This is a genomic window from Streptomyces sp. NPDC007084, assembly GCF_040703595.1.
Classification (GTDB): Bacteria; Actinomycetota; Actinomycetes; order Streptomycetales; family Streptomycetaceae; genus Streptomyces.
This window is the reverse complement of record NZ_JBEYFY010000013.1, coordinates 1-57,671: the sequence shown is the minus strand read 5'-3', so window position 1 is coordinate 57,671 and position 57,671 is coordinate 1. Positions and strand designations below refer to the sequence as shown.

Below are 57,671 nucleotides of genomic sequence, written 5' to 3'. Positions count from 1 at the left end.
TTCGCCATCAACACCTGGAACCGGGTCGCGCTGTCGACGGCGAAGGTGGCGGGAACGGACGAACGCCGCTGATGGGGGGCGGGGTTGGGCCGGTGCCGGTGCCGGTGGCGGTGGCGGTGTCTGGGCCTCTGCCTGGGTCAGTGCCTATGCGGGCACTGGTGTCGGGGCCCGGCGTTCGCCCGGCTGACGGCTGACGGCTGACGGCTGACGGCTAGCGGGTCACTGGTCACTGGTCACGGGGCACGGGTCACGCGGTCATCGGCCGGTCGTACGGTCCGATCGGGGCCGGCAGACGGAGGCGGTCGGAGCCGCTGAGCGCCCGGTCCACGGCCGCGGCGACCGCCCTGCCCTCGGCGATCGCCCACACGACGAGCGACTGTCCGCGTGCCGCGTCACCGGCGGCGTACACGCCGGGGACGTTCGTGGCGAAGTCGGGGCCCCTGGCGATCGTGCCGCGCGGCTCAAGTTCCAGGCCCAGTTGGTCGATCAGGCCGTCGTGCCGGTCCGGGCCGGAGAAGCCGAGGGCGAGCAGGACCAGGTCGGCGGGCAGGGCCCGGTCGGAGCCGGGGACCGGACGGCGCCCCGCGTCGACCTCGACCAGGTGCAGCGACCGCACCCGGCCGTGCTCGTCGCCCGTGAAACGGAGCGTGGAGGCGGCGAAGAGCCGCGCGTCCGCGTGGGCGGAGGGCGCCATCCCCAGCGCACCCGCCTCCTCGTGGGCGGCGGAGAGCCGGTAGATCTTCGGATACGTCGGCCACGGCTCGGCGTCCTCGTCGCGCGCGGTCCCCGGCTGCGCGTAGATGTCGAGCTGGGTGACGGACGCGGCCCCCTCGCGCACCGCCGTCCCCAGACAGTCGGCCCCCGTGTCACCGCCACCGACGATCACCACGTGCCGGCCCGCCGCCGACAGCGGGGAGACCTCCAGGTCGCCCTCACAGACCCGGTCGGCCAGCGGCAGATACTCCATCGCCTGGTGGATACCGCTCAACTCCCGCCCCGGCACGTCCAGATCACGCCAGGCGGTCGCGCCCGTCGCGAGGATCACGGCGTCGAACCGGGCCTTGAGGTCCCGCGCCCCGATGTCGGTGCCGATGACCGTCGACGTACGGAACTTGGTGCCCTCCGCGCGCATCTGCGCCAGCCTGCGGTTCAGTTGCCGCTTCTCCATCTTGAACGCGGGGATCCCGTACCGCAGCAGGCCGCCGATCCGGTCCGAACGCTCGTACACGGCGACCGTGTGTCCCGCCCGCGTGAGCTGCTGCGCGGCGGCGAGACCGGTGGGCCCCGACCCGACGATCGCGACGGTCCGACCCGAGAGCCGGTCCGGGGGCCGAGGCGGGGTGAACCCGTCCTCCCAGGCGCGGTCGGCGATCGCCACCTCGACGTTCTTGATGGTCACCGCCGGCTGGTTGATCGCCAGCACACAGCCGGACTCGCACGGCGCCGGACACAACCGCCCCGTGAACTCGGGGAAGTTGTTCGTGGCGTGCAGACGCTCGCTCGCCGCCCGCCAGTCGTCACGCGAGACGAGGTCGTTCCACTCGGGGATCAGATTGCCCAGCGGGCACGCGTCATGGCAGAAGGGGATACCGCAGTCCATGCACCGGTCGGCTTGCTGGTTGATGATCGGCAGCAGGGCGCCGGGAACGTACACCTCGTCCCAGTCCCGCACGCGCTCCTCGACCGGCCGGCGCGGATACTCCTCGCGCGGTGTGGTCATGAACCCCTTGGGATCGGCCATGGCCGTCTGCCTCACGTACGCGGACCGGTGCGCGACCGCACGAGCGTAGGCGTCATCGGCCACGGAACCCGGGCGGCACTCCTTCCCCGCCACGATACGTCGCCACCGTACCGCCCGCCGCCCCGCCGGCCGCTGCTGAGGTGAGGACGGGCGCGGAGATGGGCTCCGGGCAGGGCGGGCGTGGACGCTCAGGTGAAGGCGGGCGTGGAGGCAGGCGTGGAGCGGGCTCAGGCGAAGACGCCGTGGGCGCGGAAGCGAGCGTGCGGGCGACCGTGGAGGCGGGCTCAGGTGAGGGCGAGGGTGTAGAGCACTGCCGCGGCGGCCGAGGCGATCATGCGGACGTGGTTCCACATCGTCCACTCCCGCACGTACGCGGGCCACTGCGCGGCGGCCTCCGGTGTCCCGGGCTCCAGTCTCAGCAGCACTTCGTTGCGCGGGACGTTCGCCACCACCGTCACACCGAACGAGCCGACCAGATAGAGCGCGCTGCCGAGCAGCAACTCCACCGTCGCCCCGTCCGGCCACACGACGAACGTCACCACCGCGACCACCGCGCACAGCACCGCCGACCCGAGGAACACGAGCATGAACGGCGGGCGCACCGCAGCGACGTTGATCGCCTGCATCGCGGCGATCCCCTGCGCCGGCGGCAACTGGGCGAGCGCCCGCATCACGAACGTCGAGAACGCGCAGAAGGCGCCGGCCACCAGCCCGCAGCCGAGCACGCCCAGCAGCGTCAGCACGAAATACGGTCCGTCGATCATGTCCACTCCCCGTCAACCGAGACCGCCGACCGGCCCCGGTCCCTCTCGCCGCTACCCCACGGCCGCCTAGCCGCTGCGACGGCCAAACCAGTGATCCTGCACAGCGTGCGCCGACACCACAAGTGAAATCCGCCCCGGCACCGGCGGCCATGGCCGAAGGCCGCGTCCCCATACGTGAGCGTCCACCGACCGAGGAGCCCGGTGCCGGGGGTCTTTCACCGCCCGCCGCCGCGCGCCCCCACATCGCGGTCACCGCCGCCTCGGACAGCGCGCGGCCGGCCGAGCCGCGCCCTCTCTGCCAGCACCAGCAGCGCGAGCGGCCCGCTCCGGCGCTCGGCGCAGTGCCGCCTCCTGAGCGGCTGGAGCACCAGAGGCGCGCTGTCCGTCCGGGGCGGGGGAGCGGCGAACTGTGCCATGTGGGGTTCCTTCCCCTCCCCGGCCGGCCGGCCACCCGCGGGCTCACCCCCGCACGGCGGCTCCGGCGGGCGACCGATGCATCATGGGCCCTGTGCGACTCGAAGCGATCACCTGGGAACGGCTCGGCGACCTCCTCGCCGACCGGCTGCTCGACCTGAAACCGGAGGACGGCAGCCCCTGGCCCCGCGTCGCCTTCGACGGAGCGCCCGCCGCCCGCCCCGGCGACCTCGCACAACGCGTCTCCGAGGCGCTGCGCGTACGCGGCCGTCCCTCTCTCGTCGTCGGCACGGAGGGCTTCCTGCGCCCCGGTTCGCTCCGCTTCGAGTACGGGCACCAGGACGTCGACGCCTACTACGACGGCTGGTTCGACACCGGTGCCCTCTGGCGCGAGGTCTTCGGCCCCCTCGAAGCCGGCGGCGACGGCCGGATCCTGCCCGACCTCTGGGACCCGGTCACCGACCGCGCCACCCGCAGCGCCTACACCCAACTCCCGCCCGGTGCCATCCTGTTGCTGCACGGCCCCCTCCTTCTGCGCCACTGGTTCCCCTTCGACCTCAGCGTCCACGTCCTGCTCTCGCCGGGCGCCCTGCGCCGCCGCACGCCCGAGACGGAGCACTGGACCCTGCCCGCCTTCGCCCGGTACGAGGACGAGGTGGACCCCGCCGCCACGGCCGACGTCCTCGTACGCGCCGACGACCCCCGCCACCCGGCATGGAACGGCTGACCCCAGGCACCACCCCCGCCCCGCTCGCCGCACCCACCCGAGTCCGCCGCGCTCACCCACCTTCGCGGCTCGCGCCCGCGCCACGCGCGCCCCGCGACGTACGGACCTCCAGGTGCGTACGCCCCGAAGCGCGGCGAGAATGAAGGGCGCCGGGACTAGCGGTGTGTCCGGCGCCGCGCCGGCCGTCCGGCACCGGGAGGTACTCCATGACCACCGCCGGAGACATCATGCACCGTGGTGCCCAGTGGATCCCCGCTCACGAGACGCTGGACCGCGCCGCCCAGCTCATGCGCGAGCTGAACGTGGGAGCGCTGCCCATCAGCGACGAGAACGAACGCCTCTGCGGCATCCTCACGGACCGCGACATCGTCGTCGGCTGTGTGGCCATGGGCCACGATCCCGCCCGGGTCACCGCGGGCGACATGGCCCACGGAACACCCCGCTGGATCGAGTCCGACGCCGACGTCGGTGAAGTGCTCCAGGAGATGAAGACCAATCAGATCCGGCGACTGCCCGTCATCGAGGACAAACGGCTCGTCGGCATGGACCTCGCCCAGCATCTCGGCGACGAACAGCTCGCCGGGTGGGTGGAGAGCGTCTACGCGAGGAGCGCGACGGCCTGACACCCGCCCCCGCGCACACCCGAGCCGGTGCCCGGGCGGCCCGTCGTCAGAGCCAGCCGTTACGCCGGAAGCCCCGGTAGAGCACGAGACAGGCGACGGATATGACGCCGATGACGAGCGGGTAGCCGAACCTCCAGCGCAGCTCGGGCATGTGGGCGAAGTTCATGCCGTACACCCCGCAGACCATCGTCGGCACGGCGATGACCGCCGCCCACGCCGTGATCTTCCGCATGTCCTCGTTCTGCGCGACCGTCACCTGCGCGAGATGTGCCTGCAGAATCGAGTTGAGCAGTTCGTCGAAGGCCGCTATCTGCTCGGTGGCCCGCAGCAGATGGTCCGAGACGTCCCGGAAGTACGCCTGTATCTCCGGGTCGACCACCCGGATCGGCCGGGTCGCCAGCTCCTGCACCGGCCGGGCGAGCGGCACGGCGGCCCGCTTCAGTTCGAGCAGTTCGCGCTTGAGCTGGTAGATACGGCCGGCGTCGGTGCGCGCGCCGTTCTCGGCGAACACGTCGGCCTCGACCTGGTCGATGTCCGACTGGAGCGCGTCCGTCACGCTCACGTAGTCGTCGACGACATGGTCCGCGATCGCGTGCAGGACCGCGGCCGGCCCCTTGGACAACTGCTGCGGGTCCGACTCCAGTTCCTCACGGAGCGGGCCGAGCGAACCGTGCCGTCCGTGCCGCACCGTGATGACGAAGTCCGCCCCGACGAACACCATGATCTCGCCGGTGCCCACCACCTCGCTGGTCGCCGTCAGCTCGGTGTGCTCCACGTAGCAGACCGTTTTGAACACCGCGAAGAGCGTGTCGCCATATCGCTCCAGCTTCGGGCGCTGGTGGGCCTCCACCGCGTCCTCGACGGCCAGCGGGTGCAGGTCGAAAAGCTCGGCGATGCCCGCGAACTCCTGCTGCGTCGGCTCGTGCAGTCCGAGCCAGACGAATCCCTCGTCACGCTTGCGGATCCGCTCCACGGTGTCGACCAGGTCCCGCCCCTCCGGGATCCGGACGCCGTCGCTGTAGGCCACGCAGTTGACCACCGCGGAGCCCAGCGGCGACCGGGCGTGGTGACTGAGGTCGACGCGGGGCCTGCGCCGCGTCAGCCGTGCCACCTTGCGGAGGCCGCCGACCGCGCCGAATGCCGTCACCCTCCGCAAATTCCCTGCCATGGACATCTGGATCTCCTCGCGTGGATCTCCTCGGGCCGCGCTCTGCGCCTGGCGAGCCAGTCTGCCAGCCCCGCTCCGGGACCGGAAAAGCCTGTGGGAACGGAGGATTCCGTTCCGCCGTGCGGGGTGGTCGTCCCCTCCCTCGCGCGGCACGGCAGGCCCGACCAGGCGGTCGACTGGGATGATCCCCGCATGACGCGAACCGACGGATATCTCCTCGACAACCAGCAGGACGAGGCGGGCCAGCGCTTCCAGGCCTTCGCCACCCTCTTCGACCCCGCCACGTTCCGGCACATGGAGCGGTTCGGCATCGGGTCCGGCTGGCGCTGCTGGGAAGTGGGGGCGGGCGGCACGTCGGTGGTGTCCTGGCTCGCCAAGAAGGTCGGCCCCACCGGCAAGGTCGTCGCGACCGACATCGACACCTCGTGGGCGGCCTCGGCGGCCCGCCCGCCGGTCCAGGTCCGCGTCCACGACGTCGGCGCCGAGGAGCCGCCCGGGGAGGGCTTCGACCTCGTGCACGCCCGGCTGGTCCTGGTCCATGTGCCGGACCGGGAAAGGGCGCTGCGGTCGATGATCAAGGCCCTGCGGCCCGGCGGCCGGCTCCTCGTCGAGGACGCCGACCCGGCGCTGCAACCCCTGCTCTGCCCTGACGAGTACGGCCCCGAACAGCAGCTCGCCAACCGGCTGCGCCAGGGCTTCCGCAAGCTCCTCGCCGACCGTGGCGCCGACCTCTCCTACGGCCGCAAGCTGCCGCGCCTGCTCCGGGACGCGGGACTGAGGGGTGTCGAGGCCGACGCCTACTTCCCCGTCGCCTCTCCCGCCTGCACCGCCCTGGAAACGGCGACGGTCCGTCAGATCCGCGAGCAGCTCGTCACGGCGGGCCTCGCGACCGACGAGGAGATCGACCAGCACCTCGCGAACGTGACGGCAGGTTCCATGGACCTGGCGACGGCACCGATGATCTCCGCCTGGGGGCGCAAGGGCTGAGGGGTTGTCAGCGGGACCGGGCCGCCGCCGGGCCGTGCTGGGCCGTGCCGGCCTGCACTGGGCCCGGCCGGGTGGCGCCGGGCCGGGTGGCTCCGGGCGCCGGCAGCTCGCGATGAGCCGGGCAGGCAGGGGCCGCGTGCGGTGAGCCGCGCCCCTCGCCCCCTGCGGCGCCGCGTGTCGCCCCCTCTGCCCCTTGCGGCGCCGCGTGTCGTCCCCTCTGCCCCCTCCGGGGCCTTCTGCGCCCCCCTGTCCCCCCTCCGGGGCCTTCTGCATCCCCTCCGCGTCCCCCCGTATGTCCTCTGCCGGTGCGCCCTCCGCCTGCGCTCAACGGCTCGTCGGCGGTCTCCCTCCGATCAGCTCCACCGCCCTCGCTCCCGCCCCGCACCCCGCTGCCGCGGCTTCTTCGGGGGCGGTCCCCGCGAGCAGCGCGGCGAGGAACGCGCCGGTGAACGCGTCGCCCGCGCCCGTCGTGTCGCGGGGCGTCGCCGGACCTGCCGGAACACGGGCCCGGACGGACCCTGACCAGGCCAGCAGGGCACCGGTACCGCCCTGTTTGACGACGACCAGCGGGACATGGCGGCTCAACTTGGCCGCCGCGTCCGCCGGATCGGGCAGCCCCGTCAGCAGACAGGCCTCGTCACGGCTGGGCAGCAGCACGTCCACCCCCGCCGACAGGTAGAGGAAGCGGTCCACGCCCACGGCGGCGAGGAAACCAGCCGAGGCGGGGTCGACACTCACCGGTACGCCCCGCGCGCGTGCCGACTCCAGCGCCACCGACACCAGCGCCCTGCTCGGTTCGGAGAAGAACAGATATCCCGACAGATGCAGCCGCCCGACCCCGTCCAGCAGCCCCGGCGACCAGTCCTGCGGGCAGAGCCGGAGCGACGCCCCGCTGTCCGTGAGGAACGTACGCTCCGCCGACGCGCCGGAGTCCACCAGACTGATCACCGTCCCGGTCGGCGCCTCCGGATCGGTCACCAGCAGCGGCCGTACCCCGCTCGCCAGCAGTTCCCGTTCGTGCCACTCCGCCGCGTCCGCACCCACCCGGCCGAGCAGCCGTACGTCCCCGCAGCCCTCGAACGCCGCCCAGCAGGCCACGTTGGCGCCCGCGCCGCCCGGAACGGTGCGGATCGCGGCGACCGTGTCCGTACCCGCCGCGAGCGGCCCGCGATGCCGGGCGACGACATCGGTGACCACGTCCCCGACGACGAGCAGCGCACCGGAGCCCGGACGTGGACTCGCGACGGGGCCCGCGTGTTCCGTCCCGGCCGGGACGCTCTCCGGGGTGTTTCGCCCCGCGTCGCTCACGCCCTCGCCCAGGCCGCCGCGATCCGGCCCGCGAGGCGCACGTTGCCCCGGACCGCCGCCAGGTTGGCGCTGAGCGAGGCGCCGTCGGTGTGCCGGACCAGATAGCCGAGCAGGAACGGCGTGACCGCCTGCCCGGTGATCCCTTCCGACGCGCAGGCCCGCAACGCCTCGTCGAGCACGCGCGCGTGCAGGGAGGGATCGAGCTGCTCCTCGCGCGGCACGGGGTTCGCCACGATCAGCGACGACGCGGGGGAGTCCAACGCGTCCTGCGCGCGCATCACCTCCGCCACCTGCTCCGGGGACTCCAGGGTCCACTCGACGGGGTGTCCCGAGTCGGACAGATAGAAGCCGGGGAACCGGTCCGTGCCGTACCCGGCCACCGCCACGCCCAGCGTCTCCAGGCGTTGCAGCGTCGCCGGCACGTCCAGGATCGACTTGACGCCGGCGCACACCACCGTGATCCGGGTACGCGCCAGCAGCCCCAGATCGGCGGACTCGTCCTGCGTCACCGTCCATTCCCGGTGCACCCCGCCGAGCCCTCCCGTCGCGAACACCCGCACTCCCCCGCGCGCCGCCAGCAGGGCCGTCGCGGACACCGTCGTCGCCCCGCTCGCCCCCGAGGCCACCGCGAGCGGCAGATCACGGTGCCCCAGCTTGCGGATGCCGTCCTCGTTCGTGACCCGCTCCAGCTGCTCCTTGTCCAGGCCGACACGCGGCCGGCCGTCGAGCACGGCGATCGTCGCGGGCACGGCACCCTCCCGCCGTACGACCTCCTCCAGTTCGAGGGCGACCCGAAGGTTGCGCGGACGGGGCAGCCCGTGCGCGATGATCGTCGACTCCAGGGCCACCACCGGCCGGCGCGCGTCGAGCGCCTCCCGCACCTCTTCGGACACCACGATCACGCGTCTGCCTCCTGTCGGTCGACGTTCCCCGTCCCTGGATCTCTGGCGGCTGACACCTTCCGGCAAACCACCGGGAACCCACGGCGTACGACACGCGTTGCCGACACCGCGCCGGACAGCGGCACCTCGTCGAGGTGACCCCCTTCTCCGGGGCGGGCGGGCATGCCCTTAGGGTGTGCGCTCATGACCACGAACTCCCAGGCCACCCCGTCCTTCGCCGTGCACATTCCCGACGCCGAACTCGAACCCGAGCCGCTGGACCCGGCGCAGATCGTCTCCGGCGAGCCCGTCGTGACGGGCAAGGTGCTGTGGGAGTCCGCCGACGGCAAGCAACTGCGCGGCATCTGGCAGATCACCCCCGGCGTGGTGACCGACACCGAGGCGAACGAGCTGTTCGTCGTCGTCAGCGGTCGCGCCACCATCGAGGTCGAGGGCGGTGACGTCATCGAGGTGGGACCCGGCGACGCGGCGGTCCTGCGCGAGGGCGACCGCACGACGTGGACCGTCCACGAGACGCTCCGCAAGGCGTACCACATCAGCCTCTGAACCCCGAGCCTCTGAACCCCGAGCCTCTGAACCCCGAGCCTCTGAACCCCGGAGGCTTCGGAGCCCCAGGGTTCCGGAGCCCTCGGAGACCCTGAAGGCCCCGGAGACCCGGGGCCACCGGTCTCCCGGCGACGGGCCCGCGCTCACGGGCGTGGCCCGTCACACCCGAGGCCGGCGCGTGACCCCCGGCGTGGCACTGACCCCGGAAGCCGGTGACCGCCGGTCCCTGGCCCACGCAGAACCGACCTCGGAACCGACTTCGGAACCGACCTCGGAACCGCCCCCGCCCCATGTCCCGCCGGCCTCAGAACAGCGGCTCGGGCAGCACACCCTCCAGAGCCAGCAGCTTCCGCTTGGTCTCCAGGCCGCCGCCGAACCCGCCGATCCCCCCGTAGCTCTCGACGACCCGGTGGCAGGGCACCACGACCGGCAGCGGATTGGACCCCATCGCCACCCCGACGGCCTGCGCCGCGCCCGGCTGGCCGACCCGCCCGGCCAGATCGCCGTAACCCACGACGGCACCGAACGGCACGCCCGCGTGCAGCTCGCGGAGTACCTGGCGGTTGAACCCCGATATCAGCGACCAGTCCAGCGGCAGGTCGAAGTCACGGCGGGCGCCGGTGAAGTACGCCTCGACCTGGCGTATCGCCTCGGCCAGCAGTGGGGAGTCCGGTGCCTCGACCGGGGTGCTGCCCAGCCGGGAGGCGAGCCGGTCGAGCGCCTTGTCGCGCACCGGGTCCGAGGCGTGGAAGACGACGTTCACGAGGCCGTCGCGGGTCGCCGCGAGGAGCAGCGGACCGATGTCCGTGCCGACGACCGCCCACACGACCTGCTGCCCGTCGGGTCCATGGCTGTTCATGCGCACCACGGTACGGCCCGCCACTGACAACGCCCGTGGCGTGGACGGGCATCCCGCTCCACGCCACGGGCGGCCCGCCTCGGGCCCGCCGTTCGGGTCAGACGTCCGGATCACACGTCCGGATCAGACGTCCGAATCAGCCCTTGCCGAGCGGCCGGGGCGGCAGTGCCAGGGTCGCGCTGACCACGTCCGGCACGTTCGTGATGATGCCGTCCACCCCGAAGCCCGCCACGCGGCGTGCGGCCGCCGCGTCGTCCACCGTCCAGGCGAAGACCTTCATCCGCCCGTGCGGCCCGCGCAGCGCGTGGACCGCGGAGACGTAATCGGCCGAGAGGGTGGTGTGGTCCGGGTTGATCTGGTCCGCGAACCGGGCGTACCGGGGCAGTTGCGCGACGGCCGGCGTCCCCAGGAGAGCCGTCGTGATGCCCGGCCGCAGGTCGTGCACGATCCGTACGCTGTCGGCGCTGAAGCTCTGCACGATCAGCCGGTCCCTGAGATGCACCGGATCGAGCCACCCCTCGTTGCTCAGCAGCTTGAGGGTCTGCCGTTCGATGCCCGGGTACAGCTCGGGGTTCTTGATCTCCAGGACGAGCTTCTGGTGGTTCTCGGAGACACGCTCCATGTACTCCTTCAGGGTCGGCACGCGCACGCCCGCGTACCGGGGGCCGAACCAGCTCCCGGCGTCCAGACGGGCGATCTCCGCCGCGGTGAAGTCCTTGACCTTCCAGGGGCGCCGGCCGGGATAGACCTCCTCGACATTCGTCGTACGGGCCAGCGAGTCGTCGTGCAGGACGACCAGTTGACCGTCCTTGGTGCGCTGGACGTCGTTCTCCACCCAGTCGAAGCCTAGGTCGGCCGCGTGGTCGATGGCGGCCAGCGTGTTCTCGGGCGCGTAGGCGGAAGCACCGCGATGGGCGACGACCAGGGGGTCCGGGTTCCGGTCGCCGGCCTTGGCGTGCGGGCTGGGCAGTATCAGAACGGCTCCCCCAAGAAGCGCGGCGGTCGTGGCGGCGGCAACGCGCGCAAGCATGCGTACTCCTTGTGTCGAGAGATGACAGACAGCAACAGAGTGACAGCAGAGAGTCAGCTAACGCGGTTGGCGGGCTGGGTGTGAAGGGAATGGAGTTGCCCAAGTCCGGTCACCCGCGCCGCACACGTGGGGGGAGGTGGTGTTTCTTTGCCGGAAAATCGTTCGACCATTCCGGTCGGGGTCATACTCTCTGCCTCAGCCCGGTCCGCTTCAGCGGTCCCGAGGGTGGGGGCGTTTCGGAGAGTTCACAGGGCACCAGCGGAAGGGCAGCCGCGCATGCAGGGCACCGTCGACGGCTTCAGTTACGGACTCGTCACACCGCTGGTGGCGTACTTCATGGCCTGCCTCGGCGGGGCGCTGGGGCTGCGCTGCACCACCCGCTCGATACTCGTCGCCGGACCGTGGCGGGCCGGCTGGCTCGCGCTCGGCTCGGTCGCGATCGCGTCCGGCATATGGACGATGCACTTCATAGCGATGATGGGGTTCGCCGTGGCCGGGACGCCCGTCCACTACGACCGGCCGATCACCTTCGCGAGCCTCGGCGTCGCGATCGTGATGGTCGGGGTGGGCATCTTCATCGTCGGCTACCGAGGCGCCACCGGGACCGCCCTGTTCACCGGGGGCACCATCACCGGACTCGGCATCGCGTCCATGCACTACCTGGGCATGGCCGGGATGCGGCTCAACGGCAGCCTCGGCTACAACACGTTCACCGTGGCCGCCTCGGTCGTCATCGCCGTGGTGGCCGCCACCGCGGCCCTCTGGGCGGCCGGACAGGTGCGGGGCTTCCTCTGGAGCGTGGGAGCGAGCCTCGTCATGGGACTCGCCGTCAGCGGCATGCACTACACGGGCATGGCCGCCCTCAGCGTCCATCTGCACGGCTCGGCGGGCGCCACCCCGGCCGGGGACTCGGCGGCCGCCCTGCTCGCGCCCATGATGATCGGCCCGCTGGCCTTCCTGTGCCTGGCCGGCGTCGTCGTGCTCTTCGACCCGCTCATCGTCATGGGCAGGCCCGACCGGAGTCCCGCGCAGCCCCGGCGGCCCGGCATCCCGGCCCACCCGGTCACCGCCCGCCCCGCCCGCCGGACGCCCGTCCGCTCCGGACCGGACCGCGCCCACCGCCCCGCCCGGACCCCGCAGAGCCGCTGATCAGCCCCCGTTGTCAGTGCGGGGTCGTACGGTTGATTCCATGCGGCCCGTATCCAAGATCGAACGTTCGGTGGCGCCCTTCGAGGTCGTCAGCCCCTTCCAGCCCGGCGGTGACCAGCCCACGGCCATCGCCGACCTGGACAAGCGTATCCGCGCAGGTGAGAAGGACGTCGTGCTGCTTGGCGCGACCGGCACCGGCAAGTCCGCCACCACCGCGTGGATGATCGAGAAGCTCCAGCGCCCCACGCTCGTCATGGCCCCGAACAAGACCCTGGCCGCGCAATTGGCCAACGAGTTCCGCGAGCTGCTGCCGAACAACGCCGTCGAGTACTTCGTCTCGTACTACGACTACTACCAGCCCGAGGCCTACGTCCCGCAGTCGGACACTTACATCGAGAAGGACTCCTCGATCAACGAGGAGGTGGAGCGGCTGCGCCACTCGGCGACCAACTCGCTGCTGACCCGCCGTGACGTCGTCGTGGTCGCCTCCGTCTCCTGCATCTACGGCCTCGGCACCCCGCAGGAGTACGTGGACCGGATGGTCAGCCTCAAGGTGGGCGACGAGATCGACCGCGACGACCTGCTGCGCCGCTTCGTCGACATCCAGTACACGCGCAACGACATGGCCTTCGCCCGCGGCACCTTCCGCGTCCGCGGCGACACCATCGAGATCTTCCCGGTCTACGAGGAGCTGGCCGTTCGCATCGAGATGTTCGGCGACGAGATCGAGGCCCTTTCGACGCTGCACCCCCTCACCGGCGAGGTCATCAGCGACGACGACCACGTGTACGTCTTCCCCGCCTCGCACTACGTGGCGGGCCCCGAGCGCATGGAGCGCGCGGTCAACGACATCGAGAAGGAGCTGGGAGAGCGCCTCGCCGAGCTGGAGAAGCAGGGCAAGCTCCTGGAGGCCCAGCGCCTGCGCATGCGGACCACCTATGACATCGAGATGCTCCGCCAGATCGGCTCCTGCTCCGGTGTGGAGAACTACTCGATGCACTTCGACGGCCGCGAGCCCGGCTCCCCGCCGAACACGCTCATCGACTACTTCCCGGACGACTTCCTGCTCGTCATCGACGAGTCGCACGTCACGGTCCCGCAGATCGGCGCGATGTACGAGGGCGACGCCTCCCGCAAGCGCACCCTGGTCGACCACGGTTTCCGGCTGCCCTCCGCCCTGGACAACCGCCCGCTGAAGTGGGAGGAGTTCCAGAAGCGCATCGGCCAGACCGTCTATCTCTCGGCGACCCCCGGGCAGTACGAGCTGTCCCGCTCCGACGGCTTCGTGGAGCAGATCATCCGCCCCACCGGCCTCATCGACCCCGAGGTCGTCGTGAAGTCCACCGAGGGCCAGATCGACGACCTGGTGCACGAGATCCGCAAGCGCACCGAGAAGGACGAGCGGGTCCTGGTCACCACGCTCACCAAGAAGATGGCCGAGGACCTCACCGACTACTTCCTGGAGCTGGGCATCCAGGTCCGCTATCTGCACAGCGACGTCGACACGCTGCGCCGCGTCGAGCTGCTGCGGGAGCTGCGCGCCGGCGAGTTCGACGTCCTGGTCGGCATCAACCTCCTGCGTGAGGGCCTCGACCTGCCCGAGGTCTCCCTGGTGGCGATCCTCGACGCCGACAAGGAGGGCTTCCTGCGCTCCGGCACCTCCCTCATCCAGACCATCGGCCGCGCGGCGCGCAACGTCTCCGGCCAGGTCCATATGTACGCGGACAAGATCACCCCGGCGATGGAGAAGGCCATCGACGAGACCAACCGCCGCCGCGAGAAGCAGATCGCCTACAACACGGAGCGGGGCATCGATCCGCAGCCGCTCCGCAAGAAGATCAACGACATCGTGGCCCAGATCGCCCGCGAGGACGTCGATACCGAGCAGCTTCTCGGCTCCGGGTACCGAAAGTCGAAGGACGGCAAGGCGGCCAAGACCCCCGTGCCCGCGCTCGGCGGCAAGGCCGCGAAGTCCGGCAAGAACACCAAGGCCGCGAAGAACGCGGAGGCGGTGCCGACCGACCGCCCCGCGGCCGAACTGGCCGGACAGATCGAGGAGCTGACGGAACGCATGCGCGCCGCCGCCGCCGACCTGCATTTCGAGATCGCGGCCCGTCTGCGCGACGAGGTCTCCGAGATGAAGAAGGAACTGCGGCAGATGAAGGAGGCGGGACTGGCCTGAGAGCCGGTCGGTCGGCGCCGGACCTCGGCGGACGCGCTCTGTGTTGCAAGACCGACACAAAGTACGTCCCGGGCTTCGGCGCCGTCACCGCCGCTGCGTAGGGTTCTGGTCATCCGCGGAGTCCGCGGCAACAGGGGACAGTCGAGAGGGGAACAGCGCGTGACGGTCAACATGACCAAGGGTCAGGCCATCAGTCTGCAGAAGAACGACGGGGGCACGCTGACCGCGGTCCGCATGGGTCTCGGCTGGCAGGCGGCCCCCCGGCGCGGCCTGTTCGGCTCGCGCACCCGGGAGATCGACCTCGACGCCTCCGCCGTGCTGTTCGCGGACAAGCAGCCCGTCGACGTGGTCTTCTTCCGCCACCTCGTGAGCGACGACGGCTCGGTGCGGCACACCGGCGACAACCTGGTCGGCGGCGCCGGCCAGGGCGGCGACGACGAGGCCATCCTCGTCGACCTGCAGCGCGTCCCGGTCCACATCGACCAGATCGTCTTCACCGTGAACTCCTTCACGGGCCAGACGTTCCAGGAAGTGCAGAACGCGTTCTGCCGCATCGTGGACGAGACCAACGGCCAGGAACTCGCCCGCTACACCCTGGCCGGCGGCGGCCAGTACACGGCGCAGGTCATGGCCAAGGTGCACCGCGCGGGCGCCGGCTGGCAGATGACGGCCCTCGGCACCCCGGCCAACGGCCGGACGTTCCAGGACCTGATGCCGGCGATACTGCCGCACCTGTAGGAAGGCCGGGGCGCGACGCACACAGCGACATGGGGGGCAGGCGATGACGGCCGAGCTGGTCCGGGGGCAGAACCATCCGCTCTCCCAGGTCCGACTTGAGGTCCGGGTCTCGGCGGGGAGACCGGTCGTGGCGGGGGCCACGCTCAGCGACGAGCAGGGCAGGGTCCGCGGCGTCGAGTGGGTGGCGCACCCGGGCACGCCCACGCTGCCCGGCCTCGAGGTCTCCCAGCAGGCGGCGGCCGATCACCGGCTCGCCTTCGACCTGGACGCCCTGCCGCCCGCCGTGCACCGGGTCAGCGTGCTGCTCGCGCTGCCCACCGGGATCGGCGGCCCCGTCCGGTTCGGGGCCGTCGCCGCCCCCTTCGTCGCGGTCACCGGCCTCGACGGCACCGAGATCGCCAGCTTCACCCTCACGGGCCTCGACGCCGAAACAGCCGTCATCGCCCTGGAGCTGTATCGCAGACAGGGCGCCTGGAAGGTCCGCGCCGTCGGCCAGGGCTACGCGGGCGGCCTCGCCGAACTCCTCACCGACCAGGGCCTTCCCGAGGCCCGCCGGCTCGCCGGCGCCATCGACGAGGCGGTGTCCCAGGGCCTCGCCCGGTCGGTGTCGGCACCTCCGCCGCGTACCCCGGACGCAGCAGACCGGTCCCGGCAGACGGCCGCCTCCACACCGGCCTCCGACCAGCAGCGCACGGGACCAGGCCCCGAGAGCGCCTCCGGCAGCACGCCACCGGCCCCGCCCCCCTACGACCTCCCCGGACCCGCCGCGCCCCCGGCCGGGCAGCCGGGCGGCTCCGCGCAGCCCGACCCCTCCGCCGTCACGCAGCCGTCCGCCCCGGCGGCCGGCGGGCCGATCGACTACAGCCACCCCCGCCGGCAGACCACCGCTCCGCCACCGCCCCCGCCGACCGCGCCGCCCGCCGAGCCGGGACAGCCCGCCCGGCCCGTCGCCGGGGACGCGACCGGCTGGTCCATGGACGAGCGCCTGTACAACCAGGTGTGGGGCATGTTCGAGGATCTGGCCCGGACCGTCGCCGCCTACCGCAGCGCCATCGACTTCGCCGACTCCCGCATGGAGAGGGAACTCGACCAGGCGCTGTCCGACCCGCGCAGCCGCATCGGCGGGGCGGGCGACGCCGCGCGCGAGGCGGCCCGCGCCAAGCACGCGGCACTCGCCGACCAGGCCCGCGCCGCCCTGGACCGGGACCTCGCCCAGCTCACCGCGGAGGCCGAGGTCGTGGAACCCGCCCTGCCCATCGCGTACGCGAGCTGGGACAACCCCGTGTGGCACGGCTACCGCCCGCCCATGGAGATCCCGATGGCCGTCCGCGTCGGTGATCTGTCGCTGCCCGAGAGCGGCACTCTGAGCATTCCGATGCTTCTGCGGCTGCCGCTGGAGCGCGGCCTGTGGATCGACAGCGGTCGCTCCGCGTCCGACGGCACACTCGCCGACGCCGACCAGGTGCGCCGCCTCGCCATGGACACGGCCGTGGCGCACGCCGCCCGGCTGCTCGCCGTGTATCCCGCCGGCGAGTTCACCGTCCATGTCATCGACGCGGCCGGCGCCGGAGCCCCCGCGCTCGCCCCGCTCGTACGGTCCGGGGTCCTCGCCGGTCCGCCGGCGGTCGGCGCCGCGGGCGTCACCGACGTGCTGGCCCGGCTCACCCAGCGTGTCGACCTGGTCCAGATGGCGTTGCGCGGCGGCGCCGCCGACTCCCTGCCGCCGGGCCTCGACACGGCCGAGCAGCTCCTGATCGTGAACGACTTCCCGCACGGCTTCGACGACCGCGCCGTCACCCGCCTCCGCTACCTCGCGGACGAGGGCCCGGCGGTCGGCGTCCATCTGATGATGGTGGCCGACCGGGAGGACGCGTCCGTGTACGGGCCGCTGCTGGACCCGCTGTGGCGGTCGCTGCTGCGGATCACACCGGTGCCGGACGACCATCTCGCGGACCCATGGGTGGGGCACGCGTGGACCTTCGAACCCGCGCTGCTGCCCGCCGGCAGCGAGGTGATGGAGCGTGTCCTCGCCCAGGTGGCGGCGGCCCGCCGGCCCGGGAACCGCTGACCCGGAACCGTTGACCGGGAAACGCTGACCGACCCCCGCCTCATCCCCGGTCAAGGAGCTTTACCAAGCGTCGGTAAAGTGCCTTGACCTGCGGACTTGGTATTTCTTTTACTCAGCCCTTTACCTTTCCTTGGTGATTCGGGTACTGTCTTCCCATGCGGAGGGGAGTACTCCCTGCTGCGGCGTACCCGTCAATACGGATCAGGCCAGATCCCGGGACGTCGGCCCACAGGCTCCGGACGCGCTCAGCCTCCGGCGGCCTCGGGTGGAAGAGACCTCCGGTGGCGACGACGCTGAAAATCTGCCGTTACGTACTGCCGGAGGCGCAGTGGATGTTTCCCTGACCCTGTGGGTCCTGACCATCGCGGGACTTGCCGCACTCATCTCGGTCGACTTCTTCATCGGCCGGAAACCGCACGACGTGTCCATCAAGGAAGCCGGAATCTGGACGGTCGTCTGGATCGCCCTCGCCGGGCTCTTCGGCCTCGGCCTGCTCCTCTTCGCGGGAGGCCGGCCCGCCGGAGAGTTCTTCGCCGGCTTCATCACCGAGAAATCGCTGAGCGTCGACAACCTCTTCGTCTTCGTCCTCATCATGGCGAAGTTCGCCGTGCCCTCGAAGTACCAGCAGCGGGTGCTCCTCGTCGGCGTGCTCATAGCCCTGGTGCTACGCGCGGTCTTCATCGCCGCGGGCGCCGCGATCATCGCCAACTTCGCGTGGGTGTTCTACATCTTCGGCGCGTTCCTCATCTACACCGCCTGGAAGCTGATCCAGGAGGCGCGGGCGGAAGACGAGGACGAGGAGTTCGAGGAGAACCGGCTGCTCAAGGCGGCGGAGCGGCGCTTCGGCGTCGCCGACCGCTACCACGGCACCAAGCTGTGGATCCGGCAGAACGGCAAGCGGGTCATGACGCCGATGCTGGTCGTCATGCTGGCGATCGGCACCACCGACGTCCTCTTCGCGCTCGACTCGATCCCCGCGATCTTCGGCCTGACCCAGGACCCGTACATCGTCTTCACGGCCAACGCGTTCGCGCTGATGGGTCTGCGGCAGCTCTACTTCCTCATCGGCGGCCTGCTGAAGAAGCTGGTCCACCTGAGCTACGGCCTGTCGGTCATCCTCGGGTTCATCGGCGTCAAGCTGGTCCTGCACGCGCTGCACGAGTCCGGCCTGCACGTCCCCGAGATCTCCATACCGGTCTCGCTCGGCGTGATCTGCGCGGTCCTCGTGGTCACCACGATCACCAGCCTGATCGCCACCAGGAGGCAGGCGCGCGAGGAGGCCGAGAAGGCGGAGAGGGAGAGCATCGACGTCTGACCCCGCCGGCCGACGGCAGGACCACCAGAGCCGACCGCAGGAACCACCAGAACGGAATCAGCACACCGTGAACTGCCTCTCACCGTCCACGCCGTCGGCCGCCCGGATACCGGGCGCCTCCCTGCCGGAGGTGCTCGACCCGGGCGACGGGGGCCGTCGGTACGGGTCTGAGAGGCGGCTCGCCGGGGTGCGGAGCACGCTTCCGACTGGGACGATCGCGGCATGATCGTTCGGCTCCGGTCACTCGTCACACAGTGGTCCACCATGGTGCCCCTCGCCGCGGTGGTGCTGCTGGTCCTCACCTGGAAGCGTGACCTGCCCGTCGTGGTCGTCGCGCTGGTGACGCTGGTCCTCGCCGGCGCCGTGCTCGCCGCGGTCCATCACGCCGAGGTGGTCGCCCACCGGGTGGGTGAACCCTTCGGGTCACTCGTCCTCGCCGTCGCGGTCACGATCATCGAGGTCGCCCTCATCGTGACCCTGATGGCGGACGGCGGCGACAAGAGCTCGACACTGGCCCGCGACACGGTGTTCGCCGCCGTGATGATCACCTGCAACGGCATCGTCGGTGTGTGTCTGCTCGTCGCCTCACTCCGGCACGGACTGGCCGTGTTCAACGCCGAGGGCACCGGCGCCGCCCTCGCGACCGTCGCCACCCTCGCGACGCTCAGCCTGGTCTTCCCGACGTTCACCACCAGCAAGCACGGGCCCGAGTTCTCCACGGCACAGCTCACCTTCGCCGCGGTCGCCTCACTGGTTTTGTACGGCCTGTTCGTGGCGACCCAGACCGTCCGCCACCGGGACTACTTCCTGCCGATCACCCGGCAGGGCGAGGTCATCGACGCCGACCACCACGCCGACGCCCCCTCCGCCCGTACGGCCGGGATCAGCCTGGGGCTGCTCGGCCTGGCCCTCGTCGGAGTGGTCGGGCTCGCCAAGGGAGTGTCGCCCACCATCGAGTCCGGCGTCGAGGCGGCCGGCATGCCGCACTCCGTGGTCGGTGTGATCATCGCCCTGCTCGTGCTGCTCCCCGAGACGATCGCCGCTCTGCGGGCCGCCCGCCGCGACCGGGTGCAGACCAGCCTGAACCTCGCCCTCGGCTCGGCCATGGCGAGCATCGGCCTGACCATCCCCGCCGTCGCCCTCGCGTCGATCTGGCTCTCCGGACCGCTCGTCCTCGGCCTCAACTCCACCGAGATGGTCCTGCTGACGCTGACGGTGGTGGTCAGCTCCCTGACCGTCGTCCCCGGCCGGGCCACCCCCCTTCAGGGCGGAGTCCACCTGGTGATCTTCACCGCCTATCTGGAACTCGCCATCAATCCATGACCCGTCAGCCCACGTACGGCGGCGCGGCGCGCGCCTGACGCCGGAGCATGTCGGCATGCGGGCATGCGGGCGTGTGGGCGTGCGGGGCGGGTCAGTAGGTGACGGTGATGCGCCGGGCCGGGCCGTCGACGCGGACCGTCCCGCCGTAGGGGATGATGACCTGCGGATCGGTGTGGCCGAGGTCCACGTCGAACACGACCATCGTGTCCGGGGCGTAGCGGTCGACCGCGCGCAGGACCGCCTCCCGCTGGTCGCGCGCGTAGCGGGCCCGGCCGGCGGGGTCCAGCGGCCGGCCGAACGACCAGGCCTTCGGACGGCCCATGAGGAGCGCCGGGAATCGTCCGAGCAGGCCCCGCTCGCCCATGCTGCGCAGGACCCAGTACACCTCCTCGGCGCGGGGCATGTCCTCCGAGGTCTCCAGGAACAGCACGTGACCGTCGTACACGGAGAGGTCGCGCGCGATCTCGCGGTCCGCCATCAGCAGCCAGGACAGGATCTCCAGGTTGCCGCCCCAGGAGCGGCCCTCGACCACCCGGTCCGGGCGCACCCACGTCCAGCCGGTGCCCGGCCCGGTCCGCGGCTCGCGGGCGAAGCTCTCCGGGTCGTCCCAGGGGACGTCGATCTCGCGGAACCGTCCGGCGGGCCGCAGCTCGTAGGGGCCGGACGTGAACAGGGCGGCCCGCGCGGACTCGGCGGTCAGCGGGTCCATGGCACCCGGGCGGCCGAACTCGCACATCACCGTGGCCCCGTGGTAGCCGACGATGCCGGTGTTCCACAGGTAGGCGAGGAAGTTCGTGTTGTCGCTGTAGCCGAAGAACGGCTTCGGGTTCGCCCGGATCAACTCCCGGTCCAGCAGCGGCAGCACGGTGATCTGGTCCTCGCCGCCGATCGACGCGACGACCGCGCGGACCGACGGGTCGGCGAACGCCGCGTGCAGGTCGTCGGCCCGCTCCCGCGCCGAGGAGCCCATGGCCCGTGTGGTCGGATACTCGACCGGTTCGAGACCGAACGACTCGCGCAGCCGCTCCAGGCCAAGTTCGTACGGCACCGGAAAGAGCCCCGGCAGGCCGCTGGACGGGGAGAGTACGGCTATCCGGTCGCCGGGGGTGGGCTTGGGCGGGTATACGGGTGTGATCATGGCGCGAGGATACGAACGTCATCCGTCCGGGGCATCGTGATAAACCGGGGGCGAGCAGCGGTCCGCGACGGGCCGGACGAGCCGAAGGACCGGAGGAAACGTGCCCCGCACCCTCGCCAGCGCCCCGATCATGATTCTCAACGGGCCCAACCTGAACCTCCTCGGGCAGCGCCAGCCGGAGATCTACGGCCGTGACACCCTCGCGGACGTGGAGGCGCTGTGCGCCAAGGCGGCCGCGGCGCACGGGGGCACGGTGGACTTCCGGCAGTCCAACCACGAGGGCGAGCTGGTCGACTGGATCCACGAGGCCCGTCTGGGCCACGCCGGGATCGTGATCAACCCCGCCGCCTACTCGCACACCTCCGTCGCCCTCCTGGACGCGCTGAACACCTGCGACGGGCTGCCCGTCATCGAGGTGCACATCTCCAACATCCACCAGCGTGAGGAGTTCCGGCACCACTCGTACGTCTCGCTGCGGGCCGACGGGGTCATCGCCGGCTGCGGGGTGCAGGGGTACGCGTTCGCCGTGGAGCGCGTGGCGGCGCTGGCCGGCGCGGGGCAGGCGGCCACCTGAGGGCAGGCCGGGGCCGGGCGGGCGGCGGCCACCCGGGTGTCACAGCCGTCCGGCGTCCACGATCCGCTTGAGGAAGCGCCGGGTGCGCTCCTCGCGAGGGTCGCCGAAGACCTCCTCGGGCGTGCCGCGTTCCAGGATCACCCCGCCGTCCAGGAAGCACACCTGGTCCGCGACCTCGCGGGCGAAGCCCATCTCGTGCGTGGCGAGGACCATGGTCATGCCGTCCTCCTTGACGTCCCGGACGACATTGAGGACCTCGCCCACGAGTTCGGGGTCGAGGGCGGCGGTGATCTCGTCCAGAAGCAGCAGCTTGGGACGTACGGCCAGCGCGCGGACGATCGCCGCACGCTGCTGCTGCCCGCCGCTCAGCCGGTCCGGGTACTCGTCCGCCTTGGCGCCGAGCCCGAGCCGTTCCAGCAGCTCACGCGCGTGCGCCTCGGCCTCCGCGCGCCCCGTGCCGTGCACCCGGCGCGGGGCGAGGGTGATGTTCTCCAGCACGGTCATGTGCGGGAAGAGGTTGTACGCCTGGAAGACCACGCCGATCCGCCGGCGCACCGCGTCCTGGTCCGCGCGCGGGTGGGTGATCTCCTCGCCGTCCAGCCAGATCGCCCCGTCGTCGACCTCCTCCAGGAGGTTGGCGCAGCGCAGCAGCGTCGACTTTCCGGAACCGGAGGCGCCGATCAGGGTGGTCACCGTGTGCGGGGCGACCTCCAGGTCGACGTCCCGCAGGACGACCGTCCCGCCGAACGTCTTGCGGACGGACTCCATCCGCAGCGTCGGGCCGCCGGGGGCGGATGCCGTGCTCATACGATGCCTCCCTGGCTGCGGCGGCGGTCCATACGGGCGGTGACCCAGTCGGTGAAGCGCGTCATGGGGATGGTCAGGGCCACGAAGAGGAGCGCGGCGACGATGTACGCCGTGTAGTTGAGGCTCCGGCCCACGATGATGTCCGCCGAGCGCATCGCCTCGACCGCGCCGCCGATGGAGACGAGGCTGGTGTCCTTCTGCAGGGACACCATGTCGTTGAGGAGCGGCGGGACCTGACGGCGTACCGCCTGCGGCAGCACCACATGACGCAGGGTCTGCCGGGTGGTGAGGCCCAGCGAGCGCGCCGCCGCCCGCTGCGAGGGGTGGACGGAGTCGATGCCGGCGCGGACGACCTCGGCGACGTACGCCGAGTACGTCAGCACCAGGCCGGCGCCACCGAGCAGGACCGGGTCGTCGGTGACGCCCTGGAGCTGGAGCGCGGGGACGCCGAACACGACGATCGACAGGCAGATGATCAGCGGCAGGCCGCGGAAGAAGTCGGTGTAGGCCGTGGCGAGGGCGCGCACCGGCCAGTACATCGGGCCCCGCAGGGTGCGCGCCACGGCTATCAGGGTGCCGAGCACCAGCACCAGGACGCCGCACACGGCGAACAGCCGGAGGTTCAGCCACAGGCCTTCGAGGACCTTCGGAAAGGCCTCCCGCGCGAAGGACGGGTCGAAGAACGTCTCCTTGGTGCGCTGCCAGCCCGGCGCGCCGGTGACGACGAAGTACAGCACCACGGCGGTGACGAGCGTGGACAGCGCGGCGACGGCGGCCGAACGGCGGGCCCGGACACGCCGGTGCCGCTCACGTTCGATCCGCCGTGCCGACGGGATGTAGGGGTCGGCCCCACCGGGCATGTCGCCTTCGGCCGAGTCCCCTCCCGACTCCTCCTGCACCGCCGTCACTTGAGCACCGGGGCGTCGACGGCCTCGGACAGCCACTGCTTCTCGATCTTCGCGAGGGTGCCGTCCGCGCGCAGCGCGTCCACGGCCTTGGTCACGCAGGAGGTCAGCGCGCTGCCCTTGTCGAGCACGAGCCCGAACTGCTCGGGCGAGCCGCCCTGGTTCTCGAACTGGCCGACGATCTTCGCGTTCGTCACCTCGGCGGCCGTGATGTAGAAAGCGGTCGGCAGGTCGGTGACGATGGCGTCGACCTGGCCGTTCTTCAGCGCCGACTTGGCCTGGTCGTTCTTGGCGTACGCGGCGGGGGACTCGGCGGGCTTCACCACGTCGTTGATGTAGTCCAGGCTGGTGGTGCCGACCTGCGCGCCGAGCTTGAGACCCTTGAGGTCGGCGAGCCCCGTCGCCTTGGCCGCCTTGGAGCCCTTCAGCGCGATGACGGCCTGGCGCACGTCGTAGTAGCCGGACGAGAAGTCCACGGCCTTCTTGCGCTCGTCGCTGATCGACACCTGGTTGATGTCGAAGTCGAAGGACTTGCGGCCGGGCGCGAAGGCCTTGTTGAAGGGCACGCTCTGCCAGACGACGTCGCCGTCCGCGTAGCCGAGCTGCTTGGCGACGGCGTAGGCGACCGCCGACTCGAAGCCCTTGCCGTTGGCGGGCTTGTCGTCCTTGAACCACGGTTCGTACGCGGGTTCGTCGGTGGCGATGGTGAGCTTGCCGGCGGTCTGTGTGCTCAGCGAGCCCTTGGCGCAGGACGCGGCGCTGCTCCCGGAGGCCTTCCCGGACGCCTTCTCCTCCGGCTGCGGCGCGCAGCCCACGGCGAGGGCGAGCAGGACGACGGTGCCGGCGGACGCGGCGCGGGCCAGGGCGCGTTGAGCGAGATGCATGGCGGGAGAGTGACAGCGAACCATGCCGTTTGTCGAGGTCACAACGGTAAATGTCCGCATAGTGGGAACGGGTGTTGCAATTCCGTGAACACTTCGGGCGTGACCGCCCCCGCGTGGCGGCGGGGGGCGGGTGGGCGCGCCCGGGTCACCACCCCCGCGCGCGCCACTCCGGCAGATGCGGACGCTCGGCGCCCAGGGTGGTGTCGTTGCCGTGGCCGGGATAGACCCAGGTCTCGTCCGGCAGCACGTCGAAGATCCTCGTCTCGACGTCGTGCAGGAGACTCGCGAACGCCTCCGGGTCCTTGCGGGTGTTGCCCACTCCGCCCGGGAAGAGACAGTCGCCCGTGAAGACGTGGGGGTGGCCGTGCGGGTCGTCGTAGACCAGGGCGATCGAGCCCGGTGTGTGGCCGACCAGGTGCCGGGCGGTGAGCCGTACGTTCCCGACGGTCACGGTGTCGCCGTCCTCCAGGAGGACGTCGGTGGGGACGGGGATGCCGTCGGCGTCGTCCCGGCCCGCGTACGTGCGCGCGCCGGTGGCCGCCGCGACCTCCGCGAGTGCCTGCCAGTGGTCACCGTGCTGATGGGTGGTCACCACGGAGGCGATACCGTCGTCACCGATCAGGGTGAGCAGCGTTCCGGCGTCGTTCGCCGCGTCGATCAGGAGCTGCTCGTCGGTGTCCCGGCAGCGCAGCAGATAGGCGTTGTTGTCCATCGGGCCGACCGCGACCTTGGAGATCATCAGGTTCTGCAGCTCGTGCACATCGGCAGGGCCGCCGACCGTCACCGCTCCGCTGTACGTCATGACGGCAGCCTATAGCGGGGGCAGGGCCGGCAGCGGGCCGCCGTCGGCCTTCAGCGCCGAGCCGTCGCGGCGTCCGCAGAGCCAGCCGAGCAGGTCGACCGACGTTCCCCGGACCGTCACGGGGCCGCCCGCGGCGCCCCCGCCGGTGCTCCAGGTGCGGCCGTCGGACGAGACGAGACCCGTCGGGGGCACCTTTGGGTGGCCGGCGAACCGCTCCGCGAGGAAGTCGATCTCCCGGACCGTGAACTCCTCCGGCAGATCCTCCAGCTCGTAGCCGATCCCGAGGTCCACATGGTGCAGCTCGGCCTCGACCCACCGCCGGAACGGCACCCGGGCCGCGACGTCGGTGACGCCGTTGCGCAGCTCCACCGTGCGCGACCAGTCGGCGGGCGCGGCCCCCGTCTCCTGGAAGCGGGCCGCGCTCTCGCGGACGTCGGCGAGCTGTACGTCGAGGGGGCGCGGGGCGTCCCGCTCGATGTCGGCGTCCCGCGCGGTCGGGGAGTCGTACATGGGGCGGCCCTCCAGAACGTTCACGAGGGCGTCCGCGTTCCGGGCGACGTGGGCGAGGACGTGTCCGCGGCTCCAGCCGGGAAGCCGTGACGGTTCGGTCACCGAGGCGTTGTCCAGTCCGGCGGCTGCGCTGAGCAGCCGGTCCGTCGCGGCACGTACGGATGCCAGGTCACGCACATGATCCATCATGGCGCCGACCCTATCCCCGCCACACGTTCGGGTGAAGGTGGTTGCCCGCACCCGTAAATCGAATGCGCGTGCTATACGCTCGCCGGTGGCGTCGGGCATGCTGGACGGTCCGGGATTGTTGTGAACCAGGGAAAGCAACCGGCGCTGTCAGTGGCTCCCCCTAGTCTGAGAAAGACGGGGGCCTGCGGCCCCTGTCACCACTCTCAAGAAAGGTGCGGACCGGCGTGGCCGACCGTCTCATCGTCCGTGGAGCGCGCGAGCACAACCTGAAGAATGTCTCGCTCGACCTCCCTCGCGACTCGCTCATCGTCTTCACGGGCCTGTCGGGGTCGGGCAAGTCCTCCCTCGCCTTCGACACGATCTTCGCCGAGGGCCAGCGGCGCTACGTGGAGTCCCTCTCCTCGTACGCCCGGCAGTTCCTCGGCCAGATGGACAAGCCGGATGTGGACTTCATCGAAGGCCTCTCCCCGGCGGTCTCCATCGACCAGAAGTCGACCTCGCGCAACCCGCGCTCGACGGTCGGCACCATCACTGAGGTCTACGACTACCTGCGGCTGCTCTTCGCCCGCATCGGCAAGCCGCACTGTCCCGAGTGCGGCCGGCCCATCTCCCGCCAGTCCCCGCAGGCCATCGTCGACAAGGTGCTGGAGCTGCCCGAGGGCAGCCGCTTCCAGGTGCTGTCGCCGCTGGTCCGCGAGCGCAAGGGCGAGTTCGTCGACCTCTTCGCCGACCTCCAGACCAAGGGCTACAGCCGTGCCCGGGTCGACGGCGCGACCATCCAGCTCACCGAGCCGCCCACGCTGAAGAAGCAGGAGAAGCACACCATCGAGGTGGTCATCGACCGCCTCACGGTGAAGGACTCCGCCAAGCGCCGGCTCACCGACTCCGTGGAGACCGCCCTCGGCCTGTCCGGCGGCATGGTCGTGCTCGACTTCGTGGACCTCCCCGAGGACGACCCCGAGCGCGAGCGCATGTACTCGGAGCACCTGTACTGCCCGTACGACGACCTGTCCTTCGAGGAGCTGGAGCCCCGCTCCTTCTCCTTCAACTCGCCCTTCGGCGCCTGCCCCGACTGCACCGGCATCGGCACCCGCATGGAGGTCGACCCCGAGCTGATCGTCCCGGACGAGGAGAAGTCCCTCGACGAGGGCGCCATCCACGCCTGGTCGCACGGGCACACCAAGGACTACTTCGGCCGGCTGATCGGCGCTCTCGCCGACGCGCTGGGTTTCCGCACGGACATCCCCTTCGCCGGACTGCCGCAGCGCGCCAAGAAGGCCCTGCTCTACGGCCACAAGACGCAGATCGAGGTCCGCTACCGCAACCGGTACGGCCGCGAGCGCGTCTACACCACCCCCTTCGAAGGCGCCGTGCCCTTCGTCAAGCGGCGGCACAGCGAGTCCGAGAGCGACGCCAGCCGCGAGCGCTTCGAGGGCTACATGCGCGAGGTGCCCTGCCCCACCTGCCAGGGCACGCGCCTGAAGCCGCTCGTCCTCGCGGTGACCGTCATGGAGAAGTCCATCGCCGAGGTCTCCGCCATGTCGATCAGCGACTGCGCGGACTTCCTGGGCCGGCTGAAGCTCAACGCCCGTGACAAGAAGATCGCCGAGCGCGTCCTGAAGGAGGTCAACGAACGGCTGCGCTTCCTGGTCGACGTCGGCCTCGACTACCTGTCGCTGAACCGCGCGGCCGGCACCCTCTCCGGCGGCGAGGCCCAGCGCATCCGGCTGGCCACCCAGATCGGCTCCGGCCTCGTCGGCGTCCTGTACGTCCTGGACGAGCCGTCCATCGGCCTGCACCAGCGGGACAACCACCGGCTGATCGAGACCCTGGTCCGGCTGCGCGATATGGGCAACACGCTCATCGTCGTCGAGCACGACGAGGACACCATCAAGGTCGCCGACTGGGTGGTCGACATCGGCCCCGGCGCGGGCGAGCACGGCGGCAAGGTCGTGCACAGCGGCCCCTTGAAGGAACTGCTCGCCAACACCGAGTCGATGACCGGGCAGTACCTCTCGCGCAAGCGGGAGATCCCGACCCCGGACGTGCGCCGCCCCACCGACCCGAGCCGCAGGCTCACGGTGCACGGCGCCCGGGAGAACAACCTCCGGGACATCGACGTGTCGTTCCCGCTGGGCGTCCTCACGGCCGTCACCGGTGTCTCGGGCTCCGGCAAGTCGACGCTGGTCAACGACATCCTGTACACGCACCTGGCCCGCGAGCTGAACGGCGCGAGGAACGTGCCGGGCCGCCACACGCGCGTGGCGGGCGACGACCTGGTGGACAAGGTCGTGCACGTCGACCAGTCGCCGATCGGCCGCACCCCGCGCTCGAACCCGGCGACGTACACCGGAGTCTTCGACCACGTCCGCAGGCTGTTCGCCGAGACCACCGAGGCGAAGGTGCGGGGCTACCAGCCCGGCCGCTTCTCCTTCAACGTCAAGGGCGGCCGCTGCGAGAACTGCTCGGGCGACGGCACCATCAAGATCGAGATGAACTTCCTGCCGGACGTGTACGTCCCCTGCGAGGTCTGCCACGGGGCGCGCTACAACCGGGAGACCCTGGAGGTGCACTACAAGGGCAAGTCCATCGCCGAGGTGCTGGACATGCCGATCGAGGAGGCGCTCGACTTCTTCGAGGCGGTCCCGGCGATCGCCCGCCACCTCAGGACGCTGAACGACGTCGGCCTCGGCTATGTGCGGCTCGGCCAGTCCGCGCCGACCCTCTCCGGAGGTGAGGCGCAGCGCGTCAAGCTCGCCAGCGAGCTGCAGAAGCGCTCCACCGGCCGCACGGTGTACGTGCTCGACGAGCCGACCACCGGTCTGCACTTCGAGGACATCAGCAAGCTCATCACGGTGCTGTCCGGCCTGGTCGACAAGGGCAACACGGTCATCGTCATCGAGCACAACCTGGACGTCATCAAGACCGCGGACTGGGTCGTGGACATGGGCCCCGAGGGGGGCAACGGCGGTGGCCTGGTGGTCGCCGAGGGCACGCCCGAGGAGGTCGCCGGCGTTCCGGCCAGCCATACCGGCAAGTTCCTGCGGGAGATCCTCGGCGCGGAGCGGATCAGCGACGCCGCCCCGGTGAAGGCTCCCCGCAAGACGGCCGCCAAGAAGACGGCCGCGGCCAAGGCGCCCGCCAAGAAGACGGCGACCAAGGCCGTCGGCGGTACGGCGACCAAGGCCGCCGCCAAGAAGACCGCCGCGAAGTCGACGGGGGCCACGGCCAAGAAGGCCGCGCCCGCGAAGAAGACGACGCGCGCTCGCAAGGCCTGACCGGGCGCCGGTCGGAGGGCCACTCTCCGACGGCCCTCTCCGACGGCGTCTCACCGAAGACGGCGCCCCGCGGATCACTCCGCGGGGCGCCGCCGTCGTATCGGGCCGGACCCTCGCTCACCTCACCCACCTCACCGCCGGGGACCCGCCGGCCCGTGTCCCCGGCGCCCTCGCATTCCGGGTGCCCCCGGCGCCACGAACCGACGCCACGGACCGACGTCGTGAAACGGGTTCACGCACCCCCGAGTTCGGAGGCGTACGGCGGTTCCGCGCCCGCTCGCGAGCAGGTGATCGCCGCCGCGCGCGCCGCGAAGCGCAGGATCTCGGTCCAGCCCTCGGGGCCCAGCCCGGCGAGGGCGGCCGGGGACAGGCCGTCCCGGCCGGCCAGCCCGTGCAGCAGCGCCGCGTTCACGGTGTCCCCGGCGCCGATGGTGTCCACGACGTCGACCGCCTCGCCGGGGACGGAGTGCTCCGAGCCGTCCCGGGTGAACGCGGTGAGACCGTCGCCGCCCCGGGTGACCACCACGGCCGCCGGTCCCGCCGCCAGCCACTCGCGCGGTGTCCCGCCGAGCCACGCTGCGTCCTCCTCGGACAGCTTGAGCAGCGACACCGACGGCAGCCAGCTCAGGACCCGGGCCCGGTAGGCGTCCGGGTCCGGGATCAGACCGGCACGGATGTTCGGGTCGAGCGCGGTGAACACGCCTTGCGCGGCGGCCTTGCGCATCAGCTCCTCGTACGCGCTCGCGCCCGGCTCCAGCACGAGCGAACAGGTACCGAAGGACACCGCCCGGGTCGCCTCGGGAAGCGCCGCCGGGGCCGAGAAGAGCCGGTCCGCCGTGCCCTCGACGTAGAAGGAGTAGGCGGCCGAGCCGTCCGTGCCGATCGTGGCGACCGCCAGGGTCGTCGGCTCGTCGCCCCGCTGTACGGACGACACGTCGACGCCCGCCCCGGTCAGGCCGTCCAGGAGCGCCCCGCCGAACGCGTCACGCGAGACGCGGGAGCAGAAGGCGGTGGGGGAGCCGAGGCGGCCCAGCGCCACGGCCGTGTTGTAGGGGCCGCCGCCGAGACGGGGCAGCAGGCCCGCCAGGGCGCCCGTGCCCTGCGGCACCAGATCGATCAGGGCCTCACCGGCGACGACGATCACGACTCGGGTCCTTTCCTCGGGGCCTCATGGGGTCTCGGACTGCACGGACTGCCCGGACCGGACGGATTGCCCGGACTGCCCAGACCGGACGGACTGCCCGGACCGGACGGACTGCCCGGACCGGATGGACTGCACGGGTTCGGGGCCATGGCGTTCAGCCCTCGTGGCGTTCGGGACGCGGCGAACTGTCGGGACAGCCGCACGAGGTGCGGTGGACGAACGCGGCCGGCAGCCGGACGGTACGGCTCTCGCGGCCCGGTTCCGCCAGCCGTTCCAGCAGCAACCCGACGGCGCGGGCCCCGATCTCCCTGCTGGGCTGGGCGATCGCGGTCAGCCGGGGGGTGAACAGATCCGCCCAGGAGAAGTCGTCGAAACAGCACAGGGCCAGGTCGTCCGGCACGGTGAGACCCCGGGTGCGCAGCGCCCGCAGCGCGCCGATGGTCATCGCGTTGTTGGCGGTGACGAGGGCGGTCGGCCGCGCCGCGAGGGACAGCAGCCGGTGGGTGGCGGGCTCGGCCGTCTCCGCCCGGGACTCGCCGTGGACGACGAGCCGTTCGTCGTAGGGGAGTCCGGCGTGGGCGAGGCCGTGCCGGTACCCCGTGATCCGCTCGGCCGTGGTGCTGAGGCCCGGCAGACCCGCGACCAGCCCGATCCGCCGGTGGCCCCGCTCCGCGAGATGGGTGACCAGGGTCGTCATCGGCGCGGTGTTCTCGGCGCCCACCTGGTCGTGGCGGAAGCCGCTGTCGGCGGGGGCGCGCACCAGCCGGTCCAGGAACACGGTGGGCACGGAGTGTTTGCCGAGATAGCTCAGCAGCGCGTCCGGGGCCGCCGAGGGCGCGATGATCATGCCGTCCACCCGCCGCTCGTGCAGCAGTTGGGCGATCTTCCGCTCGTGCTCGGGATCGTCGTGCGGATCGGCGATGAGCAGGCTGTAGCCGTCCTCCAGGGCGCGGGCCTCCACACCCTGGAGGATCTCCGTGAAGTACGGGTTGCTGATGGCCGAGACCGCGAGTCCGATGGACCGGGTGCGCGCGGTGACGAGCGAGCGGGCCAGCGTGTTGGGCGTGTAGCCCAGTTCGTCGATCGCGTCGAGGACGGCCTGCCGGGTCCCCGGCGACACCGGGCGCGTGTCGTTCAGGACGTGCGACACCGTCGCGATGGACACGCCCGCACGCCGGGCCACGTCGACCATCGTCGCCATGGCGCTCCCTCCCCGGAACCCCTGGTCGCCCCCGGGAACGTCCTCGTTCCCGGGCCGGCGCGGCACCGCGCCGCCCGTGACCCGATGGGTCCCGGCGCTTCGGAACCTGCCGTCCGCCCGCGAAGGTATCCCATCCGGAGGCACACGTAAACGCTTACGCACAGGCTGCCCAAGCAGGCGTCAACAGGCGCGTAAGCGTTTACGAGGGCCTGGCGTCCCGGGCCACCCGGCGCCCGGCGGAACGATCTGTACCGGTATCGTCGCCCTGCCACCACCCGCGTCGGTGACCGCCCGTGCCGGCGGCCGGCCGTGTCGAAGGCCCTCGGAGCCGGCGACCACCGCGATCACGCCGGGCGGAGCATCCGCGAAGCCGTAGAAGTACCGCCTCGACCAGGGGAGTCGCCATGCCGGGCCGTCCGTCCGCGAGCCGCCGCACCGTCCTGAGGGGAGCGGCGCTCACCCCGGTCGCCGGGCTCGGACTCGCCGCCTGTTCCGGAGGCGGCGGCGGGGGAGCACCCGCGACACCGACCGCGCCGGTCGTGCTGGGCGCGGAGAGCGAGGTCGCCAAGGGCGAAGCCGAGCTGTACCAGGACCAGAACGTGGTCGTCAGCCGCGCCGAGGACGGCTCGCTCACGGCGTTCAGTTCGATCTGCACGCACGCGGGGTGCGCCATCAACAAGCTCGACGGCACCACGCTCGTATGCCCCTGCCACGGAAGCGAGTTCGACGCGCGGACGGGCAAGGTGCTGCGTTCGCCGGCCACGGAGCCGCTCAACCCGCTCTCCGTGGAGGAGAAGAACGGCAAGATCGTCGCGGGCCCGGAGGCGTGAGCGGCAATCCGGCGTGAGCGGCAATCCGGCGGAGGCCTTGGTGAACGGCGCGGCAGCGCCCGCTCCCCCGAGCCCTCTTCCGTTCAGGCCGACGTCGTTGGCTCCGTATGCCAGGCGTCTGATCGGCCAGCCGCCGTCGGCCCCGATATCGACTCGATCACCGGGATGCCTCCGGCCGACGCCCGGTGGCGGCAGCGCCAAGGGCGCAGCACTCGCCCGTCGCGGAATCAGGTGTGATTCCCGACAGATCCGGCGGGCGGGGTCTCGGCGCGCGTGTCGTATTCCGCGCGGGCCTCGTCGATGAGCGCCAGGTGCTCGGAACTCCACTCCAGGAGGGGCAGGGTGGCCTGGCAAAGCGAGCTGCCCATCGGGGTGAGCGCGTAGCTGACATGGGGCGGCATGACGTTGTGGATGGTCCGGGTCAGGATGCCGTCCCGTTCCAGACCGCGCAGGGTGACGGTGAGCATGCGCTGACTGATCCCGTCGACGGCGCGCTTGAGTTCGGAGAAGCGTCGCGGCCCTTCCTTGAGGTTGCACACGACCAGCAGCGACCACTTGTCCCCGACCATGGCGAGGACGGGGCGGAGCCGACTCGCGTCCTGCGCCTCCGGAACCGGCTCACTGTCCGTCACGGCCATCGTTACCTCCAGGGAACCATGGCACCGAAAAGTGCCTTATTGCCCGGCCTGTTTCGGGCACACCATGATGATTGCGGTTCCCAAAGGGAACCGAGGTGCGAATGGTAACCGTTGTTTTACCCCGTATATCCCGATGCCTCGGCTATCTCGATGCCTCGACACCCTGAGAAAGGATATTGGTCCTGTCATGTCAATATTTCTGTTGGTCCATGGTGCTTGGCACAGTGGACGGTCCTGGGAGCGAGTGGTTCCGCTGCTGGAGGCGGCCGGACATCGTGTGCTCGCTCCGTCGTTGACCGGCTACGGCGACAAGGCCCATCTGCTCAGCCCTGAAGTAGGGCTCGATACGCACGTCGGCGATGTCGTCCGGCTGATCGACGAAGCGGACCTCACCGATGTGGTGCTCGTGGGGCACAGCTACGCGGGGGCGGTCATCGCGTCCGCGGCCCACCAGGTGCCGGGCCGGATCGCGCACCTGGTGTACGTCGACTCGATGGTTCCACAAGACGGCGAGACCCCGGTCGACACCCTGCCCGAACTGCAGGGCCTGATCGACCTGGCCGCGGAATCCGATAGCCCGTGGCTCATTCCGCCGCCCCCGGAACAGCCGCCCCCGCTCGGCCTGTTCGGAGTGACGGACCCGGCCGATGTCGCGTGGCTGCGCACGGTGGTCTCGGATCACCCGGTGCGCTGCCTCCGGCAACCGGTCCGGCTGGACAACCCGGCGGCGAACGCGATCCCGCACACCCACATCCGCTGTGCCGGCGGGAACGCGGAAGGCTTCACTCTGCCGCCCGTCCCCGCGGTACAGCCCAACGGTTCTCCGGCGCGGGTGTGGGAACTGCCGACCGGCCACGACTGTATGGTCACCATGCCCGGCGAGCTCTGCGAGTTGCTTCTCAAGGCTGCAGTCAGTCCCTGACAAAGGCTGCAGTCAGTCCCTGACATAAGGCTGCCGTCAGTCCCTGACAATCGCAGACGGCTTTCCGTCGAACCTGCCGCGCGGGTACTCCCGGGAGGCGCCAGCGACGCCGTCCTGGTGGGCGAGGGTGTGCAGACCCCCGTCGAGACCCCGTAGCGCGACAGATGGTGCTGGACGCGTTGCAGCGGCGGTCCGCGGGCGGCGATCGCGGCCCGCAGCGCGACATGGAACGGGCCACCGCGCAGGGCCGTCTCCAGTTCCGCCGTGCCGGGGTCCGCGTGCTGTGTGCCGTGCCGCGCGCAAGGGCCTTTCCGCGCCGGTTCACTGCGGCTGACCAGGCCGTTCGTGGAGTGGTCGGGCCGCCTGGTGGGCGCGCGGGGACCGTTCGCACGCGGGTCGCGCCGTGCGCGCCCCAAGTTCCCCCGCATTGAAGCGTGTTGACCAAGTCCCGACAACACCTGATGCTCAACATGGCCGACCCCGGCCCCCGTACGCGCTTCCCTCCTCGACCCACCCGGGAGCAACGCGATGCGCTCGACCCGACGACTCCTCGCCCTCGCCGCGGTGCTGGCCGCCGTCGGCGCCGCCCCGGTGACCGACGCGGAGGGGCGCGCGGGCGTCCGTCACGACGCGCCGGCGTACGCGGACCGGCTCACGGCGCACGCCCACGGTCGGTTCGGCCCACGCGAGCCGGCCGGGCGCGTCGCCTACGGGACCGCCCCCGGGCGGCACGCGGACGGCGACGGACCGGGGGAGACCGGCAAGGGCGGGGCGGGGGAGACCGGCAAAGCCGGGCCCGGGGAGGCCGGGGAGACCGGGGACGGGCGGCCCGGTGGGGGCCGGACGAGCGGTCCGGACCGCACCGACCCCTTCGTCGTGGTGGCGTCGGCCGCCGCCGGGGCGGGAGCCCTCGTCGCCCTCTTCCTGAGCGTCTCGCGGGCCCTGCGGCGCCGCCAAGGCTGACCGGGCACGCCCGCACCCCGGGCGGCCGGAGTCCGTACTCACCGCACGGCGCGGTTGGCCGGCAGTCGCACCCCGTACGGCCCCGTCGGCCGGGAGCCCGCCGCGCTGTCGGTGCACGCCAGTAGGGTGTGTGACATGGCCGACCCCTCCAGCTACCGCCCCAAGCCGGGACAGATCCCGGACTCTCCCGGGGTGTACAAATTCCGCGACGAGCACCGCCGGGTGATCTACGTCGGAAAGGCGAAAAGCCTGCGCCAGCGGCTCGCGAGCTACTTCCAGGATCTGGCGAACCTGCACCCGCGCACCCGCACCATGGTCACCACCGCGGCGTCCGTGGAGTGGACGGTCGTGTCCACGGAGGTCGAGGCGCTCCAGCTGGAGTACTCCTGGATCAAGGAGTTCGACCCCCGGTTCAACGTCAAGTACCGCGACGACAAGAGCTATCCCTACCTCGCGGTGACGATGAACGAGGAGTTCCCGCGCGTGCAGGTGATGCGCGGCCACAAGAAGAAGGGCGTGCGCTACTTCGGCCCCTACGGGCACGCGTGGGCCATCCGCGACACCGTGGACCTGCTGCTGCGCGTCTTCCCGGTCCGCACCTGCTCCGCCGGAGTCTTCAAGAACGCCACGCGCACCGGCCGCCCCTGCCTGCTCGGCTACATCGGCAAGTGCTCGGCCCCCTGCGTCGGACGGGTCTCGCCTGAGGAACACCGTGAACTGGCCGAGGAGTTCTGCGACTTCATGGCCGGCCGCACGGGGACGTACATCCGCCGGCAGGAACAGCAGATGGCCGAGGCCGCCGAGGAGATGGAGTACGAGCGCGCTGCCCGGCTGCGTGACGACATCGAGGCCCTCAAGAAGGCGATGGAGAAGAACGCGGTCGTGCTCGCCGACGCGACCGACGCGGACCTCATCGCCGTCGCCGAGGACGAGCTGGAAGCCGCCGTGCAGATCTTCCACGTGCGCGGCGGACGCGTGCGCGGCCAGCGCGGCTGGGTCACGGACAAGGTGGAGGCGGTCACCACCGGCGACCTCGTCGAACACGCGCTCCAGCAGCTCTACGGCGAGGAGACCGGCGACTCGGTCCCCAAGGAGGTGCTCGTCCCGGCCCTGCCCGACCCGGTGGAGCCGGTTCAGGAGTGGCTCACCGAGCGCCGCGGGTCGATCGTGTCGCTGCGCATCCCGCAGCGCGGCGACAAGAAGGCCCTCATGGAGACCGTGCAGCGCAACGCGCTCCAGGCCCTCGCCCTGCACAAGACCAAGCGCGCCTCCGACCTCACCACCCGTTCGCGGGCCCTGGAGGAGATCGCCGAGGCGCTCGACCTGGACAGCGCGCCCCTGCGGATCGAGTGCTACGACATCTCGCACCTCCAGGGCGACGACGTGGTGGCGTCCATGGTCGTCTTCGAGGACGGGCTCCAGCGCAAGAGCGAGTACCGGCGCTTCCAGATCAAGGGCTTCGCCGGCCAGGACGACGTCCGCTCCATGCACGAGGTGATCACCCGCCGCTTCCGCCGCTATCTGGTGGAGAAGGAGAAGACGGGGGAGTGGACGAACGGCGCGGACACCCCCACCGGGATCTCCTCGGGGACCTCCGCCGGGGTTCCCTCCGTGCCCCCCGGTGGCGAGGTCCCCGAGATCTCCTTCACCGAGGACGACGGCCGGCCCAAGCGGTTCGCCTACCCGCCGCAGCTCGTCGTGGTGGACGGCGGCAGGCCGCAGGTCGCCGCCGCCAAGAGGGCCCTGGACGAGCTGGGCATCGACGACATCGCCGTGTGCGGGCTCGCCAAGCGCCTGGAGGAGGTGTGGCTGCCGGACGACGAGGACCCCGTGGTCCTGCCGCGCAGCAGCGAGGGCCTGTACCTCCTCCAGCGCGTCCGGGACGAGGCGCACCGCTTCGCCATCACCTACCAGCGCGCCAAGCGGGCCAAGCGCTTCAGGTCCGGCCCCCTGGACGACGTGCCCGGTCTCGGCGAATCGCGCAAGCAGGCACTGATCAAGCACTTCGGCTCGGTGAAGAAGCTGCGTTCCGCGACGATCGACCAGATCTGCGAGGTTCCCGGCATAGGCCGAAAAACGGCGGAGACCATCGCCGTGGCCCTCGCCCAGGCGGCTCCCGCCGCACCCGCCGTGAACACGGCGACCGGAGAGATCATGGAAGACGACGAAGACGCGGCGCCCGAGACGACGGCGGGCCCCGCGGAGGAGCCCGTGACCGCGGGCGCCTCGGACGAACGACGGGGGCAGGAGACATGAGCGAGAACGAAGAGCGAGCGGCGCAACGCCCGGCGCGGACCGAGGAAGACCCCGGCACCGCCGCCGCGGACCGCCCGGAGCGCGCGGCACCACAGGCCGGGGACCGCCCGGAGCGCGCGGCACCACAGGCCGGGGACCGGCCGGAGCACCCGGCACCACAGGCAGAGCACGAGACCCCCCAGGAAAACGGAGCACACGTGGGTACGGGCACCGAGACGGCCGCGACGGCGGCCCCGGACGCGGTCATCCCCGAGCTGGTGATCATCTCCGGCATGTCCGGAGCGGGCCGGTCCACGGCCGCCAAGTGTCTGGAGGACCTCGGCTGGTTCGTGGTCGACAACCTGCCGCCCGCGCTGATCCCCACCATGGTGGAGCTGGGCGCCCGCTCCCAGGGCAACGTGGCGCGCATCGCCGTCGTCGTCGACGTGCGCGGCCGCCGCTTCTTCGACAATCTGCGCGAATCCCTCGCCGATCTGGAGTCCAAGCACGTCACCCGGCGCATCGTCTTCCTGGAGTCCTCCGACGAGGCCCTGGTGCGCCGCTTCGAGTCCGTGCGCCGGCCCCACCCCCTCCAGGGCGACGGCCGCATCGTGGACGGCATCGCCGCCGAACGCGAGCTGCTGCGCGAGCTGCGCGGCGACGCCGACCTGGTCATCGACACCTCCAGCCTGAACGTGCACGAGCTGCGCGCCAAGATGGACGCCCAGTTCGCGGGCGAGGAGGAGCCCGAGCTGCGGGCCACCGTCATGTCCTTCGGCTTCAAGTACGGACTGCCGGTCGACGCCGATCTGGTCGTGGACATGCGCTTCTTGCCCAACCCGCACTGGGTCCCGGAGCTGCGCCCCTTCACCGGCCTGAACGAGGAGGTGTCGGCGTACGTCTTCAACCAGCCCGGCGCCAAGGAGTTCCTCGACCGCTACGCCGAGCTGCTCCAGCTCATCGCCGCCGGCTACCGGCGGGAGGGCAAGCGCTATGTGACCATCGCCGTCGGCTGCACCGGCGGCAAGCACCGCTCCGTGGCGACGTCCGAGAAGCTCGCGGCCCGGCTCGCCTCCCAGGGCGTGGAGACCGTGATCGTGCACCGGGACATGGGGCGCGAGTGACCGGACGTGCCGTCCCGCGGCTGTACCGGCTGCGCCGGGAGACCCCCGGGGAGCGTGCCGGGCGGCCCGACGTGGCGCGCGGCGCCAAGCCGCGCCGCCGCGGCGCCCAGCCCAAGGTCGTCGCCCTCGGCGGCGGCATGGGCCTGTCCGCCTCGCTCGCCGCGCTCCGCCGGATCACCGGCGACCTCACCGCCGTCGTCACGGTGGCCGACGACGGCGGCTCCAGCGGGCGCCTGCGCGACGAGCTGGGCGTCCTGCCGCCCGGCGATCTGCGCAAGGCGCTGGCGGCGCTGTGCGGCGACGACGACTGGGGTCAGACCTGGGCCCGCGTCATCCAGCACCGCTTCCAGTCCAAGGGCGACCTGCACGAACACGCGGTCGGCAATCTGCTGATCGTCGCCCTGTGGGAGCAGCTCGGGGATCACGTCCAGGCCCTCGACCTGGTCGGCAGGCTGCTGGGCGCGCACGGCCGGGTGCTGCCCATGTCCGCCGTACCCCTGGAGCTCCAGGCCCTGGTCAAAGGGCATGACCCGGACCGGCCCGAGGACGTCGACACCGTCCGGGGCCAGGCGACCGTGGCGCTCACCCCCGGCGAGGTGCAGTCCGTGCACGTGGTGCCGCACGACCCGCCGGCCGTGCCCGAGGCCGTCGCCGCCGTCCTCGACGCCGACTGGGTGGTCCTCGGCCCGGGCTCCTGGTTCTCCTCGGTGATCCCGCACCTGCTGGTGCCCGAGCTGCTCGACGCCCTCATCCAGACCAAGGCGCGCCGGGTACTCTCCCTGAACCTCGCCCCGCAGCCCGGAGAAACCGAAGGCTTCTCCCCGCAGCGTCATTTGGAGGTTTTGGGACGACACGCCCCTAAACTCGCCCTGGACGTGGTGCTGGCCGACGAGGCCGCCGTGCCCGACCGCGACTCTCTCGCCGACGCCGCCAAGCGGCTCGGCGCCGCGGTCGAGCTGGCGCCGGTGGCCCGGACCGACGGAACTCCGCGGCACGACCCGGAGCTGTTGGCCGCCGCGTACGACCGTATTTTTCGGATGCATGGAAGGATCGGCCCATGGCGATGACGGCAGCGGTGAAGGATGAGATTTCCCGGCTTCCCGTCACCCGGACGTGCTGCAGAAAGGCGGAGGTCTCCGCCATTCTGCGGTTCGCGGGCGGCCTTCACCTGGTGAGCGGCCGGATCGTGATCGAGGCGGAGCTGGACACCGCCATGGCGGCGCGCCGCCTGAAGCGGGACATTCTGGAGATCTTCGGCCACAGCTCCGAACTGATCGTGATGGCGCCCGGCGGGCTGCGCCGCGGTTCGCGCTATGTCGTCCGGGTGGTCGCCGGTGGTGACCAGCTCGCCCGGCAGACCGGGCTCGTGGACGGCCGCGGACGCCCCATCCGGGGTCTGCCGCCGCAGGTGGTCTCGGGGGCCACCTGCGACGCCGAGGCGGCCTGGCGCGGCGCGTTCCTGGCGCACGGCTCCCTCACCGAGCCCGGCCGGTCCTCCTCCCTGGAGGTGACCTGCCCGGGTCCCGAGGCAGCCCTCGCCCTGGTCGGCGCCGCCCGCCGGCTGTCCATCGCGGCGAAGGCCCGCGAGGTGCGCGGCGTGGACCGGGTCGTCGTCCGTGACGGTGACGCGATCGGCGCCCTGCTGACCCGCCTCGGCGCGCACGAGTCGGTGCTGGCCTGGGAGGAGCGCCGGATGCGCCGCGAGGTGCGCGCCACGGCGAACCGGCTCGCCAACTTCGACGACGCCAACCTGCGCCGCTCGGCCCGCGCGGCCGTCGCCGCCGGGGCCCGGGTGCAGCGCGCGCTGGAGATCCTCGCCGACGAGGTGCCGGAGCACCTCGCCGCCGCCGGACGGCTGCGCATGGAGCACAAGCAAGCCTCCCTGGAGGAGCTGGGCGCGCTCGCCGACCCGCCGCTGACCAAGGACGCCGTCGCGGGCCGCATCCGCCGCCTGCTGGCCATGGCCGACAAGCGGGCGCAGGACCTCGGCATCCCCGGCACCGAGTCGAACCTCTCCGAGGAGATGGCCGACAACCTCGCGGGATGACCTGACGACAGCTCAACACGCCGGTGCCGACGCCCACTTGGGACGTCGGCGCCGACGTTTGTCCGTTCTTGAGGCGCCCTTGACTTGACCATGGACTGTCATGAGCCTGGGCTTCTGTCCGCCGCTGTGGCGGACCGGTACAAGGGGGGCTCATGAGACGAAGAGCGAGCGCGATCCTCGCCACCGGCGCGCTCCTGCTGGGCGGCGCGGCCCTGGCGCCGATCGCCCGGGCGGACAGCGGCGGCCGGCCCGGCCCCGACCCGGACGCCGTCAAGGTGTTCCGCGCCGAGGTCACGAAACAGCAGGTACCCCTGCTCCTCGCGGCCGGCCAGGACGGACACGAATTCGGCGACGCCACCTGGAAGAACGGCAAGAGCACGGTCGAGGTCTACGTCACCGACCGGCAGGCCGGGAAACTGGAGGAACAGGGCGTCGACCTCACCGAGCACACCCTCTCCGCCAAGGCCGGGAAACGCGTCGCCGGCGCCGCGCAGGGGGTGTTCCGCCCGTACAGCGGAAAGGGCAACCTCCAGGAGGAGATCGTCCGGACGGGCGCGGCCCACCCCGGTCTCACCAAGGTCGTCTCCATCGGCAAGACCCTCAAGGGCCAGGACATCCTCGCGCTCAAACTGACCAAGGGCGCGAAGACGACCAGGGACGGCGCCAAACCGTCCGTGCTCTACATGTCCAACCAGCACGCGCGCGAGTGGATCACCCCCGAGATGACCCGGCGGCTGATGCACTACTACCTCGACCACTACGCGACCGACCGGCGCGTCAGGAAGATCGTCGACTCGACCGAACTGTGGTTCGTGCTGTCCGCCAACCCCGACGGCTACGACTACACGTTCCAGGGCGAGGACACCCGCCAGTGGCGCAAGAACCTCCGGGACGTCAACGGCGACGGCGTCATCTCCACCGGGGACGGCGTCGACCTCAACCGCAACTTCGCCTACAAATGGGGCTACGACGACGAGGGCTCGTCCCCCAACCCCACCAGCGAGACCTACCGCGGCGCGAGCCCCGGCTCCGAGCCCGAGACCAAGGCGCTCGACGCCTTCGAGAAGCGCGTCGGCTTCACGTACGGCATCAACTACCACTCCGCCGCCGAACTGCTCCTGTACGGGGTCGGCTGGCAGGTGGCGACGCCCACCCCGGACGACGTGCTCTACCGGGCGCTCGCCGGTACCCCCGGGAACTCGGCGATCCCCGGCTACCACCCGCAGGTCTCCTCGGAGCTGTACACCACCAACGGCGAGGCGGACGGGCACGCCGGGAACGTCAACGGCACGGCCATGTTCACCCCCGAGATGTCGACCTGCCAGACCGCGTCGAACCTCGACCCCGACGACGCCTGGAACGCCGCCGACTGCGCCTCCGTCTTCACCTTCCCGGACGACGAGAAGCTGATCCAGCAGGAGTTCGCGAAGAACGTCCCCTTCGCGCTCTCCGTCGCCGAGACCGCCGCCCACCCCGACCGGCCCTCCTCCTCGGTCGGCCTCGACGCCCCCGACTTCACCCCCGCCGCCTTCGCCGCCTCCTACTCCCGCGGCGCCGACCAGGAGGTCTCCGTCGTCGCCCGCAAGTCGGTGCGCGACAAGGAACTCAAGTACCGCGTCAACGGCGGCCGCACCCACGACATGGCCCTCAGGCCGTGGAAGGGCGGCGAGACCTACGGCGGCGACGACAACCTCTACTTCGACGAGTACCGCGCCAAGGTCAAGGACGGCGACCGGGGCGACAAGGTCGAGGTCTGGTTCACCGGCGAGACCAGGAACGGCAAGCGCACCTCCAGCACCCACTTCACCTACACCGTCGCCGACCGGCCCCGCGCCGACGTCCTCGTCGTCGCCGAGGAAGGCGCCACCGCCACCCAGGCACAGACCTACGTCGACGCGCTGAAGGCCAACGGCAGGAAGGCCCTCGTCTGGGACGTCGCCACCCAGGGCGCCCCCGACGCGCTCGGCGTCCTCGGCCACTTCGGCACCGTCGTCCACTACACCGGCGCCCCGCGCCCCGGCAACGCCACCCAGCTCCAACTGCGCGCCTTCCTCAACGAGGGCGGCAAGCTGGTCGAGGCCGGCGAACAGGCCGGCGGCAGCGTCGACCTCGGCGGCGGCAACCTCTCGAACGACTTCAGCCAGTACTACCTGGGCGCCTACTCCCGCACCTCCACCCCCGGCGCCAGCGGCTTCACCGGCTCGGGCCTGCTCGCCGGCGCCGGCGGAGCGCTCGGCGACGCGCCCGGCAACCCGCTGAACGCGGCGGGCACCTACGGCGTCACCTCCGACTCGCTGGCCCCCGCCCGGTACCCGCAGTTCGCCTCCAGCGCCGGAGCGGGCCGCTTCGCCGGAACCGTCAACCCGTACGGGCCCTACGCGGGCTCCTTCATGGCCGCCGCCGTCCACACCGACGACGCCTACAAGCGCCTCACCCGCACCATCGACCTCACCGGCGTCTCCGCCGCCGACCGGCCCACGCTGCGCTCCCAGCTCCTGTGGGACACCGAGCCCGGCTACGACCACGCCGTCGTGGAGATCCACACGACCGGCGCCGACGACTGGACCACGCTCCCCGAGGCGGGCGGCGCCACCACCTCCGCCGTCCCCGAGGAGTGCGAGGCCGGCTTCCTGGCCCGGGAACACCCCTGGATCCGGCACTACCTCACCGTGGACGCGGCCGGCTGCACCGCCACCGGCAGCAGCGGCTCCTGGAACAGCCTCACCGGCTCCTCCAGCGGCTGGCAGCGGGCCGACTTCGACCTGAGCGCGTACGCGGGCCGGTCCGTCGAGGTCTCCTTCAGCTACATCAGCGACCCGGGCTCCGGCGGCCACGGCCTCCTCGTCGACGACGCCTCCCTCGTCGTCGGCGGCACCGCCACCGAGACGGAGGGCTTCGAGTCCTCCTTCGGCCCCTGGTCCGTCGCCGGACCGCCCCCGGGCAGCCCGGCCGTCCTGCGCGACTGGACGCGCACCGGGGAACTGTTCACCACCTACGGAGCGGTAACCACCCGCGACACCGTGCTCCTCGGCTTCGGCCTGGAACACGTCACGGCGCCGGCCGACCGCGCGGCCCTGATCGGAAAGGCCCTCTCCGCGCTGCGAGGCTGACCCAGCGTGACGAACACATGAACAGCGTGGGTGGTCCGTACCCCTACTGGCGGGTACGGACCGCCCTGCCGTGTATGGCCCTACTCGATGTCACTCCGGAGGCCTCAGGGAGGTAGGGTCGTAGGCGGTCGGGGACATCCCATACAACTCGCCGACATCTGAGTCGGCGTACCTAACGAGGAGATCGGTTCGTGACGATCCGCGTAGGCATCAACGGCTTTGGCCGCATCGGTCGTAACTACTTCCGCGCGCTGCTGGAGCAGGGTGCTGACATCGAGATCGTGGCTGTCAACGACCTGGGTGACACCGCGACCACCGCTCACCTGCTCAAGTACGACACCATCCTGGGCCGCCTCAAGGCCGAGGTGTCGCACACCGCCGACACGATCACCGTCGACGGCCACACCATCAAGGTTCTGTCCGAGCGCAACCCCGCCGACATCCCGTGGGGCGACCTCGGCGTCGACATCGTCATCGAGTCGACGGGCATCTTCACGAAGAAGGCCGACGCCGAGAAGCACATCGCCGGCGGCGCCAAGAAGGTCCTCATCTCGGCTCCGGCCAAGGACGAGGACATCACCATCGTGATGGGCGTCAACCAGGACAAGTACGACGCGTCGAAGCACAACATCATCTCCAACGCCTCCTGCACCACCAACTGTGTGGCGCCGATGGCCAAGGTCCTCGACGAGAACTTCGGCATCGTCAAGGGCCTGATGACGACGGTCCACGCGTACACCAACGACCAGCGCATCCTGGACTTCCCGCACTCGGACCTGCGCCGCGCCCGCGCCGCCGCCGAGAACATCATCCCGACCACGACCGGTGCCGCCAAGGCCACCGCTCTGGTCCTCCCGCAGCTCAAGGGCAAGCTGGACGGCATCGCCATGCGCGTCCCGGTCCCGACCGGCTCGGCCACCGACCTCGTCGTGACCCTCCAGCGCGAGGTCACCAAGGACGAGGTCAACGCCGCGTTCAAGAAGGCCTCCGAGGACGGCGACCTCAAGGGCTACCTGGCGTACACCGAGGACCCGATCGTCTCCTCGGACATCGTCGGCGACCCGGCCTCCTGCACCTTCGACTCCTCCCTGACCATGGTCCAGGAGGGCAACTCGGTGAAGATCCTCGGCTGGTACGACAACGAGTGGGGCTACTCCAACCGCCTCGTCGACCTCACGGTCTTCGTCGGCGGCCGGCTCTAAGACCCGGAGCAGGCAACTCGATGTGAGACAGGGCCCGGGCAGCGCAGAGCCGCGCTGTCCGGGCCCTGTGCCGCGTACCGATCGGTCCGCCCTCCCGGATCCGAAGAGCCTTCCTAGGAGACCTTTCATGAAGACGATCGACGAACTTCTCGCCGAGGGCGTGGACGGAAAGCGGGTCTTCGTCCGCGCCGACCTCAACGTGCCGCTGGCCGACGGCCTCATCACCGACGACGGCCGCATCCGCGCCGTGCTGCCCACCGTCAAGGCGCTCGCCGACGCCGGCGCCAAGGTGATCGTCGCCTCGCACCTGGGCCGCCCCAAGGGCGCCCCGGACCCCGCCTTCTCCCTGCTCCAGCCCGCCGAGCGGCTCGGTGAACTGCTGGGCGCGCCGGTCGCGTTCGCGCAGGACACCGTCGGCCCCGCCGCCCACGACGCCGTGAACGGCCTGGAGCCCGGCCAGGTCGCCGTCATCGAGAACCTCCGCTTCAACCCCGGCGAGACCTCCAAGGACGACACCGAGCGAGGCGAGTTCGCCGACCGGCTCGCGGCCCTCGCGGACGTCTACGTGGGCGACGGCTTCGGCGCCGTGCACCGCAAGCACGCCTCCGTGTACGACCTCCCGGCCCGTCTGCCGCACTACGCCGGCTACCTCATCGCCACCGAGGTCGGCGTCCTGAAGAAGCTCACCGACGACGTCGAGCGCCCCTACGTGGTCGCCCTCGGCGGTTCCAAGGTCTCCGACAAGCTCGCCGTCATCGACGAACTGCTCGGCAAGGCCGACCGGCTCCTCATCGGCGGCGGCATGGCCTTCACCTTCCTCAAGGCGAAGGGCTACGAGATCGGCGCCTCCCTGGTCCAGGACGACCAGTTGCCCGCCGTCACCGAGTACGTGGAGCGCGCCGAGAAGAACGGCGTCGAACTGGTCGTCCCGGTCGACGTCGTCACCGCGACCGAGTTCCCGGACCTGAAGACGAAGGCCCCCTCCCACCCCACCACCGTCGCCGCGGACGCCATCCCGGCCGACCAGATGGGTCTCGACATCGGTCCCGAGACCGGTGCCCTGTACGCCTCGAAGCTCGCCGACGCCGCCACCGTCTTCTGGAACGGCCCCATGGGCGTCTTCGAGCACCCCGACTACGCCGAGGGCACCAAGGCGGTCGCCCAGGCCCTCGTCGACTCCCCGGCCTTCACGGTCGTCGGCGGTGGCGACTCCGCCGCCGCCGTGCGCACCCTGGGCTTCGACGAGAAGGCATTCGGCCACATCTCGACCGGCGGCGGCGCCTCCCTCGAATACCTCGAGGGCAAGACGCTCCCCGGCCTCGCCGCACTGGAGGACTGACCTAGATGAGCACGCGCACGCCGCTGATGGCGGGCAACTGGAAGATGAACCTCAACCACCTCGAGGCCATCGCGCACGTCCAGAAGCTCGCCTTCGCCCTGGCGGACAAGGACTACGAGGCCTGCGAGGTCGCCGTCCTGCCGCCCTTCACCGACCTGCGCTCCGTGCAGACCCTGGTCGACGGCGACAAGCTCAAGATCAAGTACGGTGCCCAGGACCTCTCGGCCCACGACTCCGGCGCCTACACCGGCGAGATCTCCGGCTCGATGCTGGCCAAGCTGAAGTGCACGTACGTGGCGGTCGGCCACTCCGAGCGCCGCCAGTACCACGCCGAGACCGACGAGATCGTGAACGCCAAGGTCAAGGCCGCCTACAAGCACGGTCTGACCCCGATCCTGTGCGTCGGCGAGGAGCTGGAGGTCCGCGAGGCGGGCAACCATGTCTCCCACACGCTCGCGCAGGTCGAGGGCGGTCTCAAGGACCTCCCGGCCGAGCAGGCCGAGTCCGTCGTGATCGCCTACGAGCCCGTGTGGGCCATCGGCACCGGCAAGGTCTGCGGCGCCGACGACGCCCAGGAGGTCTGCGCCGCGATCCGCGCCAAGCTGGCCGAGCTGTACTCCCCGGAGCTGGCCGAGCGGGTCCGCATCCAGTACGGCGGCTCGGTCAAGGCCGGGAACGTCGCCGAGATCATGGCGAAGGCCGACATCGACGGCGCCCTGGTCGGCGGCGCCTCGCTCGACGCCGACGAGTTCGTCAAGATCGTCCGGTTCCGCGACCAGTAAGTATGCGGTAGCGGCGATTCGTCGTACCCTTGCGGGGGTCTGGTGCCCTGGTGCCGGGCCCCCGTCGTCCATCCAGTTCCGAGGAAGTTGGTCCAGCCGTGGTTTTGGGGTTCTCGATCGCCCTGATCGTCTTCAGCCTGCTGCTGATGCTGCTCGTGCTGATGCACAAGGGAAAGGGCGGCGGCCTGTCCGACATGTTCGGTGGCGGCATGCAGTCGTCCGTCGGTGGTTCCTCGGTCGCCGAGCGCAACCTCGACCGCATCACCGTGGTGCTCGGCCTGCTCTGGTTCGCGTGCATCGTCGTGCTCGGCATCCTCATGAAGATCAACAACTGAGCGTCCGTCGGCATCGGCACCGCACCACAACTGCACATCACGCAAGCACATCGCGCACGTAAAGCCCCATGTCCGGTACGCGCCCCCAAGCGCCGCCTATCATGGGGCTTGCGTCTAGGGGTGGGGAGGTAACTCCAATCACTGGACGCGCGTTGGGCCTTACGTAGACTGAGGCGCTCGCAGCGAAGCGTCACGCCGACTCGCTTCGCGGCACCATCACGCAGGGAGTTACGACCGTGGCAAGTGGCAACGCGATCCGAGGAAGCCGGGTCGGGGCGGGGCCGATGGGCGAGGCCGAGCGTGGCGAGTCCGCGCCGCGGCTGCGCATCTCCTTCTGGTGCTCCAACGGGCACGAGACGCAGCCCAGCTTCGCCAGCGACGCGCAGGTCCCCGACACCTGGGACTGCCCGCGCTGCGGCTTCCCCGCAGGACAGGACCGGGACAACCCGCCGGACCCGCCGCGCACCGAGCCCTACAAGACGCACCTCGCGTACGTACGGGAGCGGCGCAGCGACGCGGACGGCGAGGCGATCCTCGCCGAGGCGCTCGCCAAACTGCGGGGCGAGATCTAGGAGTTGAGAACCGGCCGGGCACCCAGGTGCCTGGCCGGACTCGTCTCCGGACGACCCACCGGCCGGGGCCCGCCCCGTCGCCGGTGTTCGCCGTGCTCACGCCGATGTGGCAGTGCGGCCGCCGTGCGCACGCCGACGTGGCAGTGCGGCCCCGGTTTCCTCGCCTTGCCTTCGCCCTCCCTTCGCCTTCGCCGTCACCGCACTGACACCGGCGGGCCGGCGGGACGTATCTGTTGTTGCGCCGGTGGACGGCGTGACGTCGGCTCATGTCCAGGCCTGATCAATTAGGTTGGGACCGGCAGCGGGGCACAGCAGGCAAGCGCACACGCAGGAAGAAGGCGGAAGTCCCAGATGAACGCAGACAGCCGTACCCGGCTCAACCAGACACCCGAGTGGACCGCTCTCGCCAAGCACCGCGAGGACCTTGAGGGCACTCACCTGCGCGACCTGTTCGCCGCCGACCCCGGCCGCGCCGAACGCTATGTCGTGCGGGTCGGTGACCTGCACATCGACTACTCCAAGCATCTGGTCACGGACGAGACGCTCGCCCTGCTGCGGGAACTCGCCTCCGCGACGGATGTGTTCGGGTTGCGGGACGCGATGTTCCGGGGTGAGAAGATCAACACGACGGAGGGGCGGGCGGTGCTGCACACCGCGTTGCGGGCGCCGTCGGACGCGGTCGTGGAGGTCGACGGGGAGAACGTGGTGCCGGCCGTGCACGCGGTCCTGGACAAGATGGCGGGTTTCGCGGCGCGGGTGCGTTCGGGTGAGTGGACCGGTCACACGGGGCGGCCGATCCGCAATGTGGTGAACATCGGCATCGGCGGTTCGGACCTGGGTCCGGCGATGGCCTACGAGGTGCTGCGCCCGTTCACCGACCGGGGTCTTGTGCTGCGGTTCGTGTCGAACGTGGACGGGGCGGATCTCCACGAGGCGTTGCGGGGGCTTGATCCGGCGGAGACGCTGTTCGTCATCGCGTCGAAGACGTTCACCACGATCGAGACGATCACGAATGCCACCTCGGCGCGGGAGTGGCTGCTGGCGGGGCTGAAGGCGGGTCCGGAGGCGGTGGCGCGGCATTTCGTGGCGTTGTCGACGAATGCGGGGAAGGTCGCCGATTTCGGGATCGACACGGCGAACATGTTCGGGTTCTGGGACTGGGTGGGGGGCCGGTACTCGTTCGACTCGGCGATCGGTCTGTCGTTGATGATTGCGATCGGTCCGGACCGGTTCCGGGAGATGCTGGACGGTTTCCGTCTGGTGGACGAGCATTTCCGTACCGCTCCGGCGGAGGCCAACGCTCCGTTGATTCTGGGGTTGTTGGGGATCTGGTACGGGAACTTCCATGACGCGCAGTCGCACGCGGTGTTGCCGTACTCGCATTATCTGTCGCGGTTCACGGCGTATCTGCAGCAGTTGGACATGGAGTCCAATGGCAAGTCGGTGGACCGGCAGGGGCGTGCGGTGGCGTGGCAGACGGGTCCGGTGGTGTGGGGGACGCCGGGGACCAACGGGCAGCACGCGTACTACCAGTTGATCCATCAGGGCACGAAGCTGATCCCGGCGGACTTCATCGGGTTCGCGAATCCGGTGGGTGAGCTGAGCGGGACGCTGAAGGGCCAGCACGATCTGCTGATGGCGAACTTCTTCGCCCAGACGCAGGCTTTGGCGTTCGGGAAGACGCCGGAGGAGGTGCGGGCGGAGGGAGTGCCGGAGGAACTGGTCGCGCACAAGACGTTCCGCGGTGACCATCCCACCACCACGATCCTCGCCGGTGAGCTGACGCCGTCGGTACTGGGCCAGTTGATCGCCCTGTACGAGCACAAGGTGTTCGTCCAGGGCGCGGTGTGGAACATCGACTCCTTCGACCAGTGGGGCGTCGAACTCGGCAAGGTCCTCGCCAAACGCATCGAACCCGCCCTCACGGAGGGCGCCGAGGTGCCGGGGCTGGACGAGTCGACCAAGGCCTTGGTCGCCACGTACCGGGAGCTGCGCGGGCGTTGAGCCCGACCGGCACATGACCGGGAACGCCGAACGCCGAGTCTGAACGCCGAACGCGGAGTCTGAACGCCGAATGCCGGAGAAACGGGAGGTCCGTTTCTCCGGCATTCGGCGTTCGTGCCGGTCAGCCCGGTCAGCCCGGTCAGCCCGCTCAGTCCCGTCAGGCCGAGGCCGGCGGGTACAGCGAGCGGGGGAGCTGGGAGGCAGCCGCCGCGTCCAGCAGCCACAGGGTGCGGGAGCGTCCCTGGGCACCCGCCGCCGGGGCCTGGATCTCACCCGCTCCGGACAGGGCGATGGCGGCGGCCTCCGCCTTGTCCTCGCCGGCCGCGAGCAGCCACACCTCACGGGCCGAGCGGATCGCGGGCAGGGTCAGCGAGATCCGGGTCGGCGGCGGCTTGGGCGCACCGTGCACGCCGACCACCGTCCGCTCCGTCTCCCGCACCGCGGGCAGCTCTGGGAAGAGCGAGGCGACATGGGTGTCCGGGCCGACACCCAGCATCAGGACGTCAAACTCCGGCACCGCGCCGTGGTTCTCCGGTCCCGCCGCCTTGGCCAGCTCCGCCGCGTACGCCTCCGCCGCCGCCTCGACGTCGTCGCCGTAGGGACCGTCGGAGGCGGGCATCGGGTGCACCCGTGCCGGGTCCAGCGGTACCGCGTCGAGAAGGGCCGCGCGGGCCTGGGTGTCGTTGCGTTCGGGGTCGCCCTCGGGCAGATAGCGCTCGTCGCCCCACCACAGGTCGAGGTGGGCCCAGTCGACGGCGTCCCTGGCGGGCGCGGCGGCGAGCGCGGCGAGGAGTCCGTTGCCGTTGCGTCCGCCGGTGAGCACGACCGAGGCGTAGCCGCGCGAGGCCTGCGCGTCGACGATCTTCGTGATCAGGCGGGCCGCCGCGGCCTGCGCCATCAGTTCCTTGTCGCGGTGGACGACGAGCTGGGGAGTGTTCACTCGGCGGCCGCCTTCTTCGCCGGAGCCTTCTTGGCGGGTGCCTTCTTCGCCGCTCCGCCCGACGCGGTCCGCTTGGCGGCGGACGCCGTCGCCGTCTTCTTCGCCGGGGCCGCCGCGGTCTTGCGGGCGGCCGGTGCCGTCCTGGTGGCCGTCCGCGTCCCGCCCGAGGAACTCTCCAGCGCGGATTCGGCGGACTCGGACTCCGCGTTCAGCCGGTCCACGCCGTAGCGCAGGGCCGAGGCGTAGGTGTCGTCCGGGTCGAGCCGGCGCAGTTCCTCCGCCATCAGCTCGGCCGTCTCGCGGCGTTTGAGCGCCACCGCGCGGTCGGGCTGTCCCTCGATGGAGAGGGTGGCGAGGGAGCCGTCGGCGCGGTCCAGGACGATCGGGCCGCAGGTCGTGTCCATCCGCACCGCGGTGAGCCCCGGCCCCGCCGACAGCGAGCGCTTGACGGGAACGTCGAGCCGGTCCGCGAGCCACATCGCCAGCAGCTCACAGCTCGGGTTGAACTCCTCGCCCTCCACCTCGACCGCGGCCACGTCGCAGACGACCTGGTCGAGAGCCGCGGCCAGCATCGAACGCCAGGGTGTGATGCGCGTCCACGACAGGTCGGTGTCGCCGGGGGTGTAGGCGTCGGCCCGGGCGTTCAGCTCCCGGATCGGGGACTCGGCGGCGTAGGTGTCGGTCACGCGGCGCTGGGCGAGCGCGCCGAGCGGGTCCTTCGCCGGGTCGAGCGGCGCGTTCACCGGCCACCAGACGACGACGGGCGCGTCCGGCAGCAGCAGCGGCAGCACCACCGACTGGGCGTGGTTGATCACCTCGCCGTACAGGCGCAGCACCACCGTCTCGCCGGTGCCGGCCTCCGCGCCGAGCCGCACCTCGGCGTCGAGGCGCGAGGTCGTGCGGTCGCGGGGGGAGCGGGAGACGCGCTTGATGACCACGAGGGTGCGCGAGGGGTGCTCGCGCGAGGCGTCGTTCGCGGCCTTCAGCGCGTCGTAGGCGTTCTCCTCGTCGGTGACGATGACGAGGGTGAGCACCATGCCGACGGCGGGGGTGCCGATGGCGCGGCGGCCCTGCACCAGCGCTTTGTTGATCTTGCTGGCCGTGGTGTCGGTGAGATCGGTCTTCATGGGCGACGCCAGCTCCGTCCGTCTCGTTCGAGCATTTCGTCGGCCTCGACGGGACCCCAGGTGCCGGACGCGTACTGCGCGGGCTTGCCGTGCTTGTCCCAGTACCGCTCGATCGGGTCGAGGATCTTCCAGGACAGCTCGACCTCCTCGGTGCGCGGGAAGAGGTTGGAGTCGCCGAGCAGGACGTCGAGGATCAGCCGCTCGTACGCCTCCGGGCTGGACTCGGTGAACGACTCGCCGTAGGCGAAGTCCATCGAGACGTCCCGGATCTCCATCGAGGTGCCGGGCACCTTGGAGCCGAAGCGGACGGTGACGCCCTCGTCGGGCTGGACGCGGAACACGATCGCGTTCTGGCCCAGCTCCTCGGTCGCCGTGTGGTCGAAGGGGGAGTGCGGGGCGCGCTGGAAGACGACCGCGATCTCGGTGACCCGGCGCCCCAGCCGCTTGCCGGTGCGCAGGTAGAAGGGGACGCCCGCCCAGCGGCGGTTGTCCACCTCGACCTTGATCGCGGCGAACGTGTCGGTCTTCGACTTGGGGTCGATACCGTCTTCCTGGAGATAGCCGACGACCTTCTCGCCGCCCTGCCAGCCGGCCGCGTACTGGCCGCGGACCGTGTCCTTGCCCAGGTCCTTGGGCAGCTTGGCGGCGCCGAGCACCTTGGTCTTCTCCGCGGCGAGCGCGTCCGCGTCGAAGGACGAGGGCTCCTCCATCGCGGTCAGCGCCATGAGCTGGAGCAGGTGGTTCTGGATGACGTCACGGGCGGCGCCGATGCCGTCGTAGTAGCCGGCCCGGCCGCCGATGCCGATGTCCTCGGCCATGGTGATCTGCACGTGGTCCACGAAGGACCGGTTCCAGATCGGCTCGAACATGGTGTTGGCGAAGCGGAGCGCCAGGATGTTCTGGACGGTCTCCTTGCCGAGGTAGTGGTCGATACGGAAGACCTGGTCCGGGGCGAACACCTCGTGCACGATCGCGTTCAGTTCCTCGGCCGACTTCAGGTCGTGGCCGAAGGGCTTCTCGATGACCGCGCGGCGCCAGGAGCCGTTCGACTGCTCGGCGAGCTTGTGCTTCTTGAGCTGCTTGATGACCACCGGGAACGCGGACGGTGGCACCGACAGGTAGAAGGCGAAGTTGCCGCCCGTGCCCTGCGCCTTGTCCAGCTCCTCGATGGTGGAGCGCAGCCGGTCGAAGGCGTCGTCGTCGTCGAAGGTGCCCTGGACGAAGCGCATGCCCTGCACGAGCTGCTGCCAGACCTCCTCGCGGAACGGCGTGCGCGCGTGCTCCTTGACCGCGTCGTGGACCTCCTGCGCGAAGTCCTCGTCGGCCCACTCGCGCCGGGCGAAGCCGACCAGGGAGAAGCCCGGCGGCAGCAGACCCCGGTTGGCGAGGTCGTACACCGCGGGCATCAGCTTTTTACGTGACAAATCGCCCGTGACGCCGAAGATGACCAGGCCCGACGGCCCCGCGATACGCGGGAGCCGTCGGTCTGCGGGGTCACGCAGCGGATTGCTGCTCGACAAGGTTTCAGCCCTCCGAAGGGGCGAGGCGCTTCAGCTCCGCCTCGGTCGACTTGAGCAGGTCGTTCCAGGACGCCTCGAACTTCTCGACGCCCTCGTCCTCCAGGAGCTGGACCACGTCGTCGTAGGCGATGCCGAGCTTCTCGACGGCGTCGATCTCGGCCCGGGCCTGCTCGTACGTGCCGGCGATGGTGTTGCCGGTGATCGAGCCGTGGTCGTCGGTGGCCTCCAGGGTGGCCTCCGGCATGGTGTTCACGGTGTTGGGCGCGACCAGCTCGTCGACGTACAGGGTGTCCTTGTACGCCGGGTCCTTGACGCCCGTCGAGGCCCACAGCGGGCGCTGCTTGTTGGCCCGCGCCTTGTCCAGCGCGGCCCAGCGGTCGGAGGAGAAGACCTCCTCGTACGCCTCGTAGGCGAGCCGGGCGTTCGCCAGCGCCGCCTTGCCGCGGGCGGCCTTCGCCTCGGGGGTGCCGAGGGCGTCGAGCCGCTTGTCGATCTCGGTGTCCACGCGGGACACGAAGAAGGACGCCACGGAGTGGATCTTGGAGAGGTCCAGGCCGCGCTCCTTGGCCTTCTCCAGACCCGCGAGGTAGGCGTCCATGACCGCGCGGTAGCGCTCCAGCGAGAAGATCAGCGTCACGTTGACGCTGATACCGAGGCCGATGACCTCGGTGATCGCCGGCAGACCCGCCTTGGTGGCCGGGATCTTGATGAGCGTGTTGGGGCGGTCGACCAGCCAGGCGAGCTGCTTGGCCTCGGCGACCGTCGCCTTCGTGTTGTGGGCGAGCCGCGGGTCGACCTCGATCGAGACCCGGCCGTCCTGGCCGCCGGTCGCGTCGAAGACGGGCCGCAGGATGTCGGCGGCGTCGCGGACGTCCGCCGTGGTGATCATGCGGATGGCTTCCTCGACGGTGACCTCACGGGCCGCGAGGTCGGACAGCTGCTGGTCGTAGCCGTCGCCCTGGGAGATCGCCTTCTGGAAGATCGACGGGTTGGTGGTGACGCCCACGACGTGCTGCTGGTCGATCAGTTCCGCGAGGTTGCCGGACGTGATCCGCTTGCGGGACAGGTCGTCCAGCCAGATCGCGACGCCTTCCTCGGAGAGGCGCTTGAGTGCGTCTGTCATGGAAATTGCATCTCCTACGTGTCGTATGTCGGCGTCAGCGCTGGGCTGCTGCGATCGATTCCCGGGCGGCTTCGGCGACGTGCTCGGCAGTGAAACCGAACTCGGCGAACAGCGTCTTGGCGTCGGCCGAAGCGCCGAAGTGCTCCAGCGAAACAATCCGTCCGGCGTCCCCGACGAAGCGGTGCCAGGTGAGACCGATACCGGCCTCCACCGAGACACGCGCCCTCACCGACGGCGGCAGGACGCTGTCCCGGTACCCCTGGTCCTGCTCGTCGAACCACTCCACGCACGGCATGGACACAACCCGGGTCGGGATACCCGCGGCCTGGAGCTGCTCACGCGCCTCCACCGCCACGTGCACCTCGGAGCCGGTGCCGATGAGAATGACCTCCGGCGTCCCGCCCTCGGCCTCGAACAGCACGTACCCGCCCTTGGCGGCGTCCTCGTTCGCGTCGTACGTCGGCACGCCCTGGCGGGTCAGCGCGAGGCCGTGCGGGGCGCCCTTGCCGTAGACCTTCGTGTAGCGCTTGAGGATCTCGCGCCAGGCGATCGTGGTCTCGTTGGCGTCGGCCGGGCGGACGACGTTCAGGCCCGGGATGGCCCGCAGCGAGGCCAGGTGCTCGACCGGCTGGTGGGTCGGGCCGTCCTCGCCGAGGCCGATCGAGTCGTGCGTCCACACGTAGGTGACCGGCAGGTGCATCAGGGCCGACAGGCGGACCGAGTTGCGCATGTAGTCGGAGAACACCAGGAAGGTGCCGCCGTAGACCCGCGTGTTGCCGTGCAGGGTGATGCCGTTCATCTCCGCGGCCATGGAGTGCTCGCGGATGCCGAAGTGCACGGTGCGGCCGTACGGGTCGGCCTCCGGGAGCGGGTTGTCCGCCGGGAGGAACGAGCTGGTCTTGTCGATCGTCGTGTTGTTCGAGCCGGCCAGGTCGGCGGAGCCGCCCCACAGCTCGGGGATGACCGGGCCGAGAGCCTGGAGCACCTTGCCGGACGCGGCACGGGTGGCGACGCTCTTGCCCGTCTCGAACGCGGGAAGGTGCTCCTCCCAGCCGGCGGGCAGCTCGGTCGCGGCGATCCGGTCGTACTCGGCGGCGCGCTCCGGGTTCGCGGTGCGCCAGGCGGCGTAGCCCTTCTCCCACTCGGCGCGGGCCTCGCGGCCGCGGTCGAGGGCCTGGCGGGTGTGCGCGAGGACCTCCTCGGCGACGTCGAAGGACTTGTCCGGGTCGAAGCCGAGGACCCGCTTGGTGGCGGCCACCTCGTCGGCGCCGAGCGCCGAGCCGTGCGCGGCCTCGGTGTTCTGCGCGTTCGGGGCGGGCCAGGCGATGATCGAGCGCATCGCGATGAACGACGGCCGGTCCGTCACCTTCTTCGCGGCCTCGATGGCGTCGTAGAGGGCGTTCGGGTCGAGGTCGCCGTCCGGCTTCGGGGCGACCCGCTGGACGTGCCAGCCGTACGCCTCGTAGCGCTTGACGGTGTCCTCGGAGACCGCGGTCTCCGTGTCGCCCTCGATCGAGATGTGGTTGTCGTCCCACAGCAGGATCAGGTTGCCGAGCTTCTGGTGCCCGGCCATCGAGGACGCCTCCGCGGAGATGCCCTCCTGGAGGCAGCCGTCACCGGCGATCGCGAAGATGAAGTGGTCGAAGGGAGACTCGCCCTGCGCGGCCTCCGGGTCGAACAGGCCGCGCTCGTAGCGGGAGGCCATCGCCATGCCCACGGCGTTGGCGACACCCTGGCCGAGCGGGCCGGTCGTGGTCTCCACACCGGGGGTGTGCCCGTACTCCGGGTGGCCCGGCGTCCTGCTGCCCCAGGTCCGGAAGGCTTCGAGGTCCGCCAGCTCCAGGCCGAACCCGGCCAGGTAGAGCTGCGTGTAGAGGGTCAGGGACGAGTGGCCCGCGGACAGCACGAAGCGGTCGCGTCCCACCCAGTCCGGGTCCGCCGGGTCATGGCGCATCACCTTCTGGAAGAGGGTGTACGCGACGGGCGCGAGGCTCATGGCCGTACCGGGATGGCCGTTTCCGACCTTCTGTACGGCATCGGCGGCCAGGACGCGGGCGGTGTCGACGGCCCGCTGGTCCAACTCGGTCCACTCGAGGTCTGTGGTGGTCGGCTTGGTGCTCACCCTGGGTCAGGGCTCCTCTCCACATGTCACACATGTCGAATTGCCGGTGCACTGGAAGCCCCGGCCGTTGTCGAGCCTACCCCCGTAAGTACGTGCGTTTTTTCGAGTCATTCCAGACTGCCGGGACTCTTCGGGATCCGCCTCCCGACTGGTCCGTTCCATGTTCGACACGTGAATACGGACCTGCTCGTCCGAGTGCTCAATCGAGTGCCCGAGGGCTCTTCCAGCGCCGCCCGCCAACACGAGCCCACCCCCGCGAATGCCGGGGTCTGGGCAACGTCTACAGTGGCGTGGTACGCGCGAGCCTTTACGGGGAGTTCACACCCCGGGGCTTGCTGGGATGTCTCTGTCAGGGGTGTGCGTGACGGCCGTCGAATCCCGTCCAGCCGGTGTGCTCGGGACGAGCAGCAGCCGGGGTCAGCGGCCAGTCGGGGCCCGTGTCAAGGCGTTCGTGGCACTGACCAAGCCGCGAATCATCGAACTGCTGCTGATCACCACCGTTCCAGTGATGTTCCTGGCCCAGCAGGGTGTGCCCGATCTGAAGCTGGTGCTCCTCACCTGCCTCGGCGGCTACCTCTCCGCGGGCGGCGCCAACGCGCTGAACATGTACATCGACCGCGACATCGACGCCCTCATGGAGCGCACCTCGCAGCGCCCCCTGGTGACCGGCATGGTCAGCCCCCGTGAGTGCCTCGCCTTCGGCGTCAGTCTGGCGGTCGTCTCGACGCTGCTGTTCGGCCTCACCGTCAACTGGCTGTCCGCCTGGCTGTCGCTCGGAGCGCTCCTCTTCTACGTCGTCGTCTACACGATGATCCTCAAGCGCCGTACGTCGCAGAACATCGTCTGGGGCGGCATCGCCGGCTGTCTGCCGGTGCTGATCGGCTGGTCGTCGGTCACCAACTCCATGTCGTGGGCGCCGGTCATCCTCTTCCTCGTCATGTTCTTCTGGACGCCGCCGCACTACTGGCCGCTGTCCATGAAGGTGAAGGACGACTACGCCCGCGTGGGCGTGCCCATGCTGCCGGTCGTCGCGAGCAACAAGGTCGTCGCCCGCCAGATCGTCATCTACAGCTGGGTGATGGTCGCGGTCTCGCTGCTGCTCACCCCGCTCGGCTACACCGGCTGGTTCTACACCGTGGTCGCGCTCGGCGCGGGCGGGTTCTGGCTGTGGGAGGCGCACGGGCTGCAAAGCCGCGCCAAGGCCGAGGTCACCGGCGGCAAGCTCAAGGAGATGCGGCTCTTCCACTGGTCGATCACCTATGTGTCGATCCTCTTCGTCGCCGTCGCGGTGGACCCCTTCCTGCGCTAGACGCGTCGTCGTCCTCCGACGCGTCGTCGTCCTACGACGGGCGGGGTCCGTGGCCAAGGCCACCGGGCCCCCCCCGGGGCCATTTTTTTTACCCAGGGGTGACGAACTAATATTTGAGAAAACCAGCGAAACGACGACTACCCCACCCCCG

Annotated in this window: 50 protein-coding genes and 1 pseudogene (1 of these 51 running past the window's edge); 28 read left to right on the top strand and 23 right to left on the bottom strand. The window is 70.9% G+C overall.

Features of this window, described 5'->3' with window-relative positions:
* Positions 1-72, top strand: partial view of a carboxymuconolactone decarboxylase family protein gene (locus AB0912_RS14050; RefSeq protein ID WP_366699195.1) — the final stretch only. 480 nt of this gene lie to the left of the window's left edge; the window shows 72 of its 552 coding nt (coding positions 481-552); its start codon lies beyond the left edge, outside the window; the stop codon is at positions 70-72.
* Positions 73-247: 175 nt separating this feature from the next.
* On the opposite strand, the gene AB0912_RS14045 is transcribed toward AB0912_RS14050, so the two are convergent.
* From AB0912_RS14045 to AB0912_RS14035, 3 genes are all read right to left on the bottom strand, one after another.
* A complete protein-coding gene (locus AB0912_RS14045) occupies positions 248-1,741 on the bottom strand; it encodes a glutamate synthase subunit beta (protein ID WP_366699193.1) in 1,494 nt (497 codons plus the stop codon).
* 284 nt (positions 1,742-2,025) lie between these two features.
* Positions 2,026-2,505, bottom strand: a complete 480-nt coding sequence (locus AB0912_RS14040) for an anthrone oxygenase family protein (RefSeq protein WP_366699191.1) — start codon at positions 2,503-2,505, stop codon at positions 2,026-2,028.
* Positions 2,506-2,720: 215 nt separating this feature from the next.
* Positions 2,721-2,921 carry a hypothetical protein gene (locus tag AB0912_RS14035; protein ID WP_366699189.1) on the bottom strand — a complete coding sequence of 67 codons (201 nt, stop codon included), beginning with the start codon at positions 2,919-2,921 and terminating at the stop codon, positions 2,721-2,723.
* Positions 2,922-3,004: 83 nt separating this feature from the next.
* On the opposite strand from AB0912_RS14035, the gene AB0912_RS14030 reads away from it, so the two are divergent.
* Positions 3,005-3,646, top strand: a complete 642-nt coding sequence (locus AB0912_RS14030) for a uridine kinase (RefSeq protein ID WP_366699187.1) — start codon at positions 3,005-3,007, stop codon at positions 3,644-3,646.
* Between the two features lie 206 nt (positions 3,647-3,852).
* Complete coding sequence (locus tag AB0912_RS14025; RefSeq protein WP_366699185.1) at positions 3,853-4,269, top strand: CBS domain-containing protein; 417 nt, start codon at positions 3,853-3,855, stop codon at positions 4,267-4,269.
* A gap of 46 nt (positions 4,270-4,315) precedes the next feature.
* Here AB0912_RS14025 and AB0912_RS14020 read toward each other — a convergent pair whose 3' ends face one another.
* Entirely contained in the window at positions 4,316-5,443 is a 1,128-nt protein-coding gene (locus AB0912_RS14020; protein WP_366699183.1) for a magnesium and cobalt transport protein CorA, read from the bottom strand.
* Positions 5,444-5,629: 186 nt separating this feature from the next.
* Between AB0912_RS14020 and AB0912_RS14015 the strand changes: the two genes are divergently transcribed.
* Positions 5,630-6,424: a methyltransferase domain-containing protein gene (locus AB0912_RS14015; RefSeq protein ID WP_366699181.1), complete on the top strand. Its 795-nt coding sequence runs from the start codon at positions 5,630-5,632 to the stop codon at positions 6,422-6,424.
* A gap of 324 nt (positions 6,425-6,748) precedes the next feature.
* On the opposite strand, the gene AB0912_RS14010 is transcribed toward AB0912_RS14015, so the two are convergent.
* Positions 6,749-7,639, bottom strand: coding sequence for a sugar kinase (locus tag AB0912_RS14010; protein WP_366699335.1), 891 nt, complete (start codon positions 7,637-7,639; stop codon positions 6,749-6,751).
* An 89-nt stretch (positions 7,640-7,728) separates the two neighbouring features.
* Positions 7,729-8,634 (bottom strand): pseudouridine-5'-phosphate glycosidase, encoded by a 906-nt coding sequence (locus AB0912_RS14005; protein ID WP_366699179.1) that lies wholly within the window; start codon positions 8,632-8,634, stop codon positions 7,729-7,731.
* Positions 8,635-8,817: 183 nt separating this feature from the next.
* Between AB0912_RS14005 and AB0912_RS14000 the strand changes: the two genes are divergently transcribed.
* A complete protein-coding gene (locus AB0912_RS14000) occupies positions 8,818-9,180 on the top strand; it encodes a cupin domain-containing protein (protein ID WP_366699177.1) in 363 nt (120 codons plus the stop codon).
* Between the two features lie 304 nt (positions 9,181-9,484).
* Here AB0912_RS14000 and AB0912_RS13995 read toward each other — a convergent pair whose 3' ends face one another.
* Both AB0912_RS13995 and AB0912_RS13990 read right to left on the bottom strand, forming a co-directional pair.
* Positions 9,485-10,039 (bottom strand): methylated-DNA--[protein]-cysteine S-methyltransferase, encoded by a 555-nt coding sequence (locus tag AB0912_RS13995; protein ID WP_366699174.1) that lies wholly within the window; start codon positions 10,037-10,039, stop codon positions 9,485-9,487.
* A gap of 136 nt (positions 10,040-10,175) precedes the next feature.
* Positions 10,176-11,069, bottom strand: coding sequence for a glycerophosphodiester phosphodiesterase family protein (locus AB0912_RS13990; protein ID WP_366699172.1), 894 nt, complete (start codon positions 11,067-11,069; stop codon positions 10,176-10,178).
* 276 nt (positions 11,070-11,345) lie between these two features.
* Here AB0912_RS13990 and AB0912_RS13985 point away from each other — a divergent pair, with 276 nt between their 5' ends.
* The 6 genes from AB0912_RS13985 (at position 11,346) to AB0912_RS13960 (ending at position 19,844) form a co-directional block, all read left to right on the top strand.
* Positions 11,346-12,218 carry an MHYT domain-containing protein gene (locus AB0912_RS13985; protein ID WP_366699170.1) on the top strand — a complete coding sequence of 291 codons (873 nt, stop codon included), beginning with the start codon at positions 11,346-11,348 and terminating at the stop codon, positions 12,216-12,218.
* 40 nt (positions 12,219-12,258) lie between these two features.
* A complete protein-coding gene (gene uvrB, locus AB0912_RS13980) occupies positions 12,259-14,400 on the top strand; it encodes an excinuclease ABC subunit UvrB (protein WP_366699168.1) in 2,142 nt (713 codons plus the stop codon).
* A 159-nt stretch (positions 14,401-14,559) separates the two neighbouring features.
* Positions 14,560-15,138: a TerD family protein gene (locus AB0912_RS13975; protein WP_366699166.1), complete on the top strand. Its 579-nt coding sequence runs from the start codon at positions 14,560-14,562 to the stop codon at positions 15,136-15,138.
* A gap of 43 nt (positions 15,139-15,181) precedes the next feature.
* Positions 15,182-17,206 (top strand): TerD family protein, encoded by a 2,025-nt coding sequence (locus AB0912_RS13970; protein ID WP_366699164.1) that lies wholly within the window; start codon positions 15,182-15,184, stop codon positions 17,204-17,206.
* Positions 17,207-17,534: 328 nt separating this feature from the next.
* Complete coding sequence (locus tag AB0912_RS13965; RefSeq protein ID WP_366699162.1) at positions 17,535-18,521, top strand: TerC/Alx family metal homeostasis membrane protein; 987 nt, start codon at positions 17,535-17,537, stop codon at positions 18,519-18,521.
* A gap of 222 nt (positions 18,522-18,743) precedes the next feature.
* Positions 18,744-19,844, top strand: a complete 1,101-nt coding sequence (locus AB0912_RS13960) for an ionic transporter y4hA (protein ID WP_366699160.1) — start codon at positions 18,744-18,746, stop codon at positions 19,842-19,844.
* A gap of 91 nt (positions 19,845-19,935) precedes the next feature.
* Here the strand turns inward: AB0912_RS13960 and AB0912_RS13955 are convergent, their stop codons facing one another.
* On the bottom strand, positions 19,936-20,982 hold the full coding sequence (locus AB0912_RS13955; RefSeq protein WP_366699158.1) for a S66 peptidase family protein: 1,047 nt from the start codon (positions 20,980-20,982) through the stop codon (positions 19,936-19,938).
* 100 nt (positions 20,983-21,082) lie between these two features.
* Between AB0912_RS13955 and aroQ the strand changes: the two genes are divergently transcribed.
* On the top strand, positions 21,083-21,556 hold the full coding sequence (gene aroQ / locus AB0912_RS13950) for a type II 3-dehydroquinate dehydratase (RefSeq protein ID WP_366699156.1): 474 nt from the start codon (positions 21,083-21,085) through the stop codon (positions 21,554-21,556).
* Positions 21,557-21,595: 39 nt separating this feature from the next.
* On the opposite strand, the gene AB0912_RS13945 is transcribed toward aroQ, so the two are convergent.
* The 5 genes from AB0912_RS13945 to AB0912_RS13925 all read right to left on the bottom strand — a co-directional run bounded on the left by AB0912_RS13945 (position 21,596) and on the right by AB0912_RS13925 (position 25,653).
* The gene (locus AB0912_RS13945; RefSeq protein ID WP_366699154.1) at positions 21,596-22,363 is read right to left on the bottom strand and encodes an amino acid ABC transporter ATP-binding protein; all 768 of its coding nucleotides are present in this window, start codon (positions 22,361-22,363) and stop codon (positions 21,596-21,598) included.
* Positions 22,360-23,271 (bottom strand): amino acid ABC transporter permease, encoded by a 912-nt coding sequence (locus tag AB0912_RS13940; protein ID WP_366699152.1) that lies wholly within the window; start codon positions 23,269-23,271, stop codon positions 22,360-22,362. Before AB0912_RS13940 ends, AB0912_RS13945 begins: the two co-directional genes overlap by 4 nt.
* Positions 23,268-24,152: an ABC transporter substrate-binding protein gene (locus AB0912_RS13935; protein ID WP_366699150.1), complete on the bottom strand. Its 885-nt coding sequence runs from the start codon at positions 24,150-24,152 to the stop codon at positions 23,268-23,270. Before AB0912_RS13935 ends, AB0912_RS13940 begins: the two co-directional genes overlap by 4 nt.
* A 145-nt stretch (positions 24,153-24,297) precedes the next feature.
* Positions 24,298-24,954, bottom strand: a complete 657-nt coding sequence (locus AB0912_RS13930) for an MBL fold metallo-hydrolase (protein ID WP_366699148.1) — start codon at positions 24,952-24,954, stop codon at positions 24,298-24,300.
* Between the two features lie 9 nt (positions 24,955-24,963).
* Positions 24,964-25,653, bottom strand: coding sequence for a maleylpyruvate isomerase family mycothiol-dependent enzyme (locus tag AB0912_RS13925; RefSeq protein ID WP_366699146.1), 690 nt, complete (start codon positions 25,651-25,653; stop codon positions 24,964-24,966).
* Positions 25,654-25,877: 224 nt separating this feature from the next.
* On the opposite strand from AB0912_RS13925, the gene uvrA reads away from it, so the two are divergent.
* A complete protein-coding gene (uvrA, locus tag AB0912_RS13920) occupies positions 25,878-28,931 on the top strand; it encodes an excinuclease ABC subunit UvrA (RefSeq protein ID WP_366699144.1) in 3,054 nt (1,017 codons plus the stop codon).
* Positions 28,932-29,163: 232 nt separating this feature from the next.
* On the opposite strand, the gene AB0912_RS13915 is transcribed toward uvrA, so the two are convergent.
* Both AB0912_RS13915 and AB0912_RS13910 read right to left on the bottom strand, forming a co-directional pair.
* Positions 29,164-30,075: a carbohydrate kinase gene (locus AB0912_RS13915; RefSeq protein WP_366699142.1), complete on the bottom strand. Its 912-nt coding sequence runs from the start codon at positions 30,073-30,075 to the stop codon at positions 29,164-29,166.
* 154 nt (positions 30,076-30,229) lie between these two features.
* Positions 30,230-31,276: a LacI family DNA-binding transcriptional regulator gene (locus tag AB0912_RS13910; RefSeq protein ID WP_366699140.1), complete on the bottom strand. Its 1,047-nt coding sequence runs from the start codon at positions 31,274-31,276 to the stop codon at positions 30,230-30,232.
* A gap of 404 nt (positions 31,277-31,680) precedes the next feature.
* On the opposite strand from AB0912_RS13910, the gene AB0912_RS13905 reads away from it, so the two are divergent.
* Entirely contained in the window at positions 31,681-32,106 is a 426-nt protein-coding gene (locus AB0912_RS13905; protein ID WP_366699138.1) for a Rieske (2Fe-2S) protein, read from the top strand.
* Between the two features lie 227 nt (positions 32,107-32,333).
* Here the strand turns inward: AB0912_RS13905 and AB0912_RS13900 are convergent, their stop codons facing one another.
* Positions 32,334-32,744, bottom strand: a complete 411-nt coding sequence (locus AB0912_RS13900; protein WP_366699136.1) for a helix-turn-helix domain-containing protein — start codon at positions 32,742-32,744, stop codon at positions 32,334-32,336.
* A 187-nt stretch (positions 32,745-32,931) separates the two neighbouring features.
* Here AB0912_RS13900 and AB0912_RS13895 point away from each other — a divergent pair, with 187 nt between their 5' ends.
* Positions 32,932-33,666 (top strand): alpha/beta fold hydrolase, encoded by a 735-nt coding sequence (locus tag AB0912_RS13895; RefSeq protein ID WP_366699333.1) that lies wholly within the window; start codon positions 32,932-32,934, stop codon positions 33,664-33,666.
* A 134-nt stretch (positions 33,667-33,800) separates the two neighbouring features.
* On the opposite strand, the pseudogene AB0912_RS13890 reads toward AB0912_RS13895, so the two are convergent.
* A pseudogene (locus AB0912_RS13890) lies at positions 33,801-34,004 on the bottom strand (hypothetical protein); the annotation flags it as partial.
* Positions 34,005-34,194: 190 nt separating this feature from the next.
* On the opposite strand from AB0912_RS13890, the gene AB0912_RS13885 reads away from it, so the two are divergent.
* The 12 genes from AB0912_RS13885 (at position 34,195) to pgi (ending at position 49,379) form a co-directional block, all read left to right on the top strand.
* Positions 34,195-34,629, top strand: a complete 435-nt coding sequence (locus AB0912_RS13885; protein WP_366699134.1) for a hypothetical protein — start codon at positions 34,195-34,197, stop codon at positions 34,627-34,629.
* A gap of 135 nt (positions 34,630-34,764) precedes the next feature.
* Entirely contained in the window at positions 34,765-36,885 is a 2,121-nt protein-coding gene (gene uvrC, locus AB0912_RS13880; RefSeq protein WP_366699132.1) for an excinuclease ABC subunit UvrC, read from the top strand.
* Complete coding sequence (rapZ, locus tag AB0912_RS13875; RefSeq protein WP_366699130.1) at positions 36,882-37,988, top strand: RNase adapter RapZ; 1,107 nt, start codon at positions 36,882-36,884, stop codon at positions 37,986-37,988. The genes uvrC and rapZ overlap by 4 nt, the downstream gene beginning before the upstream one ends.
* On the top strand, positions 37,985-39,055 hold the full coding sequence (gene yvcK, locus AB0912_RS13870; RefSeq protein ID WP_366699128.1) for a uridine diphosphate-N-acetylglucosamine-binding protein YvcK: 1,071 nt from the start codon (positions 37,985-37,987) through the stop codon (positions 39,053-39,055). Before rapZ ends, yvcK begins: the two co-directional genes overlap by 4 nt.
* Positions 39,046-40,035, top strand: coding sequence for a DNA-binding protein WhiA (whiA, locus tag AB0912_RS13865; RefSeq protein WP_266757464.1), 990 nt, complete (start codon positions 39,046-39,048; stop codon positions 40,033-40,035). The genes yvcK and whiA overlap by 10 nt, the downstream gene beginning before the upstream one ends.
* 152 nt (positions 40,036-40,187) lie before the next feature.
* Positions 40,188-43,145, top strand: coding sequence for a M14 family zinc carboxypeptidase (locus tag AB0912_RS13860; protein ID WP_366699126.1), 2,958 nt, complete (start codon positions 40,188-40,190; stop codon positions 43,143-43,145).
* A gap of 191 nt (positions 43,146-43,336) precedes the next feature.
* Positions 43,337-44,347, top strand: a complete 1,011-nt coding sequence (gene gap / locus AB0912_RS13855; protein ID WP_366699123.1) for a type I glyceraldehyde-3-phosphate dehydrogenase — start codon at positions 43,337-43,339, stop codon at positions 44,345-44,347.
* A gap of 127 nt (positions 44,348-44,474) precedes the next feature.
* On the top strand, positions 44,475-45,686 hold the full coding sequence (locus tag AB0912_RS13850) for a phosphoglycerate kinase (RefSeq protein ID WP_366699121.1): 1,212 nt from the start codon (positions 44,475-44,477) through the stop codon (positions 45,684-45,686).
* Between the two features lie 5 nt (positions 45,687-45,691).
* Entirely contained in the window at positions 45,692-46,468 is a 777-nt protein-coding gene (gene tpiA / locus AB0912_RS13845) for a triose-phosphate isomerase (RefSeq protein WP_366699119.1), read from the top strand.
* 104 nt (positions 46,469-46,572) lie between these two features.
* On the top strand, positions 46,573-46,803 hold the full coding sequence (gene secG, locus AB0912_RS13840; RefSeq protein ID WP_366699331.1) for a preprotein translocase subunit SecG: 231 nt from the start codon (positions 46,573-46,575) through the stop codon (positions 46,801-46,803).
* A gap of 236 nt (positions 46,804-47,039) precedes the next feature.
* Positions 47,040-47,375 (top strand): RNA polymerase-binding protein RbpA, encoded by a 336-nt coding sequence (locus AB0912_RS13835; RefSeq protein ID WP_003957010.1) that lies wholly within the window; start codon positions 47,040-47,042, stop codon positions 47,373-47,375.
* Positions 47,376-47,726: 351 nt separating this feature from the next.
* Positions 47,727-49,379, top strand: coding sequence for a glucose-6-phosphate isomerase (gene pgi, locus AB0912_RS13830; RefSeq protein WP_366699117.1), 1,653 nt, complete (start codon positions 47,727-47,729; stop codon positions 49,377-49,379).
* A 157-nt stretch (positions 49,380-49,536) separates the two neighbouring features.
* Here the strand turns inward: pgi and pgl are convergent, their stop codons facing one another.
* The 5 genes from pgl to tkt are packed head-to-tail and all read right to left on the bottom strand — an operon-like array spanning position 49,537 to position 56,211.
* Positions 49,537-50,319, bottom strand: coding sequence for a 6-phosphogluconolactonase (pgl, locus tag AB0912_RS13825; protein ID WP_366699115.1), 783 nt, complete (start codon positions 50,317-50,319; stop codon positions 49,537-49,539).
* A complete protein-coding gene (opcA, locus tag AB0912_RS13820; protein WP_366699112.1) occupies positions 50,316-51,446 on the bottom strand; it encodes a glucose-6-phosphate dehydrogenase assembly protein OpcA in 1,131 nt (376 codons plus the stop codon). The genes pgl and opcA overlap by 4 nt, the downstream gene beginning before the upstream one ends.
* The gene (gene zwf, locus AB0912_RS13815; RefSeq protein ID WP_366699110.1) at positions 51,443-52,966 is read right to left on the bottom strand and encodes a glucose-6-phosphate dehydrogenase; all 1,524 of its coding nucleotides are present in this window, start codon (positions 52,964-52,966) and stop codon (positions 51,443-51,445) included. The genes opcA and zwf overlap by 4 nt, the downstream gene beginning before the upstream one ends.
* A gap of 4 nt (positions 52,967-52,970) precedes the next feature.
* The gene (gene tal, locus AB0912_RS13810; protein ID WP_366699108.1) at positions 52,971-54,089 is read right to left on the bottom strand and encodes a transaldolase; all 1,119 of its coding nucleotides are present in this window, start codon (positions 54,087-54,089) and stop codon (positions 52,971-52,973) included.
* A gap of 34 nt (positions 54,090-54,123) precedes the next feature.
* Positions 54,124-56,211, bottom strand: a complete 2,088-nt coding sequence (gene tkt / locus AB0912_RS13805; RefSeq protein ID WP_366699106.1) for a transketolase — start codon at positions 56,209-56,211, stop codon at positions 54,124-54,126.
* Between the two features lie 355 nt (positions 56,212-56,566).
* Between tkt and AB0912_RS13800 the strand changes: the two genes are divergently transcribed.
* On the top strand, positions 56,567-57,520 hold the full coding sequence (locus tag AB0912_RS13800; protein ID WP_366699329.1) for a heme o synthase: 954 nt from the start codon (positions 56,567-56,569) through the stop codon (positions 57,518-57,520).
* Positions 57,521-57,671 lie beyond the last annotated feature (151 nt).

Excerpts from the sequence above, each read along its gene's own strand:
- AB0912_RS13960 (WP_366699160.1), top strand. The coding sequence starts at position 18,744 with ATGATCGTTCGGCTCCGGTCACTCGTCACACAGTGGTCCACCATGGTG.
- pgi (WP_366699117.1), top strand. The coding sequence starts at position 47,727 with ATGAACGCAGACAGCCGTACCCGGCTCAACCAGACACCCGAGTGGACC.
- AB0912_RS13930 (WP_366699148.1), bottom strand. The coding sequence starts at position 24,954 with ATGACGTACAGCGGAGCGGTGACGGTCGGCGGCCCTGCCGATGTGCAC.
- AB0912_RS13905 (WP_366699138.1), top strand. The coding sequence starts at position 31,681 with ATGCCGGGCCGTCCGTCCGCGAGCCGCCGCACCGTCCTGAGGGGAGCG.
- AB0912_RS13990 (WP_366699172.1), bottom strand. The coding sequence starts at position 11,069 with ATGCTTGCGCGCGTTGCCGCCGCCACGACCGCCGCGCTTCTTGGGGGA.
- opcA (WP_366699112.1), bottom strand. The coding sequence starts at position 51,446 with ATGAAGACCGATCTCACCGACACCACGGCCAGCAAGATCAACAAAGCG.
- uvrC (WP_366699132.1), top strand. The coding sequence starts at position 34,765 with ATGGCCGACCCCTCCAGCTACCGCCCCAAGCCGGGACAGATCCCGGAC.
- AB0912_RS13970 (WP_366699164.1), top strand. The coding sequence starts at position 15,182 with ATGACGGCCGAGCTGGTCCGGGGGCAGAACCATCCGCTCTCCCAGGTC.
- AB0912_RS14020 (WP_366699183.1), bottom strand. The coding sequence starts at position 5,443 with ATGTCCATGGCAGGGAATTTGCGGAGGGTGACGGCATTCGGCGCGGTC.
- AB0912_RS13850 (WP_366699121.1), top strand. The coding sequence starts at position 44,475 with ATGAAGACGATCGACGAACTTCTCGCCGAGGGCGTGGACGGAAAGCGG.
- AB0912_RS13885 (WP_366699134.1), top strand. The coding sequence starts at position 34,195 with ATGCGCTCGACCCGACGACTCCTCGCCCTCGCCGCGGTGCTGGCCGCC.
- AB0912_RS13985 (WP_366699170.1), top strand. The coding sequence starts at position 11,346 with ATGCAGGGCACCGTCGACGGCTTCAGTTACGGACTCGTCACACCGCTG.
- AB0912_RS13935 (WP_366699150.1), bottom strand. The coding sequence starts at position 24,152 with ATGCATCTCGCTCAACGCGCCCTGGCCCGCGCCGCGTCCGCCGGCACC.
- AB0912_RS13860 (WP_366699126.1), top strand. The coding sequence starts at position 40,188 with ATGAGACGAAGAGCGAGCGCGATCCTCGCCACCGGCGCGCTCCTGCTG.
- AB0912_RS13910 (WP_366699140.1), bottom strand. The coding sequence starts at position 31,276 with ATGGCGACGATGGTCGACGTGGCCCGGCGTGCGGGCGTGTCCATCGCG.
- AB0912_RS14030 (WP_366699187.1), top strand. The coding sequence starts at position 3,005 with ATGGGCCCTGTGCGACTCGAAGCGATCACCTGGGAACGGCTCGGCGAC.
- rapZ (WP_366699130.1), top strand. The coding sequence starts at position 36,882 with ATGAGCGAGAACGAAGAGCGAGCGGCGCAACGCCCGGCGCGGACCGAG.
- AB0912_RS13925 (WP_366699146.1), bottom strand. The coding sequence starts at position 25,653 with ATGATGGATCATGTGCGTGACCTGGCATCCGTACGTGCCGCGACGGAC.
- AB0912_RS14025 (WP_366699185.1), top strand. The coding sequence starts at position 3,853 with ATGACCACCGCCGGAGACATCATGCACCGTGGTGCCCAGTGGATCCCC.
- AB0912_RS14045 (WP_366699193.1), bottom strand. The coding sequence starts at position 1,741 with ATGGCCGATCCCAAGGGGTTCATGACCACACCGCGCGAGGAGTATCCG.
- AB0912_RS13945 (WP_366699154.1), bottom strand. The coding sequence starts at position 22,363 with ATGAGCACGGCATCCGCCCCCGGCGGCCCGACGCTGCGGATGGAGTCC.
- tal (WP_366699108.1), bottom strand. The coding sequence starts at position 54,089 with ATGACAGACGCACTCAAGCGCCTCTCCGAGGAAGGCGTCGCGATCTGG.
- AB0912_RS14035 (WP_366699189.1), bottom strand. The coding sequence starts at position 2,921 with ATGGCACAGTTCGCCGCTCCCCCGCCCCGGACGGACAGCGCGCCTCTG.
- AB0912_RS13900 (WP_366699136.1), bottom strand. The coding sequence starts at position 32,744 with ATGGCCGTGACGGACAGTGAGCCGGTTCCGGAGGCGCAGGACGCGAGT.
- uvrB (WP_366699168.1), top strand. The coding sequence starts at position 12,259 with ATGCGGCCCGTATCCAAGATCGAACGTTCGGTGGCGCCCTTCGAGGTC.
- AB0912_RS13895 (WP_366699333.1), top strand. The coding sequence starts at position 32,932 with ATGTCAATATTTCTGTTGGTCCATGGTGCTTGGCACAGTGGACGGTCC.
- whiA (WP_266757464.1), top strand. The coding sequence starts at position 39,046 with ATGGCGATGACGGCAGCGGTGAAGGATGAGATTTCCCGGCTTCCCGTC.
- tpiA (WP_366699119.1), top strand. The coding sequence starts at position 45,692 with ATGAGCACGCGCACGCCGCTGATGGCGGGCAACTGGAAGATGAACCTC.
- AB0912_RS13955 (WP_366699158.1), bottom strand. The coding sequence starts at position 20,982 with ATGATCACACCCGTATACCCGCCCAAGCCCACCCCCGGCGACCGGATA.
- AB0912_RS14000 (WP_366699177.1), top strand. The coding sequence starts at position 8,818 with ATGACCACGAACTCCCAGGCCACCCCGTCCTTCGCCGTGCACATTCCC.
- AB0912_RS14040 (WP_366699191.1), bottom strand. The coding sequence starts at position 2,505 with ATGATCGACGGACCGTATTTCGTGCTGACGCTGCTGGGCGTGCTCGGC.
- AB0912_RS13995 (WP_366699174.1), bottom strand. The coding sequence starts at position 10,039 with ATGAACAGCCATGGACCCGACGGGCAGCAGGTCGTGTGGGCGGTCGTC.
- AB0912_RS14015 (WP_366699181.1), top strand. The coding sequence starts at position 5,630 with ATGACGCGAACCGACGGATATCTCCTCGACAACCAGCAGGACGAGGCG.